Here is a 57,352-nt window from a genome sequence, read left to right as displayed (position 1 = left end):
GATCTTCAGGTAGGCGTAGTGGCGCGGAGTGAGTTTCACGCCCTGAGCCGGTACCAGGTCGAGGTGCGGGTCGTGCTGGTGGTTGCGCGGTGCCGCCTCGTGCACGGCGCCGACTACCCGCTCGTACTGCTGCGGGCCGGTCACTGCCAGCACGCTGGGATGCACCTGGCGAATCGCATTCTCGTCCACGCCCATGCAGCCGGTCACGATCACCTTGCCGTTCTCGGCGATGGCCTCGCCGATGGCGTCCAACGACTCTGCCTTGGCGCTATCGATGAAGCCGCAGGTGTTGACCACCACCACGTCGGCGTCGTCGTAGCTGGGCACGATCTCGTAGCCCTCCGTGCGCAACTGAGTCAGGATACGCTCGGAATCTACCAGCGCCTTGGGGCAGCCCAGTGAGACGAAACCGACTTTGGGTGTGGACATGTACTACCTCAGAGGAAAAATGGGGCGCTTCATCTCGCTCGGCGATTTGTTGGGTTACCTTGGACAAATGCTTGCGTAAGCGAAGATTAGCTATTCTCGTTAGCTAACATGTAGCAGGATGGGTACCCTGCAATGTGAAGGTGGAGCATTTTACCGTCGTACAGCAGTATAGGGAACCGCATGGCCACGATCGAACACAGCGCAATTCTCCCGGCGCCGCCGGAACGAGTTTTCGCCCTGCTGGAACGGGTCGAGGACTTCGTCGACTACTCCGACCTGATCAAGGCGATCGAACCGCTTGGCGGCGAGCGCTATCGCTGGCACGTGCATGCCGTGGGCATGGACTGGACCTTCGACGTGGCCATTACCGAGAACAGGCCGCCTGAAGTGCTGGCCTGGGAATCGGTGGATGGCGTCCAAAACCAGGGCTGCTATCGGCTGAGCCCGGTGGAGTCGGGTACCGAAGTCTCCTTTACGCTGACCTATGCCATACGCAACCGCCTGGTCGAGAAGGCCGTTACCAAGGCTGCCAAACCGCTGGTGAACAAGGTCAGCCGGCAAATTCTGGAGCGGGTGGAGGAGAGGCTTTAAGAATGCGGCCATAGTACAGCCATTCGCCGCGCAGATATTTGTGCCGAAAGTTAGGCTCCTATCTTTCTCTTTTCCCCGGCAAGGCCTACACTCGTTTCTACGAGGCCAAGCTGGCCTTCGGTCTTTACGCTAGAGTCGAGGAATACCATCGTGAGCGTGATCAAGGGTCTGATGTGGTGCCTGACCATTCTGTTCGCCCAGCTCGGGCTGCTGCGTTATGTCGATATACGCGTTGCCGCGATGCCGCGATTGCACGACACGCCCCAGGAAACGGGTGCAGATGCACTGGCTGCCGACAAGGATAGTGGGCTCGACGCCTGAGGGCCGGCAAGCGTCCATGGAAGGGCCATGGCAGTGACCTGATATCCCAGGCATGGCACCATGGTGCAAACTTCACGGATTGAATGCCGATGCCGAATGACTCGTCCCTTCGCAGGCGCTGGCGCTGGGTTGCCTTGGGCGCCAGCGTCACCATGGCCGTCTATGTGTGGTTCTGGCACTCACCGGATCTCACGGCAATACGGCATTGGGTCGAGGAAGCCTCACATCACCCCCTGGTCGTCATCGGCGTCATGCTGACCATGGCGGTTACCCTGGCCCTGGGCCTGCCCGGCAGCATCGGGCTTTGGTTGATCGCCCCCTTCTATCCGCCGCATATCGCCACGCCAATGCTTATTCTCGGTAGTGTCAGCGGTGCCCTGGGCGCCTATTATCTGGCGGCTCGAGTCGGGGACCGCTGGAATCCCAAAGGGCTGACCCGCAAGATCATGCAGATGCTCACGGTGCGCAGCGATCTGCTGACCCAGTGTGCGCTGCGCGTCCTGCCCGGCTTCCCGCACTCGGTTATCAATTACGCTGCAGGTCTTTGCCGCCTACCCATTGGCGTTTTCGTGATCGCCGCGGTACTGGGCCTGGGAATCAAGTGGGCCATCTACGCCAGCGCCATCCATAGTGGGCTGCAGGCGGTCAGCCGTGAGGACGACGCCTTCACCTTCGATATCCTGCTGCCACTGTTCGCCCTGGCCTTGCTGCTGCTGATTGGTGCGTGGATGCGGCGGAGGGTGGAAGAGGACAAGGAGCTCTAGCGACTTAGGCGCCAGAGCGATTATGGCACCAGCAGAATGGGTAGCGGCACCCTGGCAAGCATCTCCTCATCCTCTCGCAACAGGTATTCCAGCTCGCTGCGGTGCAACAGCAAGCCCCCGGCATCGGCTCGGCTCAGTGCCTGTTCCAGTTCCCCGGCATGAGCGATGGACAGCGGGGCGGTGCCATCGAACAGCGATGCCAGCCATCCAGGTATAGAGGGCATGGCTTCTTCCTGCTCCTGCTTGCCAGCCCTCCTGGCCAACCAGCGCAGCGGGCCACGGCGGAAAGGGTGTGACTCATCCCACAGCAGTACCATGCAAGGGGCTTCCTCGATCAACCGGCGGCTGGTGGAGCCCAGCCGGTTGCCCCAGCGTTCGCTGATACCGGCCTTGCCGAGCACCAGGACATCGCCCGGCCCGGCCTTGGTCAGGGCTTCGGCGGCGATCTGTCCGCGGCTGACCTCGAGCCGATGGCGCAGGTCGCGTCCTGCCACCGCCGTGGCCAGCGCCTGCTGCACGCGCTGCAGTTGATGGGCGATATTGGCTTCCAGTGAATCGACCGTGAGCGGGCGGGTGAGCCCCGATTGGGCGCCAATCTCGCAGGAGAAAGGGAAGGCAGCACAGCTCAACAGGTCCATGTCTTCGACGTAGAGCGCGACCAGCTCGGCATGACGCTTGCTGGCCAGGTCCACCGCCGCGGCAAGGGCCGCCAGGCTGTGTCGGGAGGCATCGAGCAGGGCCAGTACCCGGGCCACCTCCAATATCGGTGCCTCGTCATTCGTCATCGCTGCGCTCCTTGTCGGCACGGCTGTCATTGCTTTCCTGGTTCTCCTTCTCGCTGTCCGTGCCACTCTCCTTGCCCTTGCTCTTCTTCACTACCTGGTGAAAGGCATCCAGCCGTTCGACGACCTGGGCATTCAGGCTTCCGGCGGGATATTCGCCCTGCTCATCGCGCTCGCCGGGTGTCATCCCGGTGAGCAGTTCCAGCGCCTGATCCAGGTGCTCGATGGCGTAGACCTTGAACTCACCGGCTGCGATGGCGTTGCGCACCTCGTGCTTGAGCATCAGGTGCTCCACGTTGGTGGCGGGCAACAATACCCCGTGACCCTTCGCGCCGCCGCGCGCCTGGCAGATATCGAAGAAGCCTTCGATCTTCTCGTTGACGCCGCCCACGGCCTGAACCCGGCCATGCTGGTCGATGGAGCCGGTCACGGCCAGGCGCTGGTCGATGCCGGCCCGGGCGATGGCGGAAATCAGCACACAGGCCTCGGCCACCGAGGCACTGTCGCCCTCTATGCCGCCGTAGGACTGTTCGAAGGCCAGGCTCGCCGAGAGCGATAGTGGCGTATCCGGCGCATAGCGGCTGGCCAGGCAGCGCGACAGAATCATCACCGCCTTGGAGTGAATGCGCCCGCCCAGGCGTGCTTCGCGCTCGATGTCCACCACGTGGCCAGGGCCGGGGCGGGCGGTGGCCGTGATGCGTGTGGGCTGGCCGAAGGCGTAGTCGCCCAGGCTCATCACCGAAAGGCCATTCACTTGACCGACCTGGAAACCCTCGAGCTGAATTGCCACGGTACCGCGGGCAATCGTTTCGTGGCTGCGCTCGTGAATGCGGCTCGCGCGCCACAGCTGCTGGGCCACGGCCTTCTCCACATGGTGGCGTGATATCACCTTGGCGTCGTTGCGTTCGGCCCAATGGTCGGCCTCCTCCAGCAGGTCGCTCAAGGCCCGGCGGCGGGCGGTGAGCTTGCCCTGGTCGTCGGCCAGGCGGCTGGCCCGCTCGATCACTGCCGCCACGCCGCTGCGATCCAGCGGGCGCAGTGCCGAATCCCGCGCCAGGGTGGCCACCATGCGGGCAAACAGTGGTTGGTTGCCGTGGTTGCGTTCGAGCTCATCCTCCAGATCGGCCTGCACCTTGAACAGCTCGAGGAAGTCGGGGTCCTGCTCGCACAACAGGTAGTAGAACAGCCTCTCGCCGAGCAGTACCACCTTGAGGTCAAGCGGCACCGGCTCGGGCTCCAGGGTGGTGGTGCTGATCAGGCCATAGGCCTGCTCCAGCGATTCGGTACGGATCTCGCCGGCACGCAGTACCCGCTTGAGTGTCTCCCAGGCGCCGGCATGCATCAGCATGGCGCGCACGTCGACCACCAGGTAGCCACCATTGGCCCGGTGCAGGCCACCGGCACGAATCAGCGAGAAATCGGTGAGCAGGGTGCCGTTGTGAACGTGATGCTCGATGCGCCCCACCAGGTGCTGATGGGTCGGCAGGTCGAGATAGACCACTGGGGCGCCTTCGCAGCCGGTGTTGTCGACGATCAGGTTGATCTGGAAGCGATTGAAGATCGCCTCGGGCGGCATCTCGGGCTCGTCGGCGATGAACGAGTCGACGTGCAGCAGCATGGCGTCGCGCAACGCATTGAGGTGGTCCAGTACCCCTTCGTGGTCGGCGTAGCGTTCTTCCAGCTCGGCCAGGGGCGCGTCGATGGCGGTTTGCAGCATCTCCCCATTCAGCGCGGCGGTTTGCTCGCGCAGCTGCTTGGCCAGGCGCGGCATGTGGCGGATGGCCTTGGCCAGTTTCTTCTGCAGCACCTGCACCGTGCCCTCGATGCGCTCGCGTGCGTCCCGTTCGAGCTTCTCGAACTCGTCGGGTGACATCATCTCGTCGTCGCCACCGGCCGGGGCGAAGGTGAAGCCGTTGGGCGTCGAGAGCAGCAGGATGTCATGTTCACGGGCCTCGCGGCGTACCGCCTCGATGGCATCGCGTTGGCGTTCACCCATGGCCTGCTTCAGCTCATGCAGGCGGTTCTGGTACTCATCGCCTTCGAACACGGCGGGAATGGCCGAGTGCAACTCCTCGGCCAACTGCTCGAGGTCGGCCCGCAGCACCCGGCCCATGCCGGTGGGCAGCAACAGGTGCAGTGGCCGTGTGTGGTCCTCGAAGTTGTAGCGGTAGGCAATGTCCGGTGGGGTTGGTTCGTCGCGGGAGCGTTCGGCGAGAAAGCGGCCAACCAGTTGGTGCTTGCCGTGGCCGGGGTGGCCCAGCACGTAGAGGTTGAAGCCCTCGCTACGCATGGAGGTGCCGAAATCCAGTGCATCGCGGGCGCGGGCGTGACCACTCAGCATATCCAACGACTCGAGTTCGCTGGTAATCTCGAAATCGAAGGCTTCCTCGGGGCAGGTGCGATAGACCTGTGTGGCGTTCAAGGGCTTCACCAACCGTTCTCCTTATTCTCTAATACAGTTCAGTATGGAGGAGAGGCGACAAGCCTGCATGATGCAGATCAATATGACGGGCGGGCTCGCATGGCTGCCGACAAGGAGACCACCATTATGACATTCACCTTCTGGTTCGAATTCGCCAGCACCTACTCCTACCCGGCCGCGATGCGGCTCGAGCACTTGGCTGCCGAGCGGGATATCGAGGTGCGCTGGCAGCCCTTCCTGCTGGGGCCGATCTTCCAGGCCCAGGGCTGGAACGACACGCCCTTCAAGCTGTACCCGGCCAAGGGCCGCTACATGTGGCGCGACATCGAGCGCCTGTGCGACCGCGACGGCATCCGTTTTCACCGCCCCTCCCAGTTTCCCCGCAGCGGCCTGCTGGCAGCGCGTATCGCCAACTGGCATGCCGAGGAGGAATGGGTGCCGGCGTTCGTGCGTAGCGTCTATCGTGCCAATTTCGAACACGACCAGGACATCGCCGACCCCAAGGTCATCGGTAACTGCCTGGCGGAGCTCAAGCTCGACGCCGAAGTGCTGCTGGCAGAGGGCAAGCGGCCCGAGGCCAAGGAGGCGCTGCGGGAAGCCACGGAGCGGGCCCAGGCGCTGGGCATCTTCGGTGCGCCGTTCTTCATGGCCGGCGAAGAACCGTTCTGGGGATACGACCGTATGGAGCAGGCGCTCGACTGGTACGAAGCGCGCATGGATGAGGAGGAATGACGGGCGAAACCCAAGGAAGTGCTGTACAAATCGCCGAGCGATTTGCTGGCACAGGCATTTGTGCAGTGTTTCCCTAGCGGTAACGGTAGATGCGCAGGCTGGGCAGGTAGGGGGCTTCTTCCAGCTTCTCGTCGCTGCGCCGGGCGCGGGTGCGCTGCTGCGGCGGGGCGGCCGGGGGCAGGTTGTGGTCGGGCAAGCACCCGCGTGGCGCGGGCAGGAAAAGCGGCAGCGCCACGTTCATTGCCCGGCGGGTGCGGCCATCTTCCAGCGGCTCGCAGTAGAACAGGTTGGCACGCATCAGGGGCGCCTGGCTCTGCACCTGGGCCAGCGGTTCGCCCGAAGGCAAGGCAGCCAGCTTGCGCAGCTGAATACGCACGTGCGGTGCGTCGCTGTCCAATGCCAGCAGTTTCTTTTCCACCTCGCGTACCGTAAGCCGCTTGATCGAGCGGCCGCTCGAGTACCAGGCCAGGCGCACCCGAGCCACCGGGGCTTCGGCCACGGGAATGGCCCGCCAGCACTGCTTGAGGTGCAGCCGGGCCAGGCCGCTGCCGCGCAGGTGGTCGTGCAGCTGCGGGTGGCGGAATGGCAGCACCGCCTTGGCCTCGGCCAGTAGCGGCGGATGATTGTCGCGTATATGGGCGAGTTGGGTGGCAAATTCGGCCTTGGCCGCGTTCACCTCGGCTACCTTGGCCAGCAGCACCTCATCGGCGGCGACCAGGCCGACGTGGCTGCGTGTGGCACGGCCGTCCTGGCCGTCGGTGTACCAGAAATCGAGCAGGGCGCGGCGCAGCCAGGCGGTACTCGCTTCGGCCTGGAAGGCCCAAGCCTCGGCAGGGGAAGCGGCGTAGGCCTCGAGCAACGCCTCGGTGCGCTCGATCAGCATATCGAAGGCGACCTCCAGTTCGGCCAGTAGCCGATAGGTCGGTGCCGGGGCCAGATTCACCGCTCCTCGCCCCGGTCGGCGCGGGCCAGCCATTCATCGATATTGCTTTCGTCGAGTGCTGGCTCGCCGGCAATACGGTGCGACTCGTCGGCCCAGGCACCCAGGTCGATCAGTTTGCAGCGTTCGCTGCAGAAGGGGCGGTAGGGGTTCTTCTCGCTCCACACCACCTTCTTCTGGCATTGCGGGCAAGCGACGGTCAGCGGGCTTTGGTTGTGTTGGCTCATGAATCCGCAGCGGTTGGTGGCTTTCCGCCCATTCTAGCGCTTATGGGCGAGTATGTGGGTTATCGGTTGGTCGCCATTTCCCGATAACACCGATCGAGCTCGGTGACCCGGGCGGCAAGGTCCTGCTCGCTGCCGCTGTTGTCGAGCACGTCATCGGCGCGGGCCAGGCGTTCTTTGCGTGGCATCTGGGCCGCGACGATGGCGCGGGCCTGTTTGTCGTCCACGTCGTCGCGGGCGGCAGTGCGAGCGAACTGCAACTCTTCCGGCACGTCGATCACCAGGCAGCGGTCCACCATCTCGTTCTGGCCGGATTCGAACAGCAGCGGCGAGACCAGTAATACGTAGGGTGCGCCTTCCGCCTGTAGCCGCTCCAGATGCGCTACGATGCGTTGGCGAATGCGCGGGTGGGTGACCGATTCGAGCCACAGCCGCTCGCTCGGCTCGGCAAACACGATATCGCGCAGCGCGCGGCGGTTCAGGCTGCCGTCCTCCTGCAACACCTGCCTGCCGAAGCGCTCGGCGATCTCGGCCAGCGCTGGCTCATCCGGTGCCACCACCTCGCGGGCTACGTCATCGGCATCCACCCAGGGCACGCCCAGCGCTGCGAAGGCGCGCGCCACGGTGCTCTTGCCGGAAGCGATGCCGCCCGTTACGCCGATGATCAAAGCAGACACCCCCTCATGAGCACTCCCTCATAAGTACCTCCTCACAAGCGCTCCTTTACAATCACTTTCTCAAAGGCTCATACACACATGAGCCTTTCCCTGTTAAATCCAGAGGGTCACGCCAATATAGGCGGCCATCAGCGGCTCGCCCACCAACAGCGCGATCCAGCCGGCGCTGGCCAGGAAAGGGCCAAAGGGCATCGGTGCACCGCGCAGCCGGGGCAGGGCAAGCTGAATGGCGATACCCACGATAGCACCCACGCCGGCGGAAAAAATCAGCACCATCGGCAGGTACTGCCAGCCCAGCCAAGCGCCCAAGGCTGCCAGGAGCTTGAAGTCGCCGTAGCCCATGCCCTCCTTACCGGTCACCAGCTTGAACAGCCAATAGACGCTCCACAGGGCGAGATAGCCCGCCATGGCGCCGATTACCGCGCTGGGCAGCATCAGCGGCTGGAACAGCAGCTGGTAGAGCAGGCCAGCCCAAAGCAGTGGCAGGGTGACGACATCCGGCAGCAGTTGGGTGCGCAGGTCGATCACGGCGAGAGCCAGCAGCGCCAGGCAGGCCGCATAAATGAACAATCCTTGCCAATTGGCGCCGTACAGCGCTATCACAGCCAGTGCCAGGCCTGCGCCGGCCAGTTCCACCAGGGGATATTGCGGGCTGATGCGGGTCTGGCAGGAGGCGCAGCGGCCGCGGCGCTTCAGCCAGCCGACGACCGGCAGGTTGTCGTGCCAGGCAATGGGCGTTTCGCAGCGGGGGCAGATCGAGCGCGGTACCAACAGATTGAAGCGAGGTGCCTCCTCCTCGGGCAGCTCCAGCGCTTCGCGGGCCTCGGCCCGCCAGCCCAGCATCAGCATGACCGGCAGGCGCACGATCACCACATTGAGGAAGCTACCCAGGCAAAGGCCCAATACGGCCACGAGTGGCCACAGGATGGCGGGGGGGAGGTCAACCAGCAAATGGGTACCTCACAACACAGTGCCCAGTTCGAAGATCGGCAGGTACATGGAAATGACCAGGCCGCCGACCAGGATCCCCAGTACCACGATGATCAGCGGCTCCAGCAGCGAGGTCAACGCATCGACCTTGTTGTCGACCTCCTCCTCGTAGTAGTCGGCCACGCGGTTGAGCATGGCGTCCAGCGCGCCGGATTCCTCGCCGATGCTTACCATCTGCACCGCCAGCGCCGGGAAACGTTCGGTCAGGCGCATGGCGAAGTGGAGCTGCTGGCCGGTGGAGACGTCCTCGCGGATCTGCCGCGTGGCGCGTTCATAGACCAGGTTGCCGGTTGCACCAGCGGCGATGTCCAGCGCCTCTACCATGGGCACGCCAGCGCCGTAGGTGGTGGCCAGGGTGCGGGAATAGCGCGCCACGGCCGACTTGTCGAAGATATCGCCCAGTACCGGCACCTTGAGCAGGAAGGCATGCACACGGTAGGCGAAGGTCGGCGAGCGCTTGATGCTCTGGCGCATCAGGTAAACGAAGGCAATCAACCCACCCAGGCCCCACATCCAGTACTGCTGGGCGAATTCGGAAAGAGCGATGGTCATGCGAGTCATGGCCGGCAGCTCGGCGCCGAAACCATGGAACAGGCTCTCGAACTGGGGCACCACCTTGATCAGCAGCAGCGCCGTGACCCCGATGCCCACCAGGATCACCGCAATGGGGTACCACAGCGCCTTCTTGACCCGGCCCTTGAGCGACTCGATCTTCTCCTTGTAGGTAGCGATACGGTCGAGCATGCGGTCGAGCGAGCCGGAGCTCTCGCCGGCTTCCACCAGGTTGCAGAACAGGCTGTCGAAGTAATCCGGGTGTTGGCGCAGGGCCTGGGAGAAGTTCGAACCGGCCGCCACCTCGTTCATCATCTGCTGCACCACGGCGCTCATGGCCGGCTTGCGAATACTTTCGGCCACTACCTGGAAGGCCTGCAGTACCGGCACCCCGGCACGGATCATGGTAGCCATCTGGCGGGCGAAGAGCATCACGTCCCTGGGCTTGATGGTGCCCATGCCGCCGCTGAGGCCGCCCTTGCGGCGCACGTTCTTGACGATGATGTTCTGGCTGGCCAGCTCGCGTTCCACTTCGAACTTTTCGGCAGCGACGACTTCCCCGCTGACCAGCCGCCCACCCGGCCCCTTGCCAGTCCAGCGCCAGCGGTAGAGTTTCAGCTTCCTTGGCGCTCTTGCCTGTCTCGTTGCCATAGGTCCCCTGCGAAGGTTACTGATTCTAGTCTTTTCTATTTCCTATCATTTCAGCAATAGCCGAGCGATTCGCTCGTACAGGCATTCGTCAATCCTTGGTGATACGGTTGACCTCGGTCAGGCTCGTTATACCCTGCATCACCTTCAGCAACCCACTGCGGCGCAGGTCCGGGTGGCCCTCTTCCCGTGCCAGCATGTCGAAATCCATCGAGTTGCCGTTGCGCATGATCAACTGGCTCATGGCATTGCTGATCGGCACTACCTCGTAGATACCCACGCGACCCTTGTAGCCATGGGTGCAGTGCTTGCAGCCTACTGCTTCATATACGGTAGCGCCATCCACTTCCTGTTGCGTAAAGCCCTCCTGCAGCAGCACCTCGCGGGGAAGCACCGCCTCCTGGCGGCAATGCTTGCACAACCGCCGGGCCAGGCGCTGGGCAATGATCAGGCTCACGGAACTGGCGATGTTGAAGGGTGGCACCCCCATGTTGGCCAGGCGCGTGAGGGTCTCGGCGGCGGAGTTGGTGTGTACCGTGGAAAGCACCAGGTGGCCGGTCTGCGACGCCTTCACCGCAATCTCGGCGGTTTCCAGGTCGCGTATCTCACCCACCATCACCACGTCCGGGTCCTGGCGCAGAAAGGCGCGCAGGGCACTGGCGAAGTCCAGGCCGATCTTGGGCAGAACGTTGACCTGGTTGACCCCCGGCACCTTGATCTCCACCGGATCCTCGGCAGTACAGATGTTGCGCTGCACCTCGTTGAGAATGTTCAGGCCCGTGTAGAGCGTTACCGTCTTGCCGCTGCCGGTGGGGCCGGTCACCAGAATCATGCCCTGGGGGTGGTCCAGCACGCCCTCGTAGAGCCCGCGTTGCTCTGGGGTGAAGCCCAGCGCATCGATGCCTATCTGCGCCGAGGTAGGGTCGAGAATACGCAGCACGATCTTCTCGCCGTACACGGTAGGCAGCGAGTTCACCCTGAAATCGATCGAGCGGCTCTTGGAAACCTTGAGCTTGATCGCGCCATCCTGCGGCAGGCGGCGTTCGGAGATATCCAGCCGCGCCATCACCTTCAGGCGCGCGGCGATGCGTGCACGCATGGCGAAGGGCGGGCGTGCCGACTCCATCAGCATGCCGTCCACGCGCATGCGCACCCGGTAGCTGGTCTCGTAGGGTTCGAAGTGAATGTCAGAGGCGCCACGGCGAATGGCATCCAGCAGGATCTTGTTGACGAACTTCACGACCGGCGCATCGTCGGCGCCGCTGGAGGCGGCATCGGTGGCGCGCTCATCGCTGATGTCGACGCCTTGATCGAATTCCAGCTCGCCGATGGCATCGTCCACGCCGGCCAGTTCGTCCATCATGCTGGACTCGTGCTGGGCCAGGTAGGCCTCCAGCACCGGCATCAGTTGGTCCACTGGGCACAGCACGGCTTCGATGCTGAGGCCGGTGGCAAACTGAAGCTCATCGAGCAGGGCCAGGGTGGAGGGATAAGGTACCGCTACCGTGAGCCGGTGGCCGCGGCGGCTGAGCGGCACCACGCACAGCTTGCGCAGCAGCTTCTCGGGGTAATCGTTGGCCGGGGGCAGGCTTGCCAGGCGCAGTGCATCCAGGTCGACCAGCGGCAGACCATACTCCCAGGCCGCACACAGCGTACCCTGGCGGGCCGTGACCAGGCCGGCATCGATAATGTGCTGCAGCAGGCTGACTTCCGACTCGCGCGCCTCATATTCCGCCCGCTCGGCTGCTGCACGGGAAAGCAAGCCGTACTCAACCAGCCTGCGGGTGAACCCTTGCAACTCCTCGGTGTCGGCCGTGCGCTGCTGGCCGGCCTTCTCGCTGGATTGCTCATGGGCACTGGGCGGTGCCGTTCGATAGTCGTTCATGGCGCCTCAGGCATGGGCCCGCAAGGGCGGTGAGCGATAGGGTTACCCGCATTCTAGACCGTTGGTGTGAACCATCACAGCAAGCTGGCTAACGTCCTACCAACTGGTATTAACACTATCATGGCTTATGATGAGACTGGCTTCATACCTACGTAGGTAGCGCTTGCGGGTTCGAGGTTGAGTCATCTAATGTAGTGAACAAGGCTCACGTAGCCGTGAAGAAGGGTGCGAACTCAGGCAATTACGACAGAAAGCCTGGGAAGGCCCAGCAAGGGGACGAGCGAGGCTGCATAGGCCGAGCCACGCTGAAGGCGGCGAATGCGCCGCAGGTGCAAACCGCCCAGGGCCGAAGTAAGCGGCCACGGGCACCACAGAGCAGGGGACGACTGCGATGAGAATGAACGAATTGAAGCAAAAGCGAGCAGCCGCCAAGCGTGGCCAGGGCGGTTTCACCTTGATCGAGCTGCTGATCGTTGTGGCGATCATCGGGATTCTGGCGGCGATAGCGATTCCGCAGTATCAGAATTACACGCAGCGAGCAGCTAACAACGCCTGTACAGGGGAAGCAACAGCATTCGCGCGGACAATTGCTGCTGAGCGCCAGGATCCAGCTAACTTTGCATTACCCGCAAACTATGCCCTCGGTGCATGTGCATCAGCAAACCCAGGAGTCGGTACAGTAACCGCCACTGTTCCTGCGCAGGATATTACATTTACCCCTGCCCAGCCCGGGAACCGAAACACAGTTTGTAACCTTAACTCAGGTAGCTGCGTTCTCCAGCCTTAATTTAGACAGTTGTGAAATGCAGATAAAGCCAGCAGAATCGCTGGCTTTATTATTTTACTGTTTAACTATTTTAGTATTGGCCAAAAATAGACTTTCCTAGAGCCTCAGCGGCAACTCCAGCGAAACTGATAACGCTCGCTAAGTGAGTGTTTATCACACTCAGTGAAAAACCGCGCTATGCATCCATTGTCTCGGCAAGGTTTCCTTCCAGGCTGCTACATGGCGGGTGCGCAGCCCCTTGGCGTAGAGCAACAGGTACGACATATCCTGCGCCTTGAGTGCGCTTTCCTGCATCTGATTGCCGTTCTGCACCAGCAGGAACCGCACGCCGGTCCGCCTTAGCTCTTCCCTGAATTCCGCTATCTCAGTGCCGATGCCATACTCGGCAAAGGCAAGGAAGGCCCGGCACTCCATGGTCCATTGCTCGTTGTGTCGTGAGCTCTCATAGCAAGCCCAGCCCATCTCGTGCCCCTTGGCGATGGCCCCATGATAAGTATCACTGCCGTACGCCGGTGCAGAAATCAGTGTTGCCAACGCGAGTACGATCAGGGCAAGGGCACTTTTGCCGCGGAGTTGCATGGCGGTGTCCTTTAAGGCGATCAATTAGATTGTCATCGGCAAGCAAAGGTGGAACTTGAGTAAAAAGTACCTACGTTGCAGCACAATGCGCCGAAAAATGTCGTTTCGTTGCACGCTGCCTGCGCATTTCCTGCCTAGGCTGAAAGAAAGCTGGCTACAGGAGGATTGGTCGATGGCGCATATCAAACAAACCCTGCTCTTGAGCGCTACGGTGTTTGGGTTGACCCTAGGCAGTGCTGGGCTGCAGGCTCAGCCGCCCGAGAATCGAGGCCAGGGCCAAGGTCAGCATCCACAAGCCGGCAACCAAGGAAAAGGGCAGGGGCAGGGCGCATCCCAGGCTCAGCCCGGCCGTGCCCAGGCACGCGAACCCGAGCGTTCTGATCGGGGAAATGATGACTGGCGTCGCGATGGCCGATCGGAAAGGCGCGACATCTCTCATGGCCCGCGCATTGACGAGCGCGAGATCCGTCGCTTGCTGATCGATCGCCGTGACTGGATCGAGATCGACCGTAGCCGTGAAAGCCTGCCGCCCGGCATTCGCATGAACCTGGAGCGGGGAAAGCCGCTGCCTCCGGGTATCGCTAAGCAGTTGGATGATCGGATTCTGCGCGACCTGCCGCGCTACGACGGCTACGAATGGCGCCGCGTCGGCCCCGACGTCGTTCTCGTCGATGCAGCCAATGCCATCATCTACGAGATTTTGCGCGACATTTTCTATTGAACCTGAGGCCAGGGGAGTAGAGGGCAGCGCTTGCGCTTGGGCGATTCCTTGCTGCCACGCCTGAATGCCCGAGGACTGGGGCCGCAAGCCATGGCCTCGCTGCAGCGCCACGGTGGCTGGGGCGTCGCGCGCCCCGTATCCACTCCCGAGCCGCGACCCTTCACCCCGCCACCCGTACCGGAAACGCCTCCCGCTCATCCGCGCACCCTGCAGATCGGCGTATTCTTCGATGGCACCGGCAACAACATGCACAGCGATCGCCACCTGCCCGATCGGGACATCACCAACGTGGCGAAGCTGTTTGACTTGTACTCGGACGACCCGGACAAAGGTGACTATCGAATCTATATCCGAGGCGTGGGGACCATTACCGGCCGGGAAAGTGAGGATGGATTCGTGGTCTCCGAAGATCTCGTCGGGCTGGGTGCTGGCGTGGGGAGGGAGGATGGAAGTGTGATTCCTTCACCTTGGTAAGGGGGTAGGCGAGTGGTCGGCTATTGTGCTTGTTTTGCCGTGCGGAAGCGTAGGCAGTCAAGAGGTGAGTTCGAGATCTTCGTGCTTGAAATCGCCCAGTGTGGCCAGGCCATGCCAGTTCTTGATCAGAATCTGCTTGTTGTCGCAGTTCTCGATCAGCCCCTTACGCTTGATCTTGCCCATCGAGCGGCTTACGTGAACACTGGAGAGTCCAAGTGCGCTGGATATTTCCGATTGCGTAAGCGGGAAGAAATATCGCCCCCGATATGTCAGCCCGGCAGCGTGGGAGCGGGCATAGCACTCGCACAGTAAATTGGCGATGCGCTTTTCGGCACTGCGTGCCGAAACATTGATGATCCAGTTCAAGGCCACACTGTGGCTGACATGGCCTGACGCCCGGAACAGGCGAAGAATCCTGGGGCGCTCGAACAGCCGCTCGGCGCTTTCCGAATCGATGGTAGTGAAGCGAAGCGGTGTAATGGCCTTGATGGAAAATTCAAGCCTGCTATATAGGCCCTGGCCGTTGTCGCTGATATCGCCAGGCAGCAGCAGCGAAGTGATGGGCTCGCTGCCGTCGCGCAGCATCTTGTAGCGGCAGGCCCAGCCCGTCTCGATGAGGTGCAGGCATTCAAGCGTCTCGCCTTCGCGGGCCAGGTGGCTTCCTTTCTTTACCTCGCGCACAGGGCCCGTGTAGCTGTCGAATAGTCGTTTGTCCTCGGCACATAGATCATTGCGTGCTTTGAAATTATGGAACAAATACATGTCATCCTTTTCGTCGTGTTTCCCGATCATATCCAAGATCGTGTCCTAAGAAAGTGTAACAAAGGATTCGTACAATACAATTCACTCAATTAGCAGTAATGGATTTTACTTTTATAACAAAAGGTTATGCTGAACCCTGCGCATCGATGCTACGCCTAGCTGCCGCTAGGGAGTGGGAGCATCCTGTACTCCAGCTGGCGGTGCTCAGCTCGGCCGAAGGCGACGGAGGGAAGGCTGTTCCAACCAGTGGTGGTTTGCCTCGTTATGTGCGCCTTTGGTTGAATGATGCCTGGGGAAAGCGATATCGAGTTGCCATGGAGCATAACTTGTATGATTGACAGACTACGTACGTTTCAGTTTAGGTGCGTGCGGTAACGCAACCTGCCGTTTATCCACCGTACAATAGAGGCTTTCCTATTTGACGCTGCCGATGTGAGTCGACTAAAACTTAGAGTGAAAGTATTGTCATTTGGTGCGACTTGTTGTATTTATAGGCGGCATCCCAAAACATTCTCCCAATTTGCAAGGACCGTACACATGTCTCTTCTCAGCGAATTCATGCAGAAGGAGCAACAGCTCAAGCAGCTTCAGGCGGAAATGGAGCGACTGCAGAACGACGATCGCCTGAAAGCCGAACTGGAATTCAAGGACAAGCTTGAAGCGTTGATGCGCCAGTTCAACAAGAGCTCTGCCGATGTAATCAGCCTGCTCGAGCCGCAGGGCGGCAAGTCTGCACCGGCCAAGGCGGCAGCTTCTTCCAGCACCGGGCGTCGCAAGCGCAAGCTGAAGATCTACAAGAACCCGAAGACCGGCGAAGTGGTGGAAACCCGCGGCGGCAACCAGAAAACGCTCAAGGCGTGGAAAGACGAATTCGGCTCCGACACAGTGGAAGGCTGGCTGGTTCGCGTCGAGTCCTGAGTTTAGCGGTTGAGTTCGAGCGTTGAGCTTCAAGTTCACGCTTCGCTAGAGAGGGCTCGCGCTAATGGTGCGAGCCCTCACGGCATATGGTTCGGCTTCAGGCCTGCTGAACAGGAAGCCTGATCAATATGTTCTTGTCGTTCCATTCCACCTGAACGGCATCGCCGCTGGCGTGAAGTCTATGCTTTGGAAGGCCTTCGCAAACCAGGTACTCGACTACGGCCGGAATCTCTTCCATTGCTTCCAGTCTTACGCAAGCATGCTGTTGAGCGGGAAGTTTCAATAGCCGAAAGGAAGCGGGAATGGCGATTCCCGGAGCCTCGTTCCCATTGACGAGCGGGCCGACATCGATACGCTCCACATCGCTGGGCAGCGGAATGTTATGCATCAAGGCAATGGTGCGCCCCTGCCGCAAGCGGTCAGGAAGGCTCTCCACCCCTTTGGCATGGTGGGTCCACTGCCGAAGGGTCTCGAGAGGATGGCTGCGCTCCTTGCGGTACAGGCGTGTTACCAGGGCTTGGCGTGAAGGTGCCTTGCATATTTCGAATTCGGGTGGGCTACCGCCATACCCCTGGCAGTAAGGGTTGTGATGAAGTTGCACGCGCAGTGCCTGGCGGTATTGGCGTGGCGTTTGATTGTGGTATCGTTGGAAGGCGCGGCTGAAAGCGGAATGATTCTGATAACCACACTGGGTCGCGATATTCTGGATAGAGTAAGGCGTGAACGCCAATAGGCGTGCCGCTTTCTCCAATCGCAGGGCATCGCGATAAGCGCTAGGGGAGAGGCCGAAGCACTGCTTGAACCTGCGCCGCACCTGTGAGGCTGAATAACCGAGTCGGCTGGCGAGGTCTTCTATTCCCTGCTGGCTATCCAAATGGTCTTGCAGCCAGATCTCTGCCCGCATCATCTCGTTAAGCATAACTGTCCCTTGCTTGATCTCGCAGCAAAGTGAAGGTTGCTGCATCCATATCAACGCTGGTGCCCTCAATGGCGCCTGGGCAATGCCTGATAGGCATATCGCCCGCGGTTTTTATGGTTTTTCTGCATCTCTTTATGCGCTTTCGTGAGAGGCAAAGGCAAGTTTGGTTAGCGAGTTTGACCGTTTGTGCATAATTGTTGCTGTGAACGATACAACGCTCCTGATTCGTGAGCCCATGTGTCCTTCAGGGTAGCGTACTGGTCAGCCTTCGCTACTACATGGTTTGGCGGTATACTCGGGCCGGTCACCACCGAGTGCCGCCGAGGAGGCGCAGCCATCTATGCTAGGCTCCTCAGGTACTTGAGTAATTACGGATAAACATGAGAAACCAGAAACCCAACCGTTCCATGGACGAGCGCGAGAAATTGCGCAAGTTTCGTGAGCTTGACGATGCCTTTGCACAGGCGTTGCGCGAGCTGGAAAAGCCCGAATCCCGTCTCGACATCCCCACCGGCCCGCCGGTGCGCAGCCTGGCGGAGCGGGATGCGGAAGAGCAGCAGCAGCGCCAGCAGGCGTTCGAAACGCAGCTCAAGTCGCTGATGAAGGAATACGCCCAGCCCAGGGAGAGCGTGGCCATCCTGCTGCGCACCCTGCAAACGCTCGGCCACATCGCCTGATTCGCCAATGACCTATTTCCTGGTGATGGGCAGCCTGGTGCTGTCTGTCCTGTTCACGCTCGGCTGGGCGCTTTCGCGCCTATTGCGCTGGATGGCCGGTGGCCTGCCGAGCGGCGGCAAGGCCAAGCGAAAGCCCGCCAGGCGCAGCGGTGCTACTCGCCAAGCCAGCGCGGCCAAGGTGCGCAGCTCCAGTGCCGGCACCAGGGGCAAGGCCAAAGCGGGTGCCAAGCCGCAAGGCGAACCCTGGCGCATCACCCGGCTTCTTGCCGAATGGCACTCTAGCACCGCGCTGGCACTGGTAGCGGCGCCGACCTACCTCGTGGCTCGCCTTGCCGAGCATGGCATTGGCTTTCGTCCCCCGCATACCGTGCCCAGCGGCTTCACTGCCCTGGTGGCCGGCCTTGGCTGGCTTGCCGCCGGCTTGATCCTGCTCGCCCTCCTGCATCGGCTGGCCGTATGGCGTTGCCGTTGAGTCAACGTTGCTGAGTCCATTTATCAACCATTTTCGCGGTTTGCTGTCATATTTTCGTAAAACACGAACAACTTACTGAACGCTCAGCATTATTCGGCTTTACTCAGCGGTAGAGCATCGTGCCCGAGTCCCGTAGAATTGCGTCATTCCAATAACGATATCCGGCAGGGGGTCGGAAGCGCAGCTTCCCATGCTGTGCTTCCAGAAGAGTCGAGCGCCAGCTCGGCGGCGGACCGTGAGTAATGGCGCCCAGGGCTGAGTCCTGCCCTGAGGTTTCACGTGTGCATTTTCGCAACGTTCCGTTCCCGTTCTGGTATCGCGCTGCATCAGGGCCAGGGAACCGCCCGGAACAATCCCCGGGCGGTAGCGTGCCCGAACGGTGGCGGCTCGCCCAAGCCACTGAAGGCAGCTTTGTTCCATGCGAGTGCGAGAACCAACGGTTGAGAGCAGCCTTGAACATTTCCCACCATGGCGGTGGCGCCGGCGTGACCGGTAGCTGCCATCGTTTGCAGATCGCACCGGATCGGGCCCTGCTCATCGACTGCGGTATCTTCCAGGGGCAGGACGCCGAACACCTCGACAGCCTCGAACAGCACCAGGTGCGCTTCACGGTGGAAGACGTGCTGGCACTGGTGGTCACCCACGTGCACATCGACCACATCGGCCGGCTGCCCTACCTGCTGGCAGCGGGCTACAAGGGGCCGATTCTCTGCTCGGTGCCCTCGGCCCGGCTACTGCCGTTGGTCATAGAAGATGCCCTGAAGATCGGCTTCACCCGCGACCGTGCGCTGATCGAACGTTTTCTGGCCGAAGTGCAGGGGCGGCTGGTAGCGCTGGACTACAAGAGCTGGCACACCGTGCTAGACGACGATCGCCACCGCATTCGCGTCAAGCTGCAGCGCGCCGGGCACATCCTCGGCTCCGCTTATGTGGAAGTGGATACCCAGGACAAAACCAGCGGCCAGCTCCAGGGAAAGGGCCGGCGCACCGTTTTCTCCGGCGACCTGGGCGCACCCTACGCGCCGCTGCTGCCTGCGCCCAAGCCGCCTTTTCGCGCCGATGTACTGGTGCTGGAAAGTACCTACGGCGATCGCGTACACGAAGACCGGCGCCACCGCCGCGAGCGGCTCAAGGGCGCCATCGACAGGGCACTCGAGAACGGCGGCACCGTTATAATTCCCGCCTTCAGCGTAGGTCGCACCCAGGAACTGCTCTACGAGCTGGAGGGGTTGATTCACAACGCACGCAGCGAACGCTGGCGCGAACTCGAAATCATCGTCGACTCACCCCTCGCCGCACGCTTCACCGAGGTGTACCGCGAACTCAAGCCCTGGTGGGACGCCGAAGCCCACAAGATGCTGCGCAGCGGCCGCCACCCGCTCAGCTTCGAGAACCTTTATACCGTGGATGGCCACGAGGCCCACGAGCGTACTGTCGAGTACCTGAGTAAGACCGGCAGGCCCGCGGTGGTGATCGCCGCCAGTGGCATGGCCAGCGGGGGCAGGGTAGTCAACTACCTCAAGCGCATGCTCGGTGACGAACGCCACTGCGTACTGTTTACGGGCTACCAGGCCCACGGCACACCCGGGCGGGACATCCAGCGACACGGCCCCAACGGCGGCTGGGTAATGTTGGATGGCCAGCGAATCGACATTCGTGCACGTATCGAAACCGTGAGCGGCTACTCCGCCCACGCCGACCAGCACGACCTGCTCAATTTCGTTCGCCGCATGCGCCACCCGCCGCAGGAAGTGCGTCTGGTACACGGTGACTACCACGCCCAGGCAGTGCTCAAGGCCAAGCTGCTGGAGTGGGCCGAAGGGGCAGGGCATTCGCTTCAGGTAACGCTGGGTACGGATTTCTCAACTAGAGAGACTACCCGCCATGAGACTGCTCAAATATCGGCATGAGCATATTCATGTCAGCGGCGTAGTGCGGTGAATTCGATATCAGCTATATCTTCTTGAAAGAGCATTAATCAAAGGGACGGCAATGAACGTTACCGTATTCGGAACCGGCTATGTGGGCTTGGTGACAGGCGCATGCCTCGCCGATGTTGGGCACGATGTCATGTGCATGGATGTCGATGCAGACAAGATCGCGCGGCTGGAGCAAGGGGAGATCCCGATCTACGAGCCTGGGCTCGAAGCCATGGTCAAGCAGAACATGGCGGCCGGCCGGTTGCATTTCACTACCGAGGCCGCCAAGGCGGTGGCTTTCGGCAAACTACAGTTCATCGCCGTTGGTACACCCCCGGATGAAGATGGCAGCGCCGATCTCCAATATGTAATCGCCGTCGCCGATACCATTGGCGAGCATATGAACGACTACAAGGTGATCATCAACAAGTCCACCGTACCCGTGGGTACCGCCGACAGGGTGCGTGCGGCGGTGAGAAGCGCCTTGGAGGCGCGTGATGAACAAGTTGACTTCGACGTCTGCTCCAACCCTGAGTTTTTGAAAGAAGGCGCGGCCATCGAAGATTTCGCCCATGGTGCACGTATAGTGGTGGGAACCGATTCCGACCGAGTGAAGGCGCTGATGCGCGAATGCTACGCCCCCTACAACCGGCTGCGCGACAAACTGATGTTCATGGATGTGCGTGCTGCCGAGCTGACCAAGTATGCCGCCAACGCCATGCTGGCGACCAAGATCAGCTTCATGAATGAAATTGCCAACCTTGCCGAAAAGTTGGGTGCGGACGTGGAACAAGTACGCCATGGTATCGGCTCGGACCCGCGCATTGGCTACCATTTCATCTACCCAGGCTGCGGCTACGGCGGTTCCTGCTTTCCCAAGGACGTACAAGCTCTGGCCCGCACTGCAGCTCAGGCAGGTTACGAGCCCGAGCTGCTCAATGCGGTTGAAGCGGTCAATCGGCGGCAAAAGCAAACCTTGTTCACCAAGCTCATGCAGGCCTTCGATAACGACCTGCAGGGCAAAACCATTGCCCTTTGGGGGCTGGCATTCAAACCCGACACCGACGACATGCGCGATGCGCCCAGCCGCATGCTCATGGAAGCCCTATGGGAAGCCGGTGCCAGGGTACAGGCCTACGACCCGCAAGCGATGCGCGAGTGTCGGCGCATCTATGGCGACCGCGACGACCTGGTGCTGGTGGCAGACCGTATTCAGGCCGTAAAAGGGGCAGACGCTCTGGCGATCTGTACGGAATGGAAAGATTTCCGCGCCGTGGATCTTGATTGGCTGAAACAGCAACTGGCCACCCCCGTCGTGGTGGATGGCCGTAATCTGTTCGACCCAGCGCGAGTGAAGGAAGCAGGGCTGCTCTACTATGCGGTGGGTAGGGGGGATTCGCTGCAGTGATCGGACAACATTCACTTATACGACACATATTGTAGGACAAATTGGCAATGAAATTTGATGCCGATTGATGCATTAGCCACATTGAGTGTCGTTGGGTTGGTACTGGCATTGCTGGTTCTTACCAGAATTGCTGCCGATGTCATTCTCATGGCCTCATTAGCCACTCTGGTCGTTTCAGAAATCCAGGTTGTTTGCCGAAGCCGGTATCATCGTGATCACCACGTTCATTTCGCCATTCCGCAGCGACCGTGATGCCGCCCGGGCGTTGTTCAGCGAGGGCGACTTCATCAAGGTGCACGTCGACACCCCGCTGGATGTTTGCGAGCAGCGCGACCCCAAGGGGTTCTACCAGAAGGCATGTGAAGGCAAGATCAAGGACTTCACCGGCATCAACAGCCCCTACGAAGTGCCAACGGCAGCCGAGATCACCGTCAATACCGACGAACTGAGACAGCAGGAGATCGTCGGGCTGCTACTGAAGCAGCTCTGATCCAGCTCTTGCCTCGCCAATTTCTTCTCAACGAAAGTTATTCTTCCCTATGCCTATCAAGACCCTCTGCGTATTCGGTACGCGCCCTGAAGCCATCAAAATGGCACCTCTTGCTCTTTCTCTCGCCGCCGACGAGCGCTTCGATGCCAAGGTGTGCGTAACCGGTCAGCACCGCGAGATGCTCGACCAAGTACTCGAATTATTCGAGCTGGTGCCCGACCACGACCTGAACATCATGAAGCCTGGTCAGGATCTCACCGATGTAACTACGGCCATCTTGCAAGGCATGAAAGCAGTACTAGCCGAAGAGAAGCCCGATATTGTATTGGTGCATGGAGACACCTCCACCACGCTTTCCGCCACGCTGGCTTCCTATTACCAGCAGATTCCGGTGGGTCACGTGGAAGCAGGGCTACGCACGGGCAATATCTACTCGCCGTGGCCGGAAGAAGCCAACCGCAAGCTGACCGGGGCGCTGGCGGAACTACACTTCGCTCCCACCGATCGCTCGCGGCAGAACTTGCTCGAGGAAGGTGTGGCTCCCTCCAAGGTATTTGTGACCGGCAACACGGTGATCGACGCATTGCTCGACGTGGTGCAAAAGCTGGATGCCAGCACTGTATTCCAGCAGCAGTTTGCCGAACAGTTCAATTTCCTGAAAGCCGAGCGCAAACTGATCCTGGTAACCGGCCACCGCCGCGAGAGTTTCGGTGGCGGCTTTGAGCGTATCTGCCAAGCCCTGCACGACATTGCGGCACGCCATCCCGATACCCAGATCGTCTACCCGGTTCACCTCAACCCCAACGTACGTGAACCGGTCAACCGGCTGCTTTCGGACATCGACAATGTGCACCTGATCGAGCCGCTGGACTACCTACCGTTCGTCTACCTGATGAACCGGGCCCACCTGATCCTGACCGACTCAGGCGGGGTGCAGGAAGAAGCGCCCTCGCTTGGCAAGCCGGTACTCGTCATGCGCGACACCACGGAGCGGCCGGAAGCCGTGGATGCCGGTACCGTCAAGCTGGTGGGCACCGATGTGGAGCGTATCGTCAGCGAACTGCATACCCTGCTGACCGATACCGCTGCCTACGATGAGATGAGTTATGCCCACAACCCCTATGGGGACGGCAAGGCATGTCGACGTATACGGGATGCCCTGGCTACGCATCTAGAATAACGCCAGCACTCGTTACCTCTCCGATTCTTCGTTTCGTTCTGCTTTGGATAGAACCATGAACTTCAACACGATCTCCGTTATTGGCCTGGGCTACATTGGCCTGCCGACCGCCGCCGTCATCGCTTCCCGCCGCAAGCAAGTTATTGGCGTTGATATCAACCAGCATGCCGTAGATACCATCAACCGTGGCGATATTCATATCGTTGAGCCGGAACTGGATATCATCGTTCATGCTGCGGTGAAGGAAGGTTACCTACGTGCCACTACCGAGCCTGAGCCGGCGGATGCCTTCCTGATTGCAGTGCCGACACCTTTCAAAGCCGAGAATGGCAATGATCATGTGCCAGACTTGAGCTACATCGAAGCGGCTAGCAGGACCATCGCCCCGGTGCTGAAAAAGGGCGATCTTGTCATACTGGAATCCACCTCGCCGGTTGGAGCCACAGAGCAGATGGCGGCCTGGCTGGCGGAAGCCAGGCCGGATCTCACCTTCCCGCAAACCCATGGGGATGATTCCAACATTCGTGTAGCACATTGCCCGGAGCGTGTACTTCCAGGTCATGTGGTACGTGAGCTGGTCGAGAATGACCGCGTAATCGGCGGCATGACGGCGAAGTGCTCGGAAGCGGCGACGGCGCTTTACAAAATCTTCGTGGAAGGGGAGTGCATTACCACTACGGCCCGCACGGCCGAAATGGCAAAGCTCACCGAGAACAGCTTCCGCGATGTGAACATCGCGTTTGCAAACGAACTTTCTATCATCTGCGACAAAATCGACATCAGCGTATGGGAGCTCATTCGCCTGGCCAACCGGCACCCACGGGTTAATATTTTACAGCCTGGGCCGGGAGTAGGTGGGCACTGCATCGCCGTGGACCCATGGTTTATCGTTAGCGAAACGCCGGAAGAGGCAAGATTAATTCGTACCGCGCGGGAAGTGAACGATGGCAAGCCACAGTGGGTAATCGACAAGGTCAAAGAAGTTGTGGGAAAGATCTTGGTAGAAAGTCCAAACAGAACAGAAAATGACATAACAGTCGCTTGCTTCGGTTTAGCTTTCAAAGCAGATATTGATGATCTTCGTGAGAGTCCTGCTCTTAAAATTGCCACTATTATCAAAAAGCTGCATCCTGGCAAGGTCTTATTGGTAGAGCCAAACATTGGAAGGGAAGATTCTGATTACAATTTAACAGATATGTATGAAGCCATCTCGCAAGCAGACGTTGTGATTGTACTAGTTGATCACAAACAATTTAAAGAAGAAAAAACAAGAAAAATGATGAAAAATGTAAGCTATGTGATAGATACGCGAGGAATGTTGGAGGGCTAGGTTTAATTAAATTTTGTTTTGAGTACTGATTTGAGGCGAATAAATTAAAGAGATGGTTGGCGTTAATATAAAATATTGTCAATATATTAATATATAAAAAGCTTGGGAGATAAAAATGGCAATTAGGAAAATTGCAGTTTTTTACGGGCACTCAGCGAGTAATATTGGTGACCTGGCAATTAATCTTGGGCAGCTGGCTATATTCGAAGAGTGTTTCCCTGATGCACAGATCCATGTTGTCTTTCTTAATGCTAGTAGTAGTCAGTTCCTTGCAGAATCAAAAGATTCCTTTGTTAGCAAGAAGCCTGTTATTTTTTCCCATCTCGAGACTGCAGATTATGAATTAGTTTCTAAAATCTTAGAAAGTCCTAGATTTCTTTTTTCTCATCTTAACATAGAAGATGTTGATGCTGTATGGGTTAGTTCCGGCGAACATTTATTTGAGTATAGAAGTCTAGAAAATAGCCATTCAATTTTCTGGAGGACTTACCCATTATTTGCTGCAAAAGCTTTGAATAAATTTGCTGGTATCCTTCCGTCAACGTATGGTCCTTACGAAGATGAAGGGACAAAGAATTTTATCAAAATGCTCTTGCAATACATAGATTTTGTAGGCGTTAGAGAGTCTGCCTCGCAAGAGTTAGTAAAAAACGAGCTGGGTTGTGAATTTCCAATTTTGGCTTTAGATCCTGCATTTTTCATCGACACACTACCGTATCAATCCAATGAAAAAACAAATAACGTAAGTATCATTATGCGCTCAGAGGGCTGGGGGATACGACTCAGTAAGCAGGAGCGGACAGCGACAACACAATCCTTTCGAAAATTAAGCTATAAAAATAGCAAATCGTATGAAATTTCTGTCAATCTAATCCAAAAGCTTGCAGGAGATTTTAATAAAACAATTACTTTATTTGTCCAGACAAGTGCAGACAAAGAACTTTCTGAAGCAATAATAAACAACTTCAAAGGGACAAGCATACATGGACAAATAAAAATTGTGAGACCTGAGTCAGTGCAGGATTATCTAGCCCTCTTGTCTCAAACAGATCATATTATAACCTCTCGATTTCATGCGGCTATTCTCGGTTTTATTCTTAAGAAGAAAGTGGACGCGGTTTACTTTGAGAGTCATGGGCACAAAATGCCTGGCTTGTTTGATTTCTTAGGGGTTTCCAGTTGCTGCTATAATCTTTCGCAAAATTCTTCAGAATACATCTCCGCTAAAATCATCGAGAACCTTAAAACTGAATTTGATGTTAATGACACTTTTGAAAAAATAAACAAGCTAAAGAAAAACTTAATAGACCGTATTTCCAGGCTTGACAAGACAGAAAAGTTTGATTTCCATGGAAGTCATGTTGACAAAATCTATGAGTTACAAAAATATTATTTCATAAAGTCTATTTCTTTGGTCGGAGAAAATAAAGATAAAGAAATAGAGATAAAAGAGAAAAAATATGAAAAAAAGTTAACTTTGAATAATAAGACTTTATTGAAGTTAAAAGCTGAGAATTTTAAAATTAAGTATAAGTTGGAAAAAGAAAACGAAGAGAATAAAGCTTTAAAGGCGCGTCTACGATCTGAAAAAGCAAAGTTTGAAAAATTAGCCAATAGTACGGCTTATAAAGTATCAAAACAACTGGCTGAAAACTACAAAAGGCCGATGCATTGGCCTAAGATAGCAATTAAAATATTGAAAGTATTAGTTCAACGAAACAATAAAAATAAAAAAAGAGAATCGGAAGCGAGCTACAAAGATATAAGCGTTGGAGCAAATTCCTATGCTGCTGGCAATGGTAAACCAGGCATGCACCCCTTAATGCTAGAGCGAGATTTGCTTAAGTTGGTTGTGGACGAGAAGTGCAATAAAGGTAATGCAAGAAATATTAAGAAAATTTGTTATGTTCTTCATAACTCGCTCCCTTACGCGTCGGGCGGTTATGCTACAAGAGCACATGGCGTAGCGACTGGTTTAGTAAACAATGGCTTTGAAGTTGTCTGTTTGACAAGGCCAGGCTTTCCACTGGATGTGCAGAAAGATGTTGAGCCTGATGAAGTAAAAACGCATGTTATCGATGGTGTTACCTATCAGAGAATTAGTTTTCCACTCCGGAAAGGCGTTCCCTCATACAAATACATGAGTTCAATTATCTCGCCGTTGGAAGAAAAAATAAAAGAAATCAATCCGGACTTGGTAATTGCCGCCTCTTTTTACTTAACCTCCTTGCCTTCATTGATTGTTTCAAGAAAATTAAACATTCCTTTTGTTTATGAAATAAGAGGGCTGGCAGAGATTACTAAAGTTTCGCGCGACCCATCCTATAAAAACACACAGGAATTTGCTAATCAAGTCTATATGGAAGCTGAAACCGCTAATAGAGCTGATTACGTGCTCACCTTGACAGAACCTATGAAAACTGAGATGGTCAATCGTGGTGTTGATCCAGAAAAAATAATTCTACTTCCCAATTCGGCAAACGTATACAGCTTTACGCCGCGCGAGAGGGATTTAGTGCTCGCGGCAGAACTTAAAATACCAGACGATACCCCAGTAATAGGCTATATAGGGACCTTTGTTGATTACGAAGGATTGGACGACCTTGTTTATGCAGCTGGGGTGTTAAAAGAACGCGGATTTAATTTTAGAATATTACTTGTGGGAAGTGAGAACGTAAGTACGCGTGATACCGGCCCAATCACAACGTTAATAAAAAAATATGCAAAGGATACAGGTCTTGATGATTGGCTAATCTTACCTGGGCGTGTACCTCATGAGAAAGTTGAGTCTTTCTATTCGTTGATAGACATCGCTCCATTTCCGAGAAAGCCGTGGCCTGTTTGTGAAATGGTTTCTCCGATGAAACCTTTAGAAGCTTTGGCCATGAAGAAAGCTGTAGTAGTGTCTAGCGTTGCAGCATTGAATGATATGGTAGAGGATGGTGTAACGGGGCTTGTATATAAAAAAGGAGACATAGATAGCTTAGTCAATACTCTTAGTGAGCTCATTACAAACCCACAGCTTCGCAACTCGTTAGGTGAGAATGGCAGAGAGTGGGTAAAATGTCAGCGTGCTTGGGAAATTACAACTAAGGCTGCAATGGAGCCTATTTGTATTTCTAATTTGGCGCTAAAAAACTGAGTCTGTCGCATAATGAGTAATTTTATTAACAGTAATGTGATCGCTTATAATTCACCGCTATCGCATTGGAATGGCACGTTAAAAGATGGGCGCTATGTAATAAAAAGAGGTGGCATAGATTTTGAATTTTTAATACAAAATACTTTGCTACACAGCAACAAAAAAATATTTGTTTTGCTCTCGGGCGCTCGAGATCCAAAGAGTCACCCTATACCTAAATTTGACAGATGGAAATGGGTTGATAAATTTCCAGGAATAATGATCAATGTATCAGATCCAGCATTTTATAAAAAAGAAAATAGTATACGTATAGGTTGGTACACTGGCTCACGTGAGTGCAATTATATAAAAAATATTTCTTATATAATTTCCGAGTTGGCAGCTGGTTTTCAGATTAGTAGTAAAGATATAATATTCTACGGCTCTTCTGCCGGCGGATTTGCCTCTTTAGCTTTAGCCTCTCATGTCCAGGGAGCTACTGCTGTAGCAATCAATCCTCAGATTAACGTTCTTAAATATAATCTCAAGCATGTGGTGAATAATTTTCTTAGCTATGTTTACCAAGTCAAGATAACTGAGTTGACAGATCAAGATATGATCAGGCTCGATGCTTCGCGTATGTTTAGCTTGGCAAAAAGTGCTAAGTGCCTTTATGTTCAAAACGTACTGGATTTCCATCATTATGAAGACCACTACGAATATTTTATTAATTCACTAAGTAAAGAGTCATCTGTAAAGCATTGTTCACGGTTAGAAACTTTGTTGTTTTCCTCAAAAGCCGGACACGGACCAGAGCCTGGTAGTTTGGTGGGCGAAATAATTGAAAAGGCTTTGTCGCTATCAAATAAGTGACGTCAAATGCTGGCATGAGAAATTCTCAGTTGATTAAAATTTTAAACGCTTAATATCCATTTATTAATTATAGGATAATGTTGTAGTAATGGCGCGTCATTGCTACGTGTTTTAACTCTTTGACCACCAGCCATTCATTTGAGGTGCATGCTCCTTGAATACATTAATTGAGCAGAAGTTAAAGTATATACTAAATAAACAACCAGCTGTAAAAAAAGGGTTGTTAGCTTTATTGAAAGCTTATGAACTTTTTATTAGCCGGCATTATGAAAAAAAATTAAATTCATCAAGCCTTAGTGTTGTTGTTGAGAATATAGAGAGAAATGTCAGGACAGGCAATAACATGCATAAATCAAATTATCTGGCCAAAATTTCTCTGAAGCTCACAGGCGCAGCTTTGCTGGAGCTGAAGAGCGACCTAGCTAAACGATCTATAGATTACGCCACAACAGAAATATCTCTTCTTGCCTATTTTGAAGCGGCTATGGCGCGCAATGATTTATGCGAGGCTTTAGAGGTTTATAGCCGATGCGAGAAAGAGAGAAAGAACAGCAATAGATTTAAAACTTTGCGCAATAAAATCATTAACTCGCCTGTTGGACATTTGACGCTTAAGGATAAAGTGAAAGAGACTGGAGTTTCTGATGTAAAGCTAGATTTGCAGAATAATCGCTTATGCTATATATTGCATAATAGCCTTCCGTATTCAACCGGAGGTTATGCTACCCGAGCACAAGGAGTGGCGGAGGGCTTTAAAAACAATGGTCATGAGGTTATATGTATTACAAGACCGGGCTATCCATTAGATATAGAATCGGACATTGATAAAGGGCATGCTATCCCTCTGTCTGATAGAATAAACGATATCGAGTTTCGTAGAATTCTTGAGCCTAGCAAGAATAAAACAAAATCAACTGAATATATGCTGGAGGCCTCTGAGAAATTGAAGCAGCAGTTTGCGGAAGTAAAACCGGGATTCATCCTTGCGGCTTCCAATTATATGTGTGCATTGCCAGCTTTAATTGCTGCTCGGGATTTAAATATACCTTTTGTATATGAAGTGAGGGGTTTCTGGGAGATAAGTAAAATTTCTAGAGAGCCATCTTATAAAAATACATTAGGGTACAAGGTTCAAGAGGCAATGGAGACTTTTGTTGCCAATTCGTCGGATCTGGTATTTACGCTGACGAATGAAATGAAAAAAGAACTGATAGCACGAGGTGTTGAAGCATATAAAATATATTTACTTCCTAACTGCTGCGACCCCGTAAGATTTTTTCCAAGAAATGCAGGAGGCGAACTCAGAAGTTATTTTGATATTCCCAATGACGTGGCTGTGATAGGTTATATAGGCACCTTTGTGAAATACGAAGGACTCGACGACCTCGCACAAGCATGTGGGATATTAAGCGAAAGAGGGCTTGACTTCAGGCTGTTATTGGTCGGCAGTGAGAATACATCTGGTAGTGGAAAAGGACCAATACTCAATGATATCATCAGTATAGCAACAGCAAAGGGGTTTGTTGGTAAGCTCATAGCTCCAGGGCGAGTTCCTCATGATCAGGTTGAAAAATATTACTCGCTAATAGATATAGCACCCTTTCCAAGGAAGCCGCTGCCAGTTTGTGAAATGGTATCGCCAATGAAGCCTCTTGAAGCTATGGCATCAGGAAAAGCTGTTGTGGTTTCGAGTGTCAGTGCTCTAACTGAAATAGTAATTGATGAAGAAACCGGCCTTGTTTTTGATAAAGGCAATATTGAGGATCTTGCCTTCAAGTTGGAGCGTTTAATAAAAGATGTTGCGCTAAGGAATAGTATTGGTGCAAACAGTCGTTCCTGGGTTTGCAAAGAGAGAGAATGGAAAAAAGTAGTCGCTGAAGCATCCAGTTTAATCGACAAAAAAGTATTAAGTGCAAGGCCAATAAACAATGTTTCTAAATATTGATTTTAAAAAAATGCCGCCATCGCTTGCGGGTATTTTGTGTAGGTTAAAATATAGATTGAAGACAAAAAGAGTTTTTGGTGGGCCCCGCATTGAATTTCCCTTTGAGAGAAGTCGTCCTGTCCCCTCCAATTTAGAAATTAAAAAATTAAAATATAGTAACGAGCAGAATGAAAATTTTGTGCTTTATAGAATTATTGGTAATGACCTTCCTCCACGTCACCGTACTGGCCAGGCTTTAGAAAATCTTAAATTTATTCTGGAACACGAGGTCGATTTTCCGAATTGCGAAAAAAGATTTGTGGTCAACAGAATAGTAAATGCCGAAGTGGAAAATTCAATACTTGAGGTTTTAAATAATTCTGGTTATCAGTATTTGCATATTCCTTTTGAATATGACAAGTATCGAGAAAATGTTTTAGACATAACAGGAGTCCCTGCAGAATTCGCTCCTTATAGTCGTAAATATTCAAGACTGAGCCGGGCAGAAAAAAGTCGCTTGCAGATGCGGCTGCTTCGTTATAAAAATAATTATGTTATGAATAATAACGGCGCGCGAAATACTGCACTTCAAGAAGGTAAAAAACTTGCTAAATGGGTGTTACCCTGGGATGGGAATTGCTTTATAACACCTAATGCTTGGGAGGAAATTGTCAATGATATTATTTCCCACTCTGATAAGTTGTACTTTTTAGTGCCTATGGCTAGGATGACGAGCAATTTCTCTTTACTAGAAGAAAATTTTCGGCCAATAGCAGAAGAAGAGCCTCAACTCATTTTCCGCCATGATAGCGGTGAAGAATTTGATGCTAATTTTTTTTATGGACGTCGTCCAAAAGTAGAGCTTTTCTGGCGGCTAGGGATACCTGGGGCGTGGGACTGTTGGCCAATTGAGCCGTGGGATTTGCCCTGTCCAGAATACAGTAAGGATGCTGGTAAGTATGCCTCTGCAGGATGGGTAGCGAGACTCTTCTCGGGCCAGACGGAGCTAGAAAATAAGGATACGGCATTAATTGATCGTGGCGTGGCAAGGAATAACGCTATTGAATCTTTACTCGTTGAATTAGATAAAGGCGGACTGAGTGAGGGGGAGTTTTTAGAGAGGCTCGTTTTTATAAATTTTTCCGAGCTGAACGATCCTGACAAAGGTTATAAGGGTTTATTGCAGATTCTTCAGGGTGCGGCCGATGCAGCAATGCAAAGGGGACCCTATTCTGTAATTGATAAAAAAACCCTGCCTCCCAGTAAAAATGCGCATGATTACTGGCATCCTTCTCCTTATTTTTGGCCAAACCCAATTACTAGACTGCCTTATATACGAAGGGATGGCAAGCGTGTTCCCGGTACGCGGCTGTACGAGCCGATGAGCGATAACTATGACCGTACTCGGTTACAACGGTTGTTCGATGACACCTTCGTCCTAACCTTGGCGGGTAGCGTGAGCCAGGATGAGCAATATGATGACCATGCAGCAAAGCTCGTTCGTACCTGGTTTCTGAACCCAGAGACTGCGATGGCACCTCATCTCGATTACGCTCAGGTGCGTAAAGGCTGGAACAAGAACCGGGGAAGTAGCTCGGGTATTATCGAGGCTAAGGATTTTTACTACTTTCTCGATGCCGTTAGGTTGCTCGAGCAACGCAGCAAGCTGACGCAGAGCGAATCGAATGCGTTCCGAGAATGGCTTTCGAAGTACCTGCATTGGCTGCGCATCAGCCCGCAGGGAGTGAAGGAGCGCGCAGCGCAGAACAATCATGGCACCTACTACGATCTACAGGTTGGTGCCATTGCCGCGTTTCTCGGAGAGGATACGTTGCTGCGCCATACGCTGAGAGACTGCCGTTTTCGCATCGTGCAGCAGTTTGCTACCGACGGTAGTCAACCCGAGGAGCTGAAGCGTACGACCACAGCACACTACTGTTGTTTCAACCTGCAGGGGTGGGTCCATTTGGCGCAGCTGGCTGAGTCATGCGGCGAGGACCTCTGGAGCTTCGAGGGGCCGCAGGGGCAGAGCATACGTAGAGCAATGGAATGGTTGCTTCCGTACATGGACAAAGAATGGCCTTTCCAGCAGATCGTCGAATTCGACTCAGAGCGCTTCTATCCCATTTATTATTCCTATCTTTCCCGTTATGGGAAGATGAATGGGCTTGAGCATTTGGAAGTTCCCCGCCAGGAAGAGGTGAAGCCGTTGTTCTTCCCTCATGATGGTATTCGACCCTTTTGGCAGCTGAATTGAAGGGTAGGGCATATGTTGATTAGGTGTGATACCTGATGTGGTTCTATCGCGTTGCGCTACGTCACTTGTACTGGTCGGCAGCGGTACTCAAGAAATTTTTTAAACTTGTGCCACTGCCTACGCTCACGCTTGTTGTGCTGACCCTGGTGAGTCAGTTTTCTCGTATGCTGGCATTCTTCTTGCCACTGAAAGTTATTATTTTGATTGGCTCGACAGGAACGCCGCGGTATTTTCCCGATTCATGGGCGGTTCTCGACCGAGATGTTTTGGTCATTGCACTTAGTCTTGCAACTGTATTTTTCTATGCTGCTTCGCTCTCATCGGAAAAGTTATTGAGCTTCATGGCCGAGAAAGGTGCGGCCGGAGTGGTGGCAGGCACACAAAAGCTGGTCCTATTCACGAATCAGGACGAAGTTGCAAGTCAAGCTTATCAAAAGCTGGCTGCCGGCTTAGCTACTGGAGCATTGACGGTTGTGCTAGCCTTGCTCTTTGCCTCTATTTACCCAACCTTTCTCTTGGCTGCCCTCACTTATGTTCTGGTTGCGTCAGCCTTTGTGGCACTGATGGGTCGTAATGCCGAAGCTCGTAGCGAACTTCAACAGGGAGCGACCACCTTATCTGGGCTGCTTTCGGGTATCGGTTTCATGGTTTTGTTTGCTTTCATGGTGTTGGATTTTTTGCTATTGGAAGGCGTCAGTTTTATTGTGGCGATCATCAGTTTGTTGCTCTCTCGGCAACTCTTGAATCGCCTCGACGGTGTGATCAAAGACGCAATATGGCTCAGTAGCAAACGTCTCCAGATCAATGCCATTTTTTTTACGGCCCATCGCCTCGAGAAAATGCCTGAGCATTCTTGGAACAAGAAGTTCTGGAGTTTCCTTTCCTTAAGTGAGAACAGTGAGCCGCTATTGCCCATGCTTGAGCAGGTCTTGGGCTACGAACTGTCGAAGGATACAGAGATAAACTGTCGTTGGAAACAAAGCGGTCTTGCGGATCTGCTGACTTTTGAAATCGAGCTAAAAGTGCATGAAGATAAGTTTGAACGCTTTCTTCTCAAGGTATTCGGCAAACGTCAACGTAAAGCGGCGATGAGCGAAGCTGATATCTTATCGTCCGGTTCCGGCCATCTGCTGCCTGTGCCAGAGCTTGTGTATATTGGAGAAATGCATGGTTTCGATGTGCATCTATTCCGCATGCCAACTTGGTTCACTCTAGGCTACGCAACAGCGGAGAGGATCCAGTTCGAATGGCTGGTAAAATACTGGCGGGTGGAACCGGATAGGACCTTACTCAATCGCTATCAACGCTCCCACCCGTTGCTACAACACCGCTTGGGCATATGGATGCTTGACCGGTTGGTGGTTGTGGCTAGTAACAGTGAAAATAAATCTACTATAGAGGAAGCGAAAGAGTATTTCGAAGATATCTTGGAAACATTGAATCTTCTTCCCTTAGCAATAGTAAATCCCGGGGTGCCAAGGGAGCTTAGTTTTGTTTCGGAAACAGGAGATGTAGTACAGGCCCATATAGGAAGCTGGGCGCTGGAACCCATAGGTGTGGAGTTACCTCTAGGGGATGCATGGTTGCCGAACTTGAAGGATATGTTGGAGGAGGCAGGGGAAAAGCGAAACTCTTTGTTGGATGTTCACTTGGAGCATGTGCGTCTTTGCGCATGCTGCAGCGCATTTGAAAAGCACTTCCATCGGCAGCGATACGCCGATGCTATTGCATTGCTGTCTGATATATTGAGATACCTCTCGGAAATTAAAACTTCGACTGATGTGAAAAAGCAGAGCTCGGCTTGCCCTGCGACGGGAGGGGGGCATGCATGAGGTTCGCAGTTTCAGCAGTTGTCATCTCTGTCATTGTGCCTGCCTTCTGGGATTGGCATGCCTTGCGCTCTTGACTTGAAGCTTCTAGCTTAAAAAATCGGTTCGAGGTAAAAAGTCGGCGAGAGCCGGCCAAGCGTTTTAATGCTGCTCTGCTGTGTTGTAATGGCTGAACCATTCCGGAATAACCATGAGCGATTTAAGAGAAACGAATGAAGCTTGGCTTGACCCGTATGTCGTTAGCCAATTGGAGATATTACCCCATGGCTAAAAGTTATAGCAGAGACTACCGGTTGGACATACAGGGCCTGAGAGCAGTTGCCGTATCCCTTGTTGTCATCTATCATATTTGGCCACATTACCTTACCGGTGGATTTGTCGGTGTTGATGTATTTTTTGTAATTTCCGGCTATCTGATCACCTGTCATCTCAGGCAGGAGATTGAACGTAAAGGCACTCTTTCACTTCGGGACTTTTATGCTCGAAGGATACGTCGCTTGCTGCCCGCTGCATCGCTGGTTCTTGTTGTTACAGTATTAGCATCATTCTTTATTGCGCCGAAGTTTAAGCTTCTGGCTATAGCTTACGACACTATGGCCAGTACGCTATATGTGCAAAATTGGCGGCTACTGTTACTCTCGGTTGACTACCTGGGCTCAGAAGAATCTGCCGGGCCTTTGCAGCATTTCTGGTCGCTTGCCATTGAAGAACAGTACTATATTGTCTGGCCATTACTCTTGTTGGGTCTCACCAGTATTGTGGTGAATACGTCTTTTCGTATTGCTGCGGCCTGGCTCGTTTCATGCGTGATGGGCTTGTCATTACTCGCGTCTGTGGTGATTTCACGGTCAGACCAGTCTGTTGCATACTTTGCTACTCACACTCGAATTTGGGAGTTGGCGCTGGGCAGTATGCTGGCGTTTTTTCAGTGGAATTTATCTAATCGTACAATAAAGTCATCGCTTGGCTGGTTGGGCCTTGCGATGATTTTTTTAAGTGCCTTTACTTTCAATTCCGAGACTGTGTTTCCTGGATATGCCGCACTATTACCTACATTGGGTACGGCTATTCTCATTTGGGTTGGTGGCAACGGCCTTGCTCATGAACAAGGTTTGTCCTTGAAGCCAGTTACGTTTGTTGGAGATCTCTCCTATTCTTTATATTTGTGGCATTGGCCCATCATAATATTCGCTGGCTATCTTGGTCTTGAGAATGTCGGGGTTGTCCAAGGATTGGGTATCATGCTAGTTTCTGTTGTGCTGGCATGGTGTACGAAAGTTTTTGTCGAAGATGGGTTCCGAATAACTAAGCAGGAAGCTAATTATAAACTGTCTATAAAACACTGGTTAACAACTCAGCCTTTTGGCTTGGCGTCTACTTGCATGATGCTCAGCCTTACGGTTTCGGCTGGAGTATACTTTTGGGTTTTAAATCAAGGAAGTGTACGAGCAGTTGCATCGATTCCAGGGGCTCGTGCACTCATTGTGGATTCCGCCCAGATGCCTTTGTGGCAGCCAGGGGAACCTATTTCGCCTTCGCCGGAACTGGCGCGGGGGGATATGCCTACCTCTTACAGTAACGGTTGTCACCAAGGTATACATGATACCGAGCCTAAAGGCTGTGAGATTGGAGCCAGTGAAGGTGATAAGCTGGTTATTGTGGCTGGAGATTCTCATGCGGCTAATTGGATCCCAGCCTTTGAGGTGTTAGGACAAGAACAGAGCTGGAGAGTTATTAGTTATACTAAGTCAGGATGCTCGCTTACCCTGTTGGATATGCAGGTCCGTGGAAGACGATACGATGAGTGCACGAAGTGGTCTAGCAACGTTCTCGATGAAATTACCAGGATGGGCCCAGATCTTGTTGTACTTGGTCGCTCTGCTGGAGGTCGTGTATATGAATCTGAAAGTAGACAATCCAGTGATGAAGATGTTGTAAGTATGCTCAGCGCCGTATTCAGTCGTATTCGGAAAAGTGGGGCAGAGGTCGTGCTTATTCGCGACACTCCAAGAATGCCTTTCGATCCTCTACTTTGTTTTGAAGACAGCTCCAAGTGCTCTGCTGAAAGAGACGAAGCAATGAAGCGTTACGATCCGCTGATAGATGCTGCCAGTCTTGATGGGGAAACCAGCGTGATTGATATGACAGACGGGCTGTGTCGGGATGATCTCTGCCATGTTGTTGAGGGTAATGTAATTGTATGGCGTGATCAACACCATTTAACAGAGACATACTCCCGTACTCTAGCTCCTTTATTAGGACAGAAATTGGCCCGCGTGACTGGGTGGGGGCTAGAAAACAATTAATAATTTTTGATATCTGTTTTATAAATTATTTTATTAGATAAATTTCTAAGTGAGTTTTCCCTATGTCTGTCAACGTGGTACAGGTCTATGCAGTCACCTCGTTCACCCTTTTTGCAGACGATAGGTATTAAAAAGGAATGATCTCGTCGGAAAGGTATAGGCTAACTAATTTTGCTTTATGTAACTGGTTTTTCCATCATCGTGCCTACCTACCGGGATTGGTGCGCTCTGCGCCCCTGCCTTGGTGCTCTGGGTGAGCAGACCCTGCCAGCGCAGGAGTTTGAGATTCTCATTGTGGAGAATGCTGGCGAGAGCCAGCCACACGATTTGACGCTGCCTGGAAATGCTCGGCTCCTTCATGAGCCGGCGCCCGGCTCCTATGCGGCGCGCAATCTCGGTATTGCCGAGGCACGTGGTAATGTACTCGTGTTTCTCGATGCGGATTGCATCGCCGCTCCCGGCTGGCTGCAAGCCGGGCTTGAGTGCTTGCAAGCCAACCCCGAAGTTGGGCTGGTGGCGGGGAATATCGAGCTGAGCTATGCCGCACCGCGCTTGACGCCGGCCGAATGCTTCGAGAAAGCGTTTGCCTTTCGGCAACGGCAAAATGTGGCTAATGGAGTTTCGGTAACGGCAAACCTGTTCGTGCGCCGTGAGGTGTTCGATGAGGTGGGAGTGTTCGACTCCGGTTTGATGTCGGGTGGAGATTTCGAGTGGACCCGACGTGCCACTTCGCGTGGGCACCGGTTGGTGTATTGCGAAGGTGCCGTGGTGCACCATCCAGCACGTTCCTCCATTGCCGCGCTTGCCGGCAAGGCCCGGCGGGTAACCTCCGGCAGCCTGGCACTGTACCAGGAGCGCGGCGTGTTTGGTGGCTTGCGGCGTGTGGTGGGTAATCTTGCTGGCGATGTGGCCTCGCTTGTTTCCCGGCGGGACATGACCTGGTGTGAGCGTGCCTGGGCGCTGCTGGTGCTCGTTTATCTCAAGGCAGTGAAGGTGGTACAGCGATTCCGATTGGTAACGTCCAGACACGGTAGGGCAGAGTTGCCGCGATGAGAGTGTTGTTTGCCGCTTCCTTCGGCGGGCATTGGGCGCAGCTCAGGCGATTGGCCGAGTTGCTCGATTGCAACGCGCGACTGTTCGTTTCTACAGCCAGTCAACAGAACCAATCGGCTGATTATTATCTCGAAGACTTCAGCGTTCGCGAGCTGTGGCGCGGAGTGCGACAGTTACCCCGAGCCCTGAGCATTGTAAGAGAGAGCCAACCTGACTTGATCGTCAGTACCGGAGCGGCTCCTGGCCTGTTGATCTTATTCGCCGGGTTCCTGTTGGGTCGCAAGACGATCTGGGTGGATAGTATTGCCAATAGCCGTGAGGTCTCGCTCTCGTGCCGGGCGGCCTGCCTGTTTGCCACTCGGGTGTTGACCCAGTGGCCGGAGCTGGAAACCCGACGTATTCGCTACCTGGGGCGCCTGCTATGAATGTGCTGTTTACGGCGGGCACTCAGTTCCCGTTTCCTCGCATGGCTCGTGTAGTGGAGCGCATAGCCGAGCGGTGTACGGGTTGGCGTCTGGTCTTCCAGGCCGGCCCTGGTGCCTCCGGAGATGCCTTGCCGAGCTGTGCCGACGTACTCGCCCAGCCTCTCTTTCCCTCGGCAGCGTTTAATGCGCTATTTCAGGAAGCGGACCTCGTGGTTACCCATGCAGGCATGGGTAACCTGTTGTTGTGCCTGGAACAGTCAAAACCTTTTTATATGCTGCCACGCCTGGCCTGCCATGGGGAACATCGCAACGATCACCAGCGCGATACTGCCGAAGCCATATCGGAGCGTTATGGCATCCCCAGTTTTTATGAAGTCGAACCGCTCGTGGAAACAATCGTCTGCTTGCAGAGCAATGCGTTGCACGCACTCGAGCTTCACGACGCCATCGAACGTGAAAGGAGAGTGTTTGCAAATCGGTTGAATTCCCTCGTCGAGTCGCTATGATCTCCGCGCAGGCCCAGCACGTGGCTTCAGGAAAATTAACTCTGTGATGAGGCGCCAGGTGCTATTCAGTCACAAGACAGCTCTTCAGCTGACCCTTGCGGTCACCTTCCTTGCACTTGCCTTGCTGGTTTCGGCTCCCATACGGATCCACGCCATCATCGCTCTGTTGCTGATTTATTCCATTGGGTTTCTTGTCGTCAACCGCCAAAAATTGGTAATGACCCGGCAGGATTGGCTGGTTTTGCTGATTCTTTCGCTTTATATGGCTAGCCATCTTCCTGTTTTCGTCATTAGTGGCTACAGCTCACGTTACCTGGCACCAGGATTACATATGATGGGTATTATTCCCATTTACCTGATGCTTCGGATGGCATTGCATGATCTCGACCTGAAGCGCTTCCGGGCTGCGCTTGAGTATGGTGGCTTCGCCGGCTCCCTGGGAGGGGCTGGCATTGCGGTATACGAGGTCTATGTACTTGGCCAAGCGAAGGTAGACGCCTTCCTCTTCCATATCAATTTTGGCTACCTCAGTGCTTCGCTCTTCTTCCTGCTTGTCGCACTGTTACCCAGTTCACAGCGACGTGCGCTGGTTAGTGCAGGGGCGTTGCTGGCACTGCTGGCCACGCTGCTGAGTACTTCACGCGGGGCAGTATTTGCCATCCCCATCGTGTTCACTGTGCTGTTGGTTTGGCAGTGGCGGCGTATTGGAGCAGTCTATTTGGTTGCAGCCCTGCTGGGCCTGGGTGTATTGGCCATAGCGAGCTATTTCTCCCTGCCGCAGGTGGAGGATCGGATCGACGTCACCGTGAGCGAAGTGGAAAGAATGCTGGAAGGGGACTTCCGTGACAACTCGGCCGGTGGTCGGGTCCGGCTATGGGCTGCCGCCATCGAGGCATTCAAGGAACGGCCGCTGGTGGGGCTCACCTATGAGGAACGCGATTCGCTTAACGAAGAGCTTGCGGGCACGGGTATCATCAACGCGTGGGTAACCACGATTAGCCGTGGACATGCGCACAGCCAATATTTCGAAACCTTGGCAACGGGGGGGCTTATTGGTGTAGTGGCGCTGTTCTTCTATCTCGTTTTTCCTGCCCTACACTTTTTTATTCGCTCCCGGCGCGAGCCGGAGAATCCATACTGTTTCGTGGGGTTCGTTTTCTCACTGGGGTTTATCGTTTTCTGCTTGAGCGAAGTGCCATTGCAGCATGAAATGATCGCTACCTATTATGCCTTTGTGCTGGTGCTGCTTTTCATCCTGACAAGCAGACATACCGAGTCGGTTGCATGAAAATCGCCCCAATCAGTTTTGCCGACCGTTACCCGGCACAGCTCATCGTGCCGGTATTCGACATGCTGAGCATCCTGGTGGGTGGGCTGCTGGCTTACTGGTTGCGTTTCGGAACCTTCCAGCTTCATGAACGCTACTGGTTGGCCATGATCATCATGGCGTTGCTGGTAGTGCTGCTTAACACCATGCAGCGGGGTTACAGCTCCTGGCGCATCAAACGTCTGCCAGGCTTGATTGCTCGGCTTGGCCTGACATGGTTCATCCTGGCAGTGATCGCTACATCTTTGATCTATTTTGCCCATGCTGCCGAACGTTTCTCACGACTCTGGATCGGCTATACCCTGGTGAGTTCATTCATCATGGCGGGGGGGGCGCGTGTGCTGGCGCAACTGTTGCTGCGCCAAGCGCGACGCCAAGGGCGGGCCAGGCGTCCCGTGTTTCTGGTGGGGCCGGGAGAGCAGCTCATTCGCGTGGCCCAGGGCATGCGAAAGTACCCGGCAGAGGGCTATTCCATAGCCGGCGTCGAGCGCTTGGCGGCTGAATTGGATGAAGAGGCCATCGAACGCCTGAGTCGCCGAGTGGTGGAGTCTGACGCTTGCGAAGTATGGATTTGTGTTCCGCTGGAACTGGGGGCGGTGGTCAGGTCGATTTTCTATGCGCTGCGAAATCATACGGCGGAAGTACGCTTCCTGCCGGACTTCCGCGACATGCATCTGCTGAACCATAGCATGAGTGAAGTTGCCGGCCATTTGGCTGTCGATCTCAGCGTTACGCCATTCAACGGTATTACCCGAATCGTCAAGCGTCTGGAAGACCTGGTACTAGGCAGCATCATCAGTATTCTCATTCTTCCGGTTTGCCTCGTCATTGCCATAGCCATCAAGTTGACTTCGCCCGGACCGGTGCTGTTCAAACAGTACCGATTGGGGAACAACGGCCAGCATTTCAAGGTGTATAAATTTCGCTCGATGGAAGTGCACAAAGAAGCGAACGGGCAAGTGACCCAGGCCTGCCGAGGTGACCCGAGAATTACTCGCTTAGGTGCTTTTTTGCGGCGTACCTCGCTGGATGAGCTGCCGCAATTCTACAACGTTTTGCAGGGGCGAATGTCGATTGTAGGGCCACGCCCTCATGCACTGGCGCACAATGAATACTACAAGGATATGGTCGAATCCTACATGAAGCGACACAAGGTCAAGCCCGGTATTACAGGCTGGGCACAGGTCAATGGCCTGAGAGGAGAAACCGATACCATCGAGAAGATGGAGCGCCGTGTTGAACATGATCTCTGGTATATTGACAACTGGTCGATCTGGCTGGATTTGAGAATCATCGCTTTGACGATATACAAGGGCTTCGTGAATCCAAATGCCTACTGATACGAACCCCATCTGAGTAGTTGCCTTTGCAATAAAAAAGCGCCTGTATGGGCGCTTTTTTATTGGCTCCAGGAAATGCCGCGAGCTAGGCGTGGCCGCCATAGTTGCGCTTTTCCACCGCATCGATTTCAGAAGGCGTATCGGTTTCGAGAAGAAGATTGGGTTCTACCCCGTAAGCATGGATATGGCTGCGCTGAATGTAACCCGTCAGGTAATCCGCTGGCATCCGGATGGGGTAGGCCATGCTCAGCAGCTTTTTTGCCCCGGCGAGGTTTAGCCAATACCCTCTGCCACTGATGATGCAGCGTCGGGACTTGGCGCTGGGGTAGCGATAGCGTACGAGCTTGTGGCCGTCAGGCAAGCCCCGCTTGAGGGGCCATGACTTCGCCTTGCCGTGGTGGAGAAAGGCGATCTCAGCCCGTTTCGGCAGGGTTGCCAGCATTTGCTCCAGGGTCTGCATGAAGCCTTCCACGGGTTGGGCGTCGTCTTCGAGTATGATGACTTCGCCAAGGCCCTGTTCCGCCATGCGCTCATAGACTTGGATATGGCTCAGGGCACAGCCGATCTCGCCTCTATTCAAACTATGCCCCCACTCACGCTGGGCGTACTCCTGGTTCACGCTGGCCAGTGTTTCGTCGCCCAATTCGGCCCCGTTCACCGCATCATGGAATTCGAAAGGCAGCCCCATTTCGCCAAAAGCGGACTGCACGCGTGCCCTGCGTGAAGAGCCGGCTAGGGAGATGACGATAACGGGAGGAAGTGACGACACGGTATGCTACCCTCAATCCTTCGAAAGTGGCCAGCCTAGCGGAATGCCGCTTGCGATTCCAGCGAGGCGGTGTGCTAGTAACAGGGATAGTAATGAAAAAGTATTTGCATGCTTTGAGGGCGAAACGAGACAACTGGCGTATCGCCCTCAGCCGCTGGCGCTACGATCGCCATAGGCCTGAAACCGAGCGTGTGAACGACCTCCATCGGATCGTTTTCCTGCGGTGGGATGCGAAATGGGGGGATTCGATCATTTTCTCCCTGGTGGTGCCTGAACTGCGCAAGCTGGGTAGCGATGTATCCATCGAGGTCATCGCCACGCCGGAGATGGCACCGCTCTTCAGCGATCACTTGGGTGTCGATCGCGTTCATGTCATTCCTAAACGTCCGTCAGGGCGCAAGATACGCGAATTGGTCACTTCGCTTGGCGAAGTGGATCTGCTGGTGCATTTCAGTGAGCTGGCCAAGGCGCGTGATATTCACCTGTTGGGCGCTGCCAAGGCGCGGCATGTCGCCAGCCTGGATGACACCGTTGGCCTGGTGGATATCAAGCTGGGCCGGGCAACGAAGGGGCTGCACATGGAGGAGCGCTATCGTGAGCTGTTGCAGCGCTGCGGTGTCGCCGACCCAGAGAAGCGCTATACCGTGCCTCGCGACTCCCGCTCGGAAGCTGAGGTGGCCACCTTCCTGCGCGGGCGTGCTCGTCCTTACGTGGCGATCAACCCTTTCAGCAAGGGTGGGGCCAAGACGTTCAGTGTGGAGACCACGCTTGCGTTGATCGCGCGCATCGAAAGGATGGCACCCGATCATGATGTTTGCCTGTTGACGGCCCCTGGCTTCGAGAAAGCCATCGAGGCAATTGTTGGCGGTTGGAACGGTGAGCGCTGCTTTCTCTACCCCGATACGCGCTCCATCTACGATAACGTGGCGTTGCTGGCTGCCGCCAGCGCCCAGCTCTCTTCCAGCACGTCTACCGTGCATATTGCAGATGGGCTGGGTATCCCTTCGTTCGTTCTCTTCCCTCATGGCCCCGGTGAAATGGCAGCGTGGCATAGCGTGAACCCTCGCTCCATCAACCTGATGGGGCTGCCGGGGGAGGTCGATGATGTCAACCGCCTGGACTGGGATGAACTCGATGGCCTGCTCGAGCGCTTCTTCCATGACGCCTTGGCCCCGGCGCCTGGCATGGAGCGGCATGCTTGATGGAGCTTCTCCTCTGCGCCGATGATCGCTACGCGCCATATGCGGCAACGACCATGGTGTCTGCGCTGGAGCACTTGGCTGAGCCTGAAAAGGCGCGGGTCACATTGCTTACCCCCGGCCTGTCGGAAGAGACCCAGCGCTCGTTGGCCCGCCTTGCGCAGAGTTATGGTGCTCGAGCACAAGTGGTGGAGATTCGCGATGCCGATGTCGATCCCTCCTGCCTGCATCGGTTTGGCATTGCCTCCATTCTGCCGCTCTTCATGCACGAGCATCTTGGCCATGAGTGCAAGCGCGCCATCTATCTGGATTGCGACATGGTGGTGCTTGCCGACCTGAGTCCGATATGGCGCCTGCCGCTGGGAGGTGCCGTCCTCGCGGCGGTACGTGATGTATCGGGGGATCCTGAAGAGCATGACGCCATCGTTTCTTCGCCGTATTTCAACTCTGGCTTGCTGGTCGTTGACCTGGAGCGCTGGCGTCAAAGCGACGTGGCAGGCCAAGCGCTGGATTTCCTGCAGCAGCAGGGGCAGCGGCTGAGATATCCTGACCAGGATGCCTTGAACCATGTGCTGGCTGGCCAATGGCATGAGCTCGAGCCCAAGTGGAATCTGCAGTCTTCAGCTTATGCTGCCTTGAATACCCGGCCAGCGCACTTGAGGCCGCTGCTGCCGGCGCTGGAGGATGCGCTGCGCGACCCCAGTGTGGTCCACTATACTGGCCATGTAAAGCCATGGCATGCCCACTCCGAGCATCCATTGAAGGATATATTCAGGCATTTTTCATGCCTTACCCCCTGGCCTTTACGTGAAAAAGAATTGATGCGCGGGCTGCATTGGCGTAAGCGCCTGCGCATGATGCTGAAGGCCAATAAGATCAGGCGGCGTAGGAATAAAACAAGATGGACAGCTCATACCGGTCTTAGAAAGGCTAATTTAAAGAGCTGAGTATCACCTCGTTCGGTGTGTTATCTGATTCGGAGCGCATTAGATAATCCATAGCGCAGCACTAGTGCCTTTGGTCTTTCCTCTTATCGTGCATGGGTTACATTTTAACACATTCCATTTATGGATGGGGTGTAAGTCCATGACGACTCTTGTCACCGGTGCTGCTGGATTCATTGGATATCATGTCGCCCGTGCCTTGTGCCAGCGCGGCGAGGTTGTCGTGGGGCTCGATAATCTCAACGACTATTACGACCCGGAGCTGAAAAGGGCGCGGCTGGCCAGTCTTGCCACCGAGCCGGGTTTCAGCTTCGTTCGACTGGAGTTGTCGGATCGCCAAGGCGTGGAGCAGCTGTTTGAAGCTTGGCGACCCGACCGGGTGATTCATCTGGCGGCACAGGCAGGTGTCAGATATTCCCTCGAGAACCCCCATGCCTATATGGAAAGCAACATGGTGGGGTTCTTGAATGTACTCGAGGGCTGTCGAGTGCAGAATGTGAAGCATCTTGTCTATGCTTCGTCAAGTTCGATTTATGGAGGTAACGTTCGCACACCGTTCAGCGAGTACGATCGTGCGGACCACCCTCTTAATTTGTACGCCGCTACTAAACGTGCCAATGAATTGATGGCACATGCTTATAGCCATCTTTATGACCTGCCTACCACGGGTTTGCGGTTCTTCACCGTTTATGGCCCATGGGGGCGCCCTGATATGGCGCTCTTTACCTTCACGAAAAAGATCCTCGCCGGTGAGCCGATAGAAGTTTTCAATTATGGGCAGCATCGCCGTGATTTTACTTATATCGCAGATATCGTAGAGGGGATTATTAAAACCTACGATAGCTTGCCGTTAGCGGATGCAGCCTGGCATGAGCGGGCTGCAGCTGGAGATCCATCCTCGGCCAGTAGCTCTGCACCTTGGAAGATTTATAACATCGGCAACCAGACCCCGGTTGAATTGATTCATTACATACATGTATTGGAGTCGTGCCTGGGCAGGAAAGCGGAGATACGTCTCTTGCCGCGCCAGCCGGGTGATGCGCTGGATACTCACGCCGATGTTTCTGCGCTACAGCAGGCTGTGGGCTATAGCCCCGGGACTTCGGTTGAAGAGGGGGTTGCACGTTTCGTGGAGTGGTACCGCGAGTACTATCGAGAGCCGAAACAGGAGCCGATCCTGGGGGATGCTGGTGCGCTGGCATTGGTGTCTCAACCCGCTCCAAGCTCAAGCGTGCGGCCTCTTGGTGGTTAGTTACCTGTTGCCCAAGCGCTGGCTGGGGGTGAGCTGGCAACGCGGGTCGTAATGCAATAGCAGCGCTACGCATTGACTCGCCGCATTGCATGCTCAGTGATGGCGATAGGGTGCAGGACATATTGCGTTACCGAAAGTAAATTAATCCGCTGTGACTTGCTCTTGGTTTTCCAGAACGGTACTTTCTGGCAATGTTGTGTCAGGTCTGTGCGTAGCGCTTGAAATGGCCGGGAGAATCGAGTGAGGATCACTGCGGTGGAAATTGCAGACCGCAGGCGGAATTACCTGTTGTTCGAAAGTGGTGGCATGCAGGTTCCCCTGAGTCTGAGTAAGGACGATCGCTCCCGGCTGATGGAGGAAATGGCCAGCAGTGAGTTCTATTTCGACAGGGCTACGGGTGTGCTGGCCAAGGTCAAGAGCGACAAGTATCGCTGGTGGCAAAGGCCGCTGCGCTGGTTTCTGCGTGATTTCCTCGACAAGCGCTTTTTCTGGCAGTTCGAGGCACGCAAGGAAGTGCGTAGCAAGAAGATAATGCAGCAGGCTGGCCTGCGTACGCCACGCTGCCTGGCTTGGGGTATTTCACTGAACCCGTTCAATCATCAGGGATCGTTACTGTTGATCGAACACGTCGACGGCGTGATGACCGGTGAGCAGTATTTTGCCAGCTTGAACGAGCCTGGGCGCGATCGCTTTCTGACCAGGCTGTGCGATGACCTGATGAAGCTGGCCGTGGCGGGGTATGTGCATCGCGACCTGCACATGAACAACTTCCTGTGCGACCCGCACGGGGAGATCATCTGGATCGACACCCACGTCAAGCCGTTGCCACTCAGCAAGCGGGCCAAGTGGCGTGCACTCTATCGCTCGATCAGCCAGCGACACCTGCTCGATGCGCACTATCGTGAATCGCTGCATCACTATCTCAAGCGTCGCTGGCGCACGGCTTGAGAGCCAGGAGATCGTGGCGGCGATAGGCGAGTACGTTGATAAACCTCTGAATTTTTCCCGTCGGTAATTACACTGGCATGCTAAGGTGCTGGCTTTTTCTGGAACCGTACGGCCTTTGGCGTGTCGTAGCTGGAGTATTTCCGAAAAGGGGAAGCGAGTGAAGAACATCGGTGTGCTGGCCTTCGCCAGGTGCGTGAAACTGCTGGCCAACGTGACCAAGCTGGCTTCCTATGGCTTTCACTATGTCTTCCCCGACAAGCGCTTCACTATCCCCGAGCGGGCCGCGCCGTGGTGGAAGTCGAGCCGGCCAACGAAGGTGCCGCGCATCCTGTGGCAGACCAATTTCACCGACAAGGCCACGCTGCCGGTCTACCTGAACTACCTGTTCAACCGCTTGATGGCCCCCGGTTTCGAGTATCGCTTCATGATCACCGAGGCGCGGGCGGCATTCATCAAGGAAAATTACCCGGCGGATATCTATGAGGCCTACTCGCGCCTGCAGGTGGGGGCAGCCCAGGCCGATTTCTGGCGGGTGCTGGTGCTGCAGAAACATGGCGGGGTCTACATGGATATCGATGGCCACGCGGTGTGGCCGCTGTCACGGATCGTGAAACCAGAGATGGATGAGCTGTTCGTTACCACCAAGCGTGGGGACATCAGCAATTATTTCATCGCCAGCAAACCGGACAACCCGCATCTGCGCCTGGTGATCGACGCGATCTACGCCAACATTGAGGGTGACGAGGAGAAGGGTATCTTCCACCTCACCGGCCCCACCGTCTACAACGAGGTGCTGCCTCGCAACGAGGTCCGCACCGCTTCCTACCGCTATACCTGCAACCAGGGCAACTTCACCAACGAATACTTCCAGTACCTCGACAAGCCCCAGGGCAAGTGGACCAATGAGCAGTATCAGGTCGACGTGGTGCGCAAGCGCGAAGCGGCGGAGTAAGATGGCTTTAACTAACCAATGACAAAATCCGTTCGTGACTTAGTTAAAATCGGCCGGGCGGCTGTTATACATCGTATTCGTCGATTTGCCGGCTGGCCCGTTGCCTGACGAGGTGCGGAAAAGCGCGCTCGACTGCCTGTGTCGTCGACAGTTCACGCAGCTCGTCGCGAAGCAGGGTAGCGACCAGGCATGCCTGTGCTTCATCCCGATACCTCTTGAGAGCCTCTCTGTCAGGCTGCTGGCTGACGTGCCACTTGTGCAGCACGAAGGCGCGTGGGTCAACGGTAGACAGTCTTAGCGGCATGCCTCGCTCATCGAAGACGGTGGCTTCGAAACGTGGTGATGCAATGGCCCACTTCAGGGAGTCGATGCCCACCGGCTTCAGGTCGTTTGCCTCCAGGTGGTGCTCGAAGTCGCTCATTGCCATTGGGTTCGCGGCCTGGGTGATCAGGTCGATCATGTAACCTTGGGCGTTCGCGGCTCGAAACTCGAAGGGAGTGTCGGTGAGCGGCTCGAAGGAACGATCGCTGGATTGAATGACGGATAGCAGGGTTTCCCCCTCCAGGGCCGTGACAATCCTCATGCCTTGGCGGGCATCCATCAGGACGTCGATATCGGCAGTGGCAAGATGTTCCGGTTCGATCAGCGCGCCGGCACGGGCTTCATAGGCGTACAGGGCGTTGGTGCCGATCAGCCGAAAGGGGATGCTCTTGCGCTGCAGTGCCCTGATCACCCTGGCGCCAGCCACCGGAAAGCGGTTCAGCCGATTGGCCCGGATGTAGGCTGCGTGTACTTGGAGCTGTTCCTTCAGCGACTGTTCTCGAACTTGAAATTCCGCCTTGCGGGTTTCGAACGCTTGCTGAATGGCTTCCGTTTCTGCGGAGCGAGGGCCCAGTGAATGGTTCTTGCCGCCTGTGTAGGCACGATAGAGATACTCTCGCCCGTGGATTCGCTTCCAGTGCATAGAACCCTTGACTTGGCGCGCCTGGGCACGATGATGCTCGAGAGCTTCGAAGAGCTGGGTCGCGTTGACTGCAACCCGTACCTGTTCAGGCTGGAGGCGCTGGTATGACATGGGGCTACTCTTGAAACGAATTTAACTAATTCTTTCTGAATTATGCGTGAAAATTAGTTAAAGTCCAGCTCAAGCGGTTTAGTAAAGCGCCAGGCATCTGCCTGGCGCTTTGTTTTTTACTGGCCGTCTGTAAGGCCATTGGTCTGGTTAGCCGGTAGCTAGACCGGGTGGCGCCAGCCTGGGCAGGTGCGGTTCGAGCAGGCGTGCTGCGTGGATCACCTTGATATCCTGGAACTTGGGGCCGACCAGGTGCAGGCCGACGGGCAGCCCATGGGCATCCAGGCCGCAGGGCATCGAGGCGGCCGGCTGCTGGGTCAGGTTGAACGGGTAGCTGAAAGGGGTCCAGCCCACCCAAGAGTCGTCATCGTTCTCGGCAGGCGCGTTGCGGCCGGCTTCGAAGGGGGCGATTGGCAGGGTGGGGGTCACCAGCAGGTCGTAGCGCTGGTGAAATTCGGCCATATGGGCGGTGAGCCGCTCGCGCTCGCGGCAGGCCGCCAGGTAGTCGCACAGGGGGATGTCCCGGCCGCGGCGGGCAATGGCCAGAAGCCCGGGGTCGAGCTGCCGTTGTTGCCGCTCGTTCAGCCGTTCCAGCAGCTGCGAGGCGCCGGCGTACCAGAGCGTGTCGAAGGTGCGGCGGGGGTCGTCGAAGCCGGGGTCGAGCCGTTCCACCGTGGCGCCAAGCTCGCGCAGCAACCCCACGGCCTGCTCGACACGTTCGGCGATGTCCGGCGCAACCTTCACATAGCCAAGGTCGGCGCTGTAGGCGATGCGCCACCCTTTGAGGTTTGCCGGTGGTGGGCTCAGCCAGTCACAGCGAGCGGGGTTGCCCAGATAGCCGTCGCGCGGGTCCGGCTGGGCCATGACGCTGAGCATCAGGGCACTGTCTTCGGCGCTGCGCGTCATCGGGCCCAGATGCGAGAGGGTGCTCATCACGCTGGCCGGCCATTGCGGCACCCAGCCGAAGGTGGGCTTGATGCCGAAGGTGCCGGTAAAGCTGCAGGGGATGCGGATCGAGCCGCCGGCATCGCTGCCCTGGTGGAGCAGGCCGAGATTGAGCGCCGCTGCTACCGCCGCGCCGCCGGAGGAGCCGCCCGGAGTCAGGCGGGAGTCCCAGGGGTTGCGCGTGATGCCGTGGAGTGGGTTGTCGGTAACGCCTTTCCAGCCGAACTCCGGCGAAGTGGTCTTGCCGATGAACACGGCGCCGGCGTTGCGCAGGTGCCGGCTGACAGGAGCGTCGGTATCCCATGGCCCGTCTGTATCGCTGGTACTCGAGCCCAGGCGGGTCGGCATGCCGCGGGTCTGGGTCAGGTCTTTGATGGTGGTGGGAATGCCGTCCAGCGGGCCGCATGGCGTGCCGGCCAGCCAGCGGCTTTCCGAAGCGCGTGCGGCTTCCAGCGCTTGTTCGCCCGCCACGTGGGCAAAGGCGTTCAGGCGCGGCTGGTGGCGTTCGATTCGCGCCAGGCAGTCTTCGGTCAGCTCGACCGGAGAGAGCGCCTTGCGCCGGAACAGGGCCAGCGCCTGGCTGGCCGTGAGCGTGGCGAGATCGCCGGGAAGCTGAGCGTGGGTCATGGTCGGCTCACTCCTCGTCGGCGTCGACGACCCCGGCGGCTTCCAGCATGGCGTGCAGCAGCACGTTGCAGCCGCTGTGCAGGTCGTGGGGAGTGGCGTTCTCAATCTCATTGTGGCTGATGCCGTTCTCGCAGGGCACGAAGATCATTGCCGCCGGGGCGACGCGATTGACGAAGATTGCATCGTGGCCGGCGCCGCTGACGATATCCATGTGCGCACAGTCGAGTCGTTGGGCGGCCAGGCGTACGGCACCCACACACTGTTCGTCGAAGTGCTCGGGGGCGAAGTCGGCGGTGGGAGTGAGCTCGGCGGCAAGCCCGTGGCGCTGGCCGATCTCGGTGATCGTCGCTTCGAGTTCCGCGGCCATGGCATCGAGGGTTGCGGGTTCCAGGTGGCGCAGGTCGACGGTCATCTTCACCTGGCCGGGAATGACGTTGCGCGAGCCGGGATGCAGGTTCACCACACCCACGGTGCCGCGCCCGTGGGGCTGATAGGCGTTGGCGATGCGGTTGACGGCCAGGGTCACTTCCGCGGCGCCCATCATGGCGTCCTTGCGCAGGGCCATGGGCGTGGGGCCGGCGTGGGCTTCGACGCCGGTGAGGGTGAGGTCGAACCACTTCTGGCCCAAGGCGCCGATGACCACGCCGATGGTGTTGCCGGTATCCTCGAGGATCGGCCCCTGCTCGATATGAGCCTCGAAGTAAGCCTTGATTTCGCTTGGCGAAACCGCATCGCTGCCGCGGTAGCCGATGGCATCCAGCGCTTCGCCTGCCGTGGTGCCATCGGCATCGGTCTGGGCGAGCATCTTGTCCAGCGCGAGCTGATCGGAGAACACGCCCGAACCCATCATGCAGGGGGGAAAGCGGCAGCCTTCCTCGTTGGTCCAGGCGACGACTTCGATCGGTGCGCAGGTCTGGATGCCGTGCTGGTTGAGGGTGCGAATCACCTCCAGCCCGGCCAGCACGCCGAAGCAGCCGTCGTACTTGCCGCCGGTGGGCTGGGTGTCGATGTGGCTGCCGGTGACCACCGCGGGGCCATCGGTGTCCTGCCCCGGCCGGCGGGCGAAGATATTGCCGATGTTATCGATGCGAATGCTGCAGCCCTCGGCGCGGCACCACTCGATGAAGAGGTCGCGCGCCTGCCGGTCGAGCTCGGTCAGGGCCTGACGGTTGACCCCGCCCTTGGGTGTGGCGCCGAGCTTGGCAAGGTCCATCAGGGCCTGCCACAGGCGGTCGCTGTCGGTTCGCAGTTGGTCGAGGCGTGGAGCGGCCAGTACTTGAGCTTTGGACTGAGCTTGTGTCTGCAAACGTGTCATGTCGCTTCCTTTTGTCGGTTCCTTCGTGGTGCTGGTGCCGTGCTAGCGGGTGGGCGTGTATTGGCGCAGAGGTGACTCCTCGGAGTGTTCGCCGAAGGCGCTCTGGTCGACGAGCATCTGGTCTGCCATTTCGGCTTCCAGCGCCGACATATGGTGTTCGGCGTCTTCCATGTGCTCCTGCATCAGGGCGCGGACGCGTGCGGTGTCCTGCGCGCGGTAGGCCTCCACCAGTTCGCGGTGGTAGCGGTGGTTGGCCTGGTCGAACTGCTTGCGTTCGGGAACGTAGGCCTTCTTGACCACCACCAGGTCGCGCAACATGTCGTTGAGAAAGCGGCACATGAAGGCGAGCAGCGGGTTGGGGCAGGCACGGGCCAGCAAGTTGTGGAATTCCAGCTCGAGGAAGCGCTGGCGGCGCTGGTCCTCGTCGCCTGGGTGGCTGTGCTCGCAGGCGGCCATGTTCGCTTCGAGGTTGGCCAGGTCCATCTCGCTGAGTCGCCCGACCACCGATACCGCCAGCTCGACCTCCAGCAGCTTGCGCAGTTGGTACACCTGGTGACCATCCAGCGACTTGAAGTGCAGGAAGTTTCGCAGCATACGGCTGGCCGGCTCCATGGTCGGCATGTTGATCACGGCGCCGCCGTTGGGGCCGGTCTTCAGGGTGATCAGCCCTTCCACTTCGAGAATCTTCAGGGCTTCACGCACGGTTCCCTTGGCGCAGCCGTAGAGCTCCATCAGGGTTTTCTCGTTGGGCAGGCGTTCGCCTTCGGTCAGGCCTTCGGTGGCAATCCAGCGCTTGATGTCGTCGCTGATCAGTTCCGCCAGTTTCTGGCGACGGCGGGGCGGTGCGGCCATGAGTTGTCTCCCATGCGTGGCCGGGGCCTGGCGCTGCTGGCCCCGGGTTATCGTCATATCAGCGTGTCGGCGACGTTTCGGTGGCCGGACTGGCGCTGCCTTGCTCACCTTCCAGGCGCTCGGGGTGGTACTCGGCGTCGTAGTCGTGGCGTGCCTGGGCGAAGCGCTCCACCACCTCCCGGTCCTGGCGTTGCAGGGCCAGGCTCAGGCCGATGAACAGCCCGGTATTGAGCAGCAGTCCCCAGATGCCGGCATGGTAACCGAAGGGTGCACTGGGCAGCGGGCCGAAGGTGAGCAGCAGCACGCAGCCGACCCCGCCCAACAGGCCCCAAAGAGCTGCGGTGGGGTGGGCACGCCGCCAGGCGATGGCGCCGACGGTGGGTACGATCAACTGCGCGGTACCTGCTAGGGCGGCAATGCCGATGGTGACCAGCACGCCGGGTACGGTCAGCGCCATGATGTAGGCGGCCAGAGAGAATCCGACCAGCGAGAGACGGCCCACGCCGACGATGCGCGCCTGGCTGGCGCCTCGGTTCACATAGCGTTGGTAGATGTCCATGGTCACCACGGTGGAGACCGCATGGATCTGCGAGTTGGCGGTGGACATGGCGGCGGAGGCGCCCGCGGCCATGATCAGCGAGGCCAGCAGGTAGGGCGCGTAGTTCATCAGCATGATCGGCAGGATCTGATCGGGGTTGTCGACGCCGGGCTCCAACAGCACGCCGCTGTAGCCGGAGAGCACCGAACCGAAGTAGGCGAAGGCGGCCAGGCCGAGCAGGAACGGCATCAGGTTGAACAGCCTGCCGCTCTTCACCGAATACATGCGCAGCCAGATCTGCGGGCCCATGAAGGCGCCAATGGCGGTGATGGCAAACAGCGAGAACCACATGCTGTAGCCCATGTTGCCGTTGGGCCCCGGCATGGTCAGGTGTTCCGGCGAGGTCTGCTGCAGCTGGGCGAAGAGCGCGGCGGGCCCGCCCACGTGGGACGAGATGTAGTAGCCGGCGTACATCATGCCGAAGAACAGCAGCGCGCCGTAGATGACATCGGTCCAGGCGATGGCGCGGATGCCGCCGATCCATACGTAGACGATGATGATGAAGTAGAACAGCAGGGCTGCCAGCCAGAAGGGGATCATGCCGCCCGAGGCGACCTCGATCAGGTAGGCGCCGCCGGTCAGTTGGATCTGCAGGTAGGGCACGGTGAAGACCAGGGTGATGATGGCGACCACGATGCGCAGGGCTTCGCTGTTGTAGAAGTCGCCCATCAGGTCTGACGGCGTCAGGTAGTTGAAGCGCTTGCCGAGGAACCAGACGCGCTTGCCGACCCAGTAGTACATGAAGCCGAACAGCAGGTTCCAGGCCAGGGCGGTCAGGTAGACCGGTCCGCTGGTGTAGAAGGTGGCGTTGGAGCCGAGGAAGGCGAAGGCGCTCCACCAGGTGGCGGCGACGGTGAAGAACACGGCGATACTGCCCATGGCCCGCCCCTGAACGAAGAAATCCTCGCTGGTGGCCTGGGCCTGGCGGGAAGAGACCACCCCGACGATCAGCGGAATGATCATGAAAGCGGCAATGATGAAGATGCTGCCAGTCATGGTTGGCCTCCTCAGCGGGCGCTGTCGTTGGTGGTGGTTCGGCTACCCCAGTCGGTCAGGTAGGCCACCAGGAACAGCAGCGTGATGAAGCCCCACCAGGCCAGGTTCCAGACGAAGAGGAAAGGCATGCCCAGCAGCATGGGCTCGATCTGGTTGGCCATCATCACCGCGGGACTCTCCAGCATGATGAAGCCGAGGAGAATGCCCCCGTAGAGGGCGAGCTTAATGGGTGGCAGGTTTCTCAGCATCGTCTATCCCCTTGTTTTGTTTGGTGGGGGGAGTGCCCAGCCCCGACGTTCCGACTGGAAGCTTCGGGGATGGAGTGATCGTGGCTGCGTGTCCAATTATTATATTTATACGTATAAATATAATGGTTAGCGCATCATGCCGAGGCTTGTCAAATTCTGGTTGGGATTCCACTAGGCGCTTGCGTGGAAGGAGGGGTGAATTGAGTGGCTCAGAATTTTCCCTTTAGGGAAAGAAGTGCTTCCGACATGTGCCGGTGAGGTGATTTTTCCCGATCAGGAAAATCGCGCTCTCAGAACACATCTGGAGCTGCTCTGTTAGCACGTTCTGTCTCCCTGAGGCAAAATTAGGAAAGAAACGCACCAAAACAGTTATGGAAGCATTTTCCATGCGCAAGATCGGTGCAGGGGTGAGAATCATGACATACAGTGGCGTATCTTTAGGCTTCGAAGGCAAAGTGTCGGAAAGCTGGTGAAATGTCGACAAAGCTGCGGCATGATGTTTCTTGATGTCACACAGGAGACACCTCATGCCGACACAACAGAGTGCTGAAGGCCAGTCCAACGAAGTGCTGAGCCACTGGGAATCCCATGCCTTGGCCCAGCAGGCAGCTCGCGACGCCATTGCCGCCTACATTCCCTGATCCCCACCCGCTTTGCCTATTGGACCAGGGAGGGTCCAGACCGAATCTCCCGATAGCCGTTGCACCGCTTTCCCCTCGTTCCGTTCCTTGTTTCTTCTATTTCTTACCGTTTCTCGCTTCCGCGTATCGCCACGTCGTTCTCTCTTCTCGCTTATGTGGCCGGCAGGATGCGCCCTGGGTTCATCAATCCATCCGGATCGAACAGTGCCTTGATGCCCGCGGCCAGTTCGCGCTCAACCGGCGAGAGGCGTGCCAGGTAGGCGGGCTGCTTGGTCCGGCCGATGCCATGCTCGGCGCTGATGCTGCCGCCGTAGCCGTCGAGCACCACGAACAGGCGTTCCTCCAGGACATGCAGGTGGCTGCGCTTCTCGCCTTCCGGCATTGCCTGCGGCGGGAGTATATTGAAGTGCAGGTTGCCGTCGCCGACGTGGCCGTAGGCAATGATCTCGCACTCCGGCGAAGCCTCCATCACGATTCGGCTGGCTTCGTCGACGAAGGCCGGGATCGCCGAGATGGGCACCGAGATGTCGGTGCGCAGGTGCTCGCCGCGCCGCCGCTGGCCTTCCAGCATGCTCTCGCGGAACTGCCACAGCTGGCGTGACTGGGCTTCGCTCGAGGCCAGTACGCCGTCCAGCACCAGGTCGCGAGACATGCCCTGTTCCAGCAGGTGCTCGAGCATGGCGCCAAGGTCCAGGGGGCCGCTGGCGCTGACTTCCAGTAGCACGTACCAGGGGTAGCCGTGATCCATGGGATCGCTGAGCGACGACGTGGCTTCCATGGCGAGTTCGATGCAGCGGCGTGGTATCAGCTCGAAGGCGCTGAGCAGGTCACTGCAGTCGCGCCGGGCGAGGCCGTAGAGTTCGACCACGGCTTCCAGGGAGTCCAGCCCGAGCAGTGCCGTGCGGGCCTGGTTGGCGCGCGGCGTGAGCTTGAGCACGGCACCGGTGACGATGCCCAGGGTGCCTTCGCTGCCGAGGAACAACTGCTTGAGCGCGTAGCCGCGGTTGTCCTTGTGCAGCTCGGTCATGGCGCTCCACACGCGCCCGTCCGGCAATACCACCTCGAGCCCCAGCACCAGTTGGCGCATCATGCCGTGGCGCAGCACGTTGAGCCCGCCGGCATTGGTGGCGATGTTGCCGCCGATCTGGCAGCTGCCCTGGGCGCCAAGGGCCAGCGGGAACTCGCACTCATGCTCGGCGGCGGCCTGCTTGACGTTTTCGAGGATGCAGCCGGCGTCCACGGCCATGGTGAAGTTGATTGGATCGATGGCGCGGATGCGGTTCATGCGCTCGAGGCTGATCACCAGCTCGTTGCCATCGGCGGCGGGCAGGGCGCCTGTCACCAGGCCGCTGTGGCCGCCCTGGGGCACCATGGGTACGCCATGTTCCCGGCACAGGCAAACGGTAGCGACGACCTCCTCGGTAGAGGCGGGGCGGGCCACCGCCAGCGGCGTGCCGAGCCGGTCGCCGGCCCAGTCCGCCACGTAGCGGGTCATGTCGTCGGGCTCGCGCAGCAGGCCACGCTCGCCCAGGCGCGCGGCGAGTGCTTCGAGAAAAACCTCTCGCTCCATGTCAGCTTTCCTCCTGCCAGGCGGCGCCATCCGGGAAACGGTGCCGGGCCAGCGACTCGGGGTGCATGGTGATGCTGTAGCCGGGGGCCTCGGGCACGCGATAGCGCCCGCGTTCGATGATAACCGGGTCGACGAAGTGCTCATGCAGATGGTCGACGTATTCCAGCACGCGCCCTTCCAGGCTGCCCGCAACGGCGATGTAGTCGAACAGCGAGACGTGCTGGACGTACTCGCACAGGCCCACGCCGCCGGCATGGGGGCAGACCGGCACGCCGAACTTGGCGGCCATCAGCGCCACCAGGATCACTTCGTTGAGCCCGCCCAGGCGTGCGGCATCGAGCTGGCAGTAGTCGAGTGCCTCGGCTTGGAAGAACTGCTTGAACATCACCTTGTTGTGGCAGTGCTCGCCGCTGGCCACGCCGATGGGGGCGAGGCGGTGGCGAATCTCGGCGTGGCCGAGGATGTCGTCGGGGCTGGTGGGCTCCTCGATCCATAGCGGATCGAATTCGGCCAGGCGACGCATCTTGGCGATCGTCTCGTCGACCTCCCACACCTGGTTGGCGTCCATCATCAATACGTTGTTCCAGCCGATCTCCTCACGCAGCAGGGCGGCGCGGCGAATGTCCTCCTCCTGATCGCCGCCGATCTTCTGCTTGAAGTGGGTCCAACCCTCGGCGAGTGCCTCCCGTGCCAGGCGGCGAACCTTGTCGTCGGAGTAGCCGAGCCAGCCCGCCGAAGTGGTATAGGCGGGAAAGCCGTCGCGCTTCATCTCGGCTTCGCGCTCGGCCTTGCCGGCCTCCTGCTTGCGGAGAAGCGCGATGGCTTCCTCGGGAGTGAGGGCATCGGTGACGAAGCGAAAATCCAGGCAGC

52 protein-coding genes (2 of these 52 running past the window's edge) are annotated in these 57,352 nt (G+C 56.5%); 31 read left to right on the top strand and 21 right to left on the bottom strand.

Annotated elements, in window-relative coordinates:
• Positions 1 to 429 carry the 5' portion of a 30S ribosomal protein S12 methylthiotransferase RimO gene (gene rimO, locus SPH52_RS07935; RefSeq protein WP_411794463.1) on the bottom strand. It extends 933 nt beyond the left edge of the window, so the window shows 429 of its 1,362 coding nt (coding positions 1-429); it begins with the start codon at positions 427 to 429; the stop codon falls past the left edge of the window.
• 180 nt (positions 430 to 609) lie between these two features.
• Between rimO and SPH52_RS07930 the strand changes: the two genes are divergently transcribed.
• The 3 genes from SPH52_RS07930 (at position 610) to SPH52_RS07920 (ending at position 2,105) form a co-directional block, all read left to right on the top strand.
• Positions 610 to 1,020 (top strand): SRPBCC family protein, encoded by a 411-nt coding sequence (locus SPH52_RS07930; protein WP_411794462.1) that lies wholly within the window; start codon positions 610 to 612, stop codon positions 1,018 to 1,020.
• Positions 1,021 to 1,170: 150 nt separating this feature from the next.
• On the top strand, positions 1,171 to 1,341 hold the full coding sequence (locus tag SPH52_RS07925) for a hypothetical protein (protein WP_411794461.1): 171 nt from the start codon (positions 1,171 to 1,173) through the stop codon (positions 1,339 to 1,341).
• Positions 1,342 to 1,430: 89 nt separating this feature from the next.
• On the top strand, positions 1,431 to 2,105 hold the full coding sequence (locus SPH52_RS07920) for a TVP38/TMEM64 family protein (RefSeq protein WP_411794460.1): 675 nt from the start codon (positions 1,431 to 1,433) through the stop codon (positions 2,103 to 2,105).
• Positions 2,106 to 2,125: 20 nt separating this feature from the next.
• Here SPH52_RS07920 and SPH52_RS07915 read toward each other — a convergent pair whose 3' ends face one another.
• Together SPH52_RS07915 and SPH52_RS07910 are read right to left on the bottom strand one after the other, a co-directional pair.
• A complete protein-coding gene (locus tag SPH52_RS07915) occupies positions 2,126 to 2,890 on the bottom strand; it encodes a universal stress protein (protein ID WP_411794459.1) in 765 nt (254 codons plus the stop codon).
• Complete coding sequence (locus SPH52_RS07910; protein WP_411794458.1) at positions 2,880 to 5,318, bottom strand: Lon protease family protein; 2,439 nt, start codon at positions 5,316 to 5,318, stop codon at positions 2,880 to 2,882. The genes SPH52_RS07915 and SPH52_RS07910 overlap by 11 nt, the downstream gene beginning before the upstream one ends.
• Positions 5,319 to 5,435: 117 nt before the next feature.
• Between SPH52_RS07910 and SPH52_RS07905 the strand changes: the two genes are divergently transcribed.
• Entirely contained in the window at positions 5,436 to 6,041 is a 606-nt protein-coding gene (locus tag SPH52_RS07905) for a 2-hydroxychromene-2-carboxylate isomerase (RefSeq protein WP_411794457.1), read from the top strand.
• A gap of 73 nt (positions 6,042 to 6,114) precedes the next feature.
• Here the strand turns inward: SPH52_RS07905 and SPH52_RS07900 are convergent, their stop codons facing one another.
• From SPH52_RS07900 to pilB, 6 genes are all read right to left on the bottom strand, one after another.
• Positions 6,115 to 7,017: a DNA replication terminus site-binding protein gene (locus tag SPH52_RS07900; protein ID WP_411794456.1), complete on the bottom strand. Its 903-nt coding sequence runs from the start codon at positions 7,015 to 7,017 to the stop codon at positions 6,115 to 6,117.
• Entirely contained in the window at positions 6,981 to 7,208 is a 228-nt protein-coding gene (yacG, locus tag SPH52_RS07895) for a DNA gyrase inhibitor YacG (protein WP_411794455.1), read from the bottom strand. The genes SPH52_RS07900 and yacG overlap by 37 nt, the downstream gene beginning before the upstream one ends.
• A 59-nt stretch (positions 7,209 to 7,267) precedes the next feature.
• The gene (gene coaE, locus SPH52_RS07890; protein ID WP_411794551.1) at positions 7,268 to 7,873 is read right to left on the bottom strand and encodes a dephospho-CoA kinase; all 606 of its coding nucleotides are present in this window, start codon (positions 7,871 to 7,873) and stop codon (positions 7,268 to 7,270) included.
• A gap of 102 nt (positions 7,874 to 7,975) precedes the next feature.
• Positions 7,976 to 8,833, bottom strand: a complete 858-nt coding sequence (locus SPH52_RS07885; protein WP_411794454.1) for a prepilin peptidase — start codon at positions 8,831 to 8,833, stop codon at positions 7,976 to 7,978.
• Between the two features lie 9 nt (positions 8,834 to 8,842).
• Positions 8,843 to 10,075, bottom strand: a complete 1,233-nt coding sequence (locus SPH52_RS07880) for a type II secretion system F family protein (protein WP_411794453.1) — start codon at positions 10,073 to 10,075, stop codon at positions 8,843 to 8,845.
• Positions 10,076 to 10,163: 88 nt separating this feature from the next.
• Positions 10,164 to 11,957 carry a type IV-A pilus assembly ATPase PilB gene (pilB, locus tag SPH52_RS07875; RefSeq protein WP_411794452.1) on the bottom strand — a complete coding sequence of 598 codons (1,794 nt, stop codon included), beginning with the start codon at positions 11,955 to 11,957 and terminating at the stop codon, positions 10,164 to 10,166.
• A 397-nt stretch (positions 11,958 to 12,354) separates the two neighbouring features.
• On the opposite strand from pilB, the gene SPH52_RS07870 reads away from it, so the two are divergent.
• Positions 12,355 to 12,744, top strand: coding sequence for a pilin (locus SPH52_RS07870; RefSeq protein WP_411794451.1), 390 nt, complete (start codon positions 12,355 to 12,357; stop codon positions 12,742 to 12,744).
• A gap of 159 nt (positions 12,745 to 12,903) precedes the next feature.
• Here the strand turns inward: SPH52_RS07870 and SPH52_RS07865 are convergent, their stop codons facing one another.
• Positions 12,904 to 13,323: a hypothetical protein gene (locus SPH52_RS07865; protein ID WP_411794450.1), complete on the bottom strand. Its 420-nt coding sequence runs from the start codon at positions 13,321 to 13,323 to the stop codon at positions 12,904 to 12,906.
• A gap of 172 nt (positions 13,324 to 13,495) precedes the next feature.
• On the opposite strand from SPH52_RS07865, the gene SPH52_RS07860 reads away from it, so the two are divergent.
• Complete coding sequence (locus SPH52_RS07860) at positions 13,496 to 14,044, top strand: anti-virulence regulator CigR family protein (RefSeq protein ID WP_411794449.1); 549 nt, start codon at positions 13,496 to 13,498, stop codon at positions 14,042 to 14,044.
• Positions 14,045 to 14,080: 36 nt separating this feature from the next.
• The gene (locus tag SPH52_RS07855; RefSeq protein WP_411794448.1) at positions 14,081 to 14,518 is read left to right on the top strand and encodes a hypothetical protein; all 438 of its coding nucleotides are present in this window, start codon (positions 14,081 to 14,083) and stop codon (positions 14,516 to 14,518) included.
• 57 nt (positions 14,519 to 14,575) lie between these two features.
• Here SPH52_RS07855 and SPH52_RS07850 read toward each other — a convergent pair whose 3' ends face one another.
• Complete coding sequence (locus SPH52_RS07850) at positions 14,576 to 15,280, bottom strand: Crp/Fnr family transcriptional regulator (RefSeq protein WP_411794447.1); 705 nt, start codon at positions 15,278 to 15,280, stop codon at positions 14,576 to 14,578.
• Positions 15,281 to 15,817: 537 nt separating this feature from the next.
• Between SPH52_RS07850 and SPH52_RS07845 the strand changes: the two genes are divergently transcribed.
• Positions 15,818 to 16,198, top strand: coding sequence for a histone-like nucleoid-structuring protein, MvaT/MvaU family (locus tag SPH52_RS07845; RefSeq protein WP_411794446.1), 381 nt, complete (start codon positions 15,818 to 15,820; stop codon positions 16,196 to 16,198).
• Positions 16,199 to 16,295: 97 nt separating this feature from the next.
• On the opposite strand, the gene SPH52_RS07840 is transcribed toward SPH52_RS07845, so the two are convergent.
• Positions 16,296 to 17,117, bottom strand: a complete 822-nt coding sequence (locus SPH52_RS07840) for a helix-turn-helix transcriptional regulator (RefSeq protein WP_411794445.1) — start codon at positions 17,115 to 17,117, stop codon at positions 16,296 to 16,298.
• Positions 17,118 to 17,497: 380 nt separating this feature from the next.
• Between SPH52_RS07840 and SPH52_RS07835 the strand changes: the two genes are divergently transcribed.
• The 18 genes from SPH52_RS07835 to SPH52_RS07750 all read left to right on the top strand — a co-directional run bounded on the left by SPH52_RS07835 (position 17,498) and on the right by SPH52_RS07750 (position 41,554).
• Positions 17,498 to 17,794, top strand: coding sequence for a hypothetical protein (locus SPH52_RS07835; protein ID WP_411794444.1), 297 nt, complete (start codon positions 17,498 to 17,500; stop codon positions 17,792 to 17,794).
• A 7-nt stretch (positions 17,795 to 17,801) separates the two neighbouring features.
• On the top strand, positions 17,802 to 18,266 hold the full coding sequence (locus SPH52_RS07830) for a hypothetical protein (RefSeq protein ID WP_411794443.1): 465 nt from the start codon (positions 17,802 to 17,804) through the stop codon (positions 18,264 to 18,266).
• 452 nt (positions 18,267 to 18,718) lie between these two features.
• On the top strand, positions 18,719 to 20,176 hold the full coding sequence (locus SPH52_RS07825; protein WP_411794442.1) for an MBL fold metallo-hydrolase RNA specificity domain-containing protein: 1,458 nt from the start codon (positions 18,719 to 18,721) through the stop codon (positions 20,174 to 20,176).
• A gap of 82 nt (positions 20,177 to 20,258) precedes the next feature.
• Positions 20,259 to 21,593 carry a UDP-glucose dehydrogenase family protein gene (locus tag SPH52_RS07820; protein WP_411794441.1) on the top strand — a complete coding sequence of 445 codons (1,335 nt, stop codon included), beginning with the start codon at positions 20,259 to 20,261 and terminating at the stop codon, positions 21,591 to 21,593.
• Between the two features lie 187 nt (positions 21,594 to 21,780).
• A complete protein-coding gene (locus SPH52_RS07815; protein ID WP_411794440.1) occupies positions 21,781 to 22,083 on the top strand; it encodes an adenylyl-sulfate kinase in 303 nt (100 codons plus the stop codon).
• Between the two features lie 100 nt (positions 22,084 to 22,183).
• Positions 22,184 to 23,263, top strand: a complete 1,080-nt coding sequence (wecB, locus tag SPH52_RS07810; protein WP_411794439.1) for a non-hydrolyzing UDP-N-acetylglucosamine 2-epimerase — start codon at positions 22,184 to 22,186, stop codon at positions 23,261 to 23,263.
• A 55-nt stretch (positions 23,264 to 23,318) separates the two neighbouring features.
• Positions 23,319 to 24,593 (top strand): UDP-N-acetyl-D-mannosamine dehydrogenase, encoded by a 1,275-nt coding sequence (gene wecC, locus SPH52_RS07805; protein WP_411794438.1) that lies wholly within the window; start codon positions 23,319 to 23,321, stop codon positions 24,591 to 24,593.
• A 115-nt stretch (positions 24,594 to 24,708) separates the two neighbouring features.
• Positions 24,709 to 27,735 carry a polysaccharide pyruvyl transferase family protein gene (locus SPH52_RS07800; protein ID WP_411794437.1) on the top strand — a complete coding sequence of 1,009 codons (3,027 nt, stop codon included), beginning with the start codon at positions 24,709 to 24,711 and terminating at the stop codon, positions 27,733 to 27,735.
• Positions 27,736 to 27,747: 12 nt separating this feature from the next.
• On the top strand, positions 27,748 to 28,587 hold the full coding sequence (locus tag SPH52_RS07795) for a hypothetical protein (RefSeq protein WP_411794436.1): 840 nt from the start codon (positions 27,748 to 27,750) through the stop codon (positions 28,585 to 28,587).
• 154 nt (positions 28,588 to 28,741) lie between these two features.
• Positions 28,742 to 30,532: a glycosyltransferase family 4 protein gene (locus SPH52_RS07790; RefSeq protein WP_411794435.1), complete on the top strand. Its 1,791-nt coding sequence runs from the start codon at positions 28,742 to 28,744 to the stop codon at positions 30,530 to 30,532.
• On the top strand, positions 30,516 to 32,768 hold the full coding sequence (locus SPH52_RS07785) for an alginate lyase family protein (protein ID WP_411794434.1): 2,253 nt from the start codon (positions 30,516 to 30,518) through the stop codon (positions 32,766 to 32,768). The genes SPH52_RS07790 and SPH52_RS07785 overlap by 17 nt, the downstream gene beginning before the upstream one ends.
• A gap of 35 nt (positions 32,769 to 32,803) precedes the next feature.
• Positions 32,804 to 34,600: a hypothetical protein gene (locus SPH52_RS07780; RefSeq protein WP_411794433.1), complete on the top strand. Its 1,797-nt coding sequence runs from the start codon at positions 32,804 to 32,806 to the stop codon at positions 34,598 to 34,600.
• Positions 34,601 to 34,809: 209 nt separating this feature from the next.
• Positions 34,810 to 36,903 carry an acyltransferase family protein gene (locus tag SPH52_RS07775; RefSeq protein WP_411794432.1) on the top strand — a complete coding sequence of 698 codons (2,094 nt, stop codon included), beginning with the start codon at positions 34,810 to 34,812 and terminating at the stop codon, positions 36,901 to 36,903.
• Between the two features lie 171 nt (positions 36,904 to 37,074).
• Complete coding sequence (locus SPH52_RS07770; protein WP_411794431.1) at positions 37,075 to 37,956, top strand: glycosyltransferase family 2 protein; 882 nt, start codon at positions 37,075 to 37,077, stop codon at positions 37,954 to 37,956.
• Positions 37,953 to 38,381, top strand: coding sequence for an oligosaccharide biosynthesis protein Alg14 (locus SPH52_RS07765; RefSeq protein ID WP_411794430.1), 429 nt, complete (start codon positions 37,953 to 37,955; stop codon positions 38,379 to 38,381). The genes SPH52_RS07770 and SPH52_RS07765 overlap by 4 nt, the downstream gene beginning before the upstream one ends.
• Positions 38,378 to 38,887 (top strand): glycosyltransferase, encoded by a 510-nt coding sequence (locus SPH52_RS07760; RefSeq protein WP_411794429.1) that lies wholly within the window; start codon positions 38,378 to 38,380, stop codon positions 38,885 to 38,887. Before SPH52_RS07765 ends, SPH52_RS07760 begins: the two co-directional genes overlap by 4 nt.
• Before the next feature lie 46 nt (positions 38,888 to 38,933).
• A complete protein-coding gene (locus SPH52_RS07755; protein WP_411794428.1) occupies positions 38,934 to 40,175 on the top strand; it encodes an O-antigen ligase family protein in 1,242 nt (413 codons plus the stop codon).
• Positions 40,172 to 41,554 carry an undecaprenyl-phosphate glucose phosphotransferase gene (locus tag SPH52_RS07750; protein WP_411794427.1) on the top strand — a complete coding sequence of 461 codons (1,383 nt, stop codon included), beginning with the start codon at positions 40,172 to 40,174 and terminating at the stop codon, positions 41,552 to 41,554. The genes SPH52_RS07755 and SPH52_RS07750 overlap by 4 nt, the downstream gene beginning before the upstream one ends.
• A gap of 85 nt (positions 41,555 to 41,639) precedes the next feature.
• On the opposite strand, the gene SPH52_RS07745 is transcribed toward SPH52_RS07750, so the two are convergent.
• Positions 41,640 to 42,323, bottom strand: coding sequence for a glycosyltransferase family 25 protein (locus SPH52_RS07745; RefSeq protein ID WP_411794426.1), 684 nt, complete (start codon positions 42,321 to 42,323; stop codon positions 41,640 to 41,642).
• Between the two features lie 191 nt (positions 42,324 to 42,514).
• On the opposite strand from SPH52_RS07745, the gene SPH52_RS07740 reads away from it, so the two are divergent.
• The 5 genes from SPH52_RS07740 (at position 42,515) to SPH52_RS07720 (ending at position 47,618) form a co-directional block, all read left to right on the top strand.
• Positions 42,515 to 43,525: a glycosyltransferase family 9 protein gene (locus SPH52_RS07740; RefSeq protein WP_411794425.1), complete on the top strand. Its 1,011-nt coding sequence runs from the start codon at positions 42,515 to 42,517 to the stop codon at positions 43,523 to 43,525.
• Entirely contained in the window at positions 43,525 to 44,469 is a 945-nt protein-coding gene (locus tag SPH52_RS07735) for a glycosyltransferase family 8 protein (RefSeq protein ID WP_411794550.1), read from the top strand. The genes SPH52_RS07740 and SPH52_RS07735 overlap by 1 nt, the downstream gene beginning before the upstream one ends.
• Positions 44,470 to 44,608: 139 nt before the next feature.
• Positions 44,609 to 45,718 carry an NAD-dependent epimerase gene (locus tag SPH52_RS07730; RefSeq protein ID WP_411794424.1) on the top strand — a complete coding sequence of 370 codons (1,110 nt, stop codon included), beginning with the start codon at positions 44,609 to 44,611 and terminating at the stop codon, positions 45,716 to 45,718.
• A 306-nt stretch (positions 45,719 to 46,024) separates the two neighbouring features.
• Positions 46,025 to 46,666 (top strand): lipopolysaccharide kinase InaA family protein, encoded by a 642-nt coding sequence (locus SPH52_RS07725; RefSeq protein ID WP_411794423.1) that lies wholly within the window; start codon positions 46,025 to 46,027, stop codon positions 46,664 to 46,666.
• 157 nt (positions 46,667 to 46,823) lie between these two features.
• Positions 46,824 to 47,618: a glycosyltransferase family 32 protein gene (locus SPH52_RS07720; protein WP_411794422.1), complete on the top strand. Its 795-nt coding sequence runs from the start codon at positions 46,824 to 46,826 to the stop codon at positions 47,616 to 47,618.
• 64 nt (positions 47,619 to 47,682) lie between these two features.
• Here SPH52_RS07720 and SPH52_RS07715 read toward each other — a convergent pair whose 3' ends face one another.
• From SPH52_RS07715 to SPH52_RS07680, 8 genes are all read right to left on the bottom strand, one after another.
• A complete protein-coding gene (locus tag SPH52_RS07715) occupies positions 47,683 to 48,693 on the bottom strand; it encodes a GSU2403 family nucleotidyltransferase fold protein (protein ID WP_411794421.1) in 1,011 nt (336 codons plus the stop codon).
• 147 nt (positions 48,694 to 48,840) lie between these two features.
• The gene (locus SPH52_RS07710) at positions 48,841 to 50,262 is read right to left on the bottom strand and encodes an amidase (protein WP_411794420.1); all 1,422 of its coding nucleotides are present in this window, start codon (positions 50,260 to 50,262) and stop codon (positions 48,841 to 48,843) included.
• Between the two features lie 7 nt (positions 50,263 to 50,269).
• Positions 50,270 to 51,577 (bottom strand): Zn-dependent hydrolase, encoded by a 1,308-nt coding sequence (locus SPH52_RS07705; RefSeq protein WP_411794419.1) that lies wholly within the window; start codon positions 51,575 to 51,577, stop codon positions 50,270 to 50,272.
• 42 nt (positions 51,578 to 51,619) lie between these two features.
• Positions 51,620 to 52,429 carry a FadR/GntR family transcriptional regulator gene (locus tag SPH52_RS07700; protein WP_411794418.1) on the bottom strand — a complete coding sequence of 270 codons (810 nt, stop codon included), beginning with the start codon at positions 52,427 to 52,429 and terminating at the stop codon, positions 51,620 to 51,622.
• Positions 52,430 to 52,487: 58 nt separating this feature from the next.
• Complete coding sequence (locus SPH52_RS07695) at positions 52,488 to 54,023, bottom strand: sodium:solute symporter family protein (protein ID WP_411794417.1); 1,536 nt, start codon at positions 54,021 to 54,023, stop codon at positions 52,488 to 52,490.
• An 11-nt stretch (positions 54,024 to 54,034) separates the two neighbouring features.
• Positions 54,035 to 54,271, bottom strand: a complete 237-nt coding sequence (locus SPH52_RS07690; protein ID WP_411794416.1) for a hypothetical protein — start codon at positions 54,269 to 54,271, stop codon at positions 54,035 to 54,037.
• 792 nt (positions 54,272 to 55,063) lie between these two features.
• On the bottom strand, positions 55,064 to 56,482 hold the full coding sequence (locus tag SPH52_RS07685) for an FAD-binding oxidoreductase (RefSeq protein WP_411794415.1): 1,419 nt from the start codon (positions 56,480 to 56,482) through the stop codon (positions 55,064 to 55,066).
• Position 56,483: 1 nt separating this feature from the next.
• Positions 56,484 to 57,352 carry the 3' portion of an L-fuconate dehydratase gene (locus tag SPH52_RS07680; protein WP_411794414.1) on the bottom strand. Its footprint extends 433 nt past the window's final position, so 869 of the gene's 1,302 nt are visible here — the last part of the coding sequence; its start codon lies beyond the right edge, outside the window — the gene reads right to left on this strand; it ends in the stop codon at positions 56,484 to 56,486.

It is taken from the genome of Halomonas sp. A29, assembly GCF_046723295.1.
Taxonomy (GTDB): domain Bacteria; phylum Pseudomonadota; class Gammaproteobacteria; order Pseudomonadales; family Halomonadaceae; genus Halomonas.
The sequence above is the reverse complement of the archived record's forward strand: the minus strand, read 5'-3'. Positions and strand labels throughout refer to the sequence as shown.

What these genes read in the sequence shown, in the direction of transcription:
- SPH52_RS07690 (WP_411794416.1), bottom strand. Translation starts at nt 54,271, where the DNA reads ATGCTGAGAAACCTGCCACCCATTAAGCTCGCCCTCTACGGGGGCATT.
- SPH52_RS07920 (WP_411794460.1), top strand. Translation starts at nt 1,431, where the DNA reads ATGCCGAATGACTCGTCCCTTCGCAGGCGCTGGCGCTGGGTTGCCTTG.
- SPH52_RS07715 (WP_411794421.1), bottom strand. Translation starts at nt 48,693, where the DNA reads ATGTCATACCAGCGCCTCCAGCCTGAACAGGTACGGGTTGCAGTCAAC.
- yacG (WP_411794455.1), bottom strand. Translation starts at nt 7,208, where the DNA reads ATGAGCCAACACAACCAAAGCCCGCTGACCGTCGCTTGCCCGCAATGC.
- SPH52_RS07870 (WP_411794451.1), top strand. Translation starts at nt 12,355, where the DNA reads ATGAACGAATTGAAGCAAAAGCGAGCAGCCGCCAAGCGTGGCCAGGGC.
- SPH52_RS07775 (WP_411794432.1), top strand. Translation starts at nt 34,810, where the DNA reads ATGAAGCTTGGCTTGACCCGTATGTCGTTAGCCAATTGGAGATATTAC.
- SPH52_RS07930 (WP_411794462.1), top strand. Translation starts at nt 610, where the DNA reads ATGGCCACGATCGAACACAGCGCAATTCTCCCGGCGCCGCCGGAACGA.
- SPH52_RS07750 (WP_411794427.1), top strand. Translation starts at nt 40,172, where the DNA reads ATGAAAATCGCCCCAATCAGTTTTGCCGACCGTTACCCGGCACAGCTC.
- SPH52_RS07845 (WP_411794446.1), top strand. Translation starts at nt 15,818, where the DNA reads ATGTCTCTTCTCAGCGAATTCATGCAGAAGGAGCAACAGCTCAAGCAG.
- pilB (WP_411794452.1), bottom strand. Translation starts at nt 11,957, where the DNA reads ATGAACGACTATCGAACGGCACCGCCCAGTGCCCATGAGCAATCCAGC.
- SPH52_RS07905 (WP_411794457.1), top strand. Translation starts at nt 5,436, where the DNA reads ATGACATTCACCTTCTGGTTCGAATTCGCCAGCACCTACTCCTACCCG.
- SPH52_RS07865 (WP_411794450.1), bottom strand. Translation starts at nt 13,323, where the DNA reads ATGCAACTCCGCGGCAAAAGTGCCCTTGCCCTGATCGTACTCGCGTTG.
- wecC (WP_411794438.1), top strand. Translation starts at nt 23,319, where the DNA reads ATGAACTTCAACACGATCTCCGTTATTGGCCTGGGCTACATTGGCCTG.
- SPH52_RS07835 (WP_411794444.1), top strand. Translation starts at nt 17,498, where the DNA reads ATGAGAAACCAGAAACCCAACCGTTCCATGGACGAGCGCGAGAAATTG.
- SPH52_RS07830 (WP_411794443.1), top strand. Translation starts at nt 17,802, where the DNA reads ATGACCTATTTCCTGGTGATGGGCAGCCTGGTGCTGTCTGTCCTGTTC.
- SPH52_RS07820 (WP_411794441.1), top strand. Translation starts at nt 20,259, where the DNA reads ATGAACGTTACCGTATTCGGAACCGGCTATGTGGGCTTGGTGACAGGC.
- SPH52_RS07850 (WP_411794447.1), bottom strand. Translation starts at nt 15,280, where the DNA reads ATGTATTTGTTCCATAATTTCAAAGCACGCAATGATCTATGTGCCGAG.
- SPH52_RS07915 (WP_411794459.1), bottom strand. Translation starts at nt 2,890, where the DNA reads ATGACGAATGACGAGGCACCGATATTGGAGGTGGCCCGGGTACTGGCC.
- SPH52_RS07880 (WP_411794453.1), bottom strand. Translation starts at nt 10,075, where the DNA reads ATGGCAACGAGACAGGCAAGAGCGCCAAGGAAGCTGAAACTCTACCGC.
- SPH52_RS07700 (WP_411794418.1), bottom strand. Translation starts at nt 52,429, where the DNA reads ATGGCCGCACCGCCCCGCCGTCGCCAGAAACTGGCGGAACTGATCAGC.
- wecB (WP_411794439.1), top strand. Translation starts at nt 22,184, where the DNA reads ATGGCACCTCTTGCTCTTTCTCTCGCCGCCGACGAGCGCTTCGATGCC.
- SPH52_RS07710 (WP_411794420.1), bottom strand. Translation starts at nt 50,262, where the DNA reads ATGACCCACGCTCAGCTTCCCGGCGATCTCGCCACGCTCACGGCCAGC.
- SPH52_RS07760 (WP_411794429.1), top strand. Translation starts at nt 38,378, where the DNA reads ATGAATGTGCTGTTTACGGCGGGCACTCAGTTCCCGTTTCCTCGCATG.
- SPH52_RS07695 (WP_411794417.1), bottom strand. Translation starts at nt 54,023, where the DNA reads ATGACTGGCAGCATCTTCATCATTGCCGCTTTCATGATCATTCCGCTG.
- SPH52_RS07705 (WP_411794419.1), bottom strand. Translation starts at nt 51,577, where the DNA reads ATGACACGTTTGCAGACACAAGCTCAGTCCAAAGCTCAAGTACTGGCC.
- SPH52_RS07685 (WP_411794415.1), bottom strand. Translation starts at nt 56,482, where the DNA reads ATGGAGCGAGAGGTTTTTCTCGAAGCACTCGCCGCGCGCCTGGGCGAG.
- SPH52_RS07785 (WP_411794434.1), top strand. Translation starts at nt 30,516, where the DNA reads ATGTTTCTAAATATTGATTTTAAAAAAATGCCGCCATCGCTTGCGGGT.
- SPH52_RS07730 (WP_411794424.1), top strand. Translation starts at nt 44,609, where the DNA reads ATGACGACTCTTGTCACCGGTGCTGCTGGATTCATTGGATATCATGTC.
- SPH52_RS07735 (WP_411794550.1), top strand. Translation starts at nt 43,525, where the DNA reads ATGGAGCTTCTCCTCTGCGCCGATGATCGCTACGCGCCATATGCGGCA.
- SPH52_RS07800 (WP_411794437.1), top strand. Translation starts at nt 24,709, where the DNA reads ATGGCAATTAGGAAAATTGCAGTTTTTTACGGGCACTCAGCGAGTAAT.
- SPH52_RS07860 (WP_411794449.1), top strand. Translation starts at nt 13,496, where the DNA reads ATGGCGCATATCAAACAAACCCTGCTCTTGAGCGCTACGGTGTTTGGG.
- SPH52_RS07725 (WP_411794423.1), top strand. Translation starts at nt 46,025, where the DNA reads ATGCAGGTTCCCCTGAGTCTGAGTAAGGACGATCGCTCCCGGCTGATG.
- SPH52_RS07840 (WP_411794445.1), bottom strand. Translation starts at nt 17,117, where the DNA reads ATGCTTAACGAGATGATGCGGGCAGAGATCTGGCTGCAAGACCATTTG.
- SPH52_RS07780 (WP_411794433.1), top strand. Translation starts at nt 32,804, where the DNA reads ATGTGGTTCTATCGCGTTGCGCTACGTCACTTGTACTGGTCGGCAGCG.
- SPH52_RS07900 (WP_411794456.1), bottom strand. Translation starts at nt 7,017, where the DNA reads ATGGCTGGCCCGCGCCGACCGGGGCGAGGAGCGGTGAATCTGGCCCCG.
- SPH52_RS07765 (WP_411794430.1), top strand. Translation starts at nt 37,953, where the DNA reads ATGAGAGTGTTGTTTGCCGCTTCCTTCGGCGGGCATTGGGCGCAGCTC.
- SPH52_RS07795 (WP_411794436.1), top strand. Translation starts at nt 27,748, where the DNA reads ATGAGTAATTTTATTAACAGTAATGTGATCGCTTATAATTCACCGCTA.
- SPH52_RS07755 (WP_411794428.1), top strand. Translation starts at nt 38,934, where the DNA reads ATGAGGCGCCAGGTGCTATTCAGTCACAAGACAGCTCTTCAGCTGACC.